Origin of the sequence: Microbacterium sp. K24 (genome assembly GCF_004794465.1) — a bacterium.
Taxonomy (GTDB): Bacteria; Actinomycetota; Actinomycetes; order Actinomycetales; family Microbacteriaceae; genus Microbacterium.
Window position 1 is genome coordinate 1 of the sequence record NZ_SSDJ01000128.1, and the last position, 50732, is coordinate 50732.

Annotated in this window: 46 protein-coding genes and 1 riboswitch; of the genes, 17 read left to right on the forward strand and 29 right to left on the reverse strand. The window is 69.8% G+C overall.

The window, feature by feature from the left end:
* The 4 genes from DW306_RS13085 to DW306_RS13100 form a co-directional block, all read left to right on the forward strand.
* Positions 1 to 1635, forward strand: a 1635-nt coding sequence (locus DW306_RS13085) for a beta-N-acetylhexosaminidase (protein ID WP_168429326.1), incomplete at its 5' end; no start/stop codon positions are given.
* Between the two features lie 79 nt (positions 1636 to 1714).
* Positions 1715 to 2902, forward strand: coding sequence for an ROK family transcriptional regulator (locus DW306_RS13090; protein WP_136056035.1), 1188 nt, complete (start codon positions 1715 to 1717; stop codon positions 2900 to 2902).
* Positions 2903 to 2936: 34 nt separating this feature from the next.
* Entirely contained in the window at positions 2937 to 3902 is a 966-nt protein-coding gene (locus DW306_RS13095) for an ROK family protein (RefSeq protein ID WP_205814179.1), read from the forward strand.
* Complete coding sequence (locus DW306_RS13100; RefSeq protein ID WP_136056036.1) at positions 3895 to 4674, forward strand: glucosamine-6-phosphate deaminase; 780 nt, start codon at positions 3895 to 3897, stop codon at positions 4672 to 4674. The genes DW306_RS13095 and DW306_RS13100 overlap by 8 nt, the downstream gene beginning before the upstream one ends.
* Before the next feature lie 50 nt (positions 4675 to 4724).
* On the opposite strand, the gene DW306_RS13105 is transcribed toward DW306_RS13100, so the two are convergent.
* The 6 genes from DW306_RS13105 to DW306_RS13130 all read right to left on the reverse strand — a co-directional run bounded on the left by DW306_RS13105 (position 4725) and on the right by DW306_RS13130 (position 12174).
* Positions 4725 to 5132: an NUDIX domain-containing protein gene (locus DW306_RS13105; RefSeq protein ID WP_136056037.1), complete on the reverse strand. Its 408-nt coding sequence runs from the start codon at positions 5130 to 5132 to the stop codon at positions 4725 to 4727.
* Positions 5125 to 6489, reverse strand: a complete 1365-nt coding sequence (locus tag DW306_RS13110; protein WP_136056038.1) for an FAD-linked oxidase C-terminal domain-containing protein — start codon at positions 6487 to 6489, stop codon at positions 5125 to 5127. Before DW306_RS13110 ends, DW306_RS13105 begins: the two co-directional genes overlap by 8 nt.
* A 10-nt stretch (positions 6490 to 6499) precedes the next feature.
* The gene (locus tag DW306_RS13115; RefSeq protein ID WP_136056039.1) at positions 6500 to 6871 is read right to left on the reverse strand and encodes a YrdB family protein; all 372 of its coding nucleotides are present in this window, start codon (positions 6869 to 6871) and stop codon (positions 6500 to 6502) included.
* Positions 6872 to 6880: 9 nt separating this feature from the next.
* Positions 6881 to 9007, reverse strand: a complete 2127-nt coding sequence (locus DW306_RS13120) for a sigma-70 family RNA polymerase sigma factor (RefSeq protein WP_136056040.1) — start codon at positions 9005 to 9007, stop codon at positions 6881 to 6883.
* A gap of 468 nt (positions 9008 to 9475) precedes the next feature.
* Positions 9476 to 10648: an amidohydrolase family protein gene (locus tag DW306_RS13125; RefSeq protein ID WP_136056041.1), complete on the reverse strand. Its 1173-nt coding sequence runs from the start codon at positions 10646 to 10648 to the stop codon at positions 9476 to 9478.
* Complete coding sequence (locus tag DW306_RS13130) at positions 10645 to 12174, reverse strand: family 20 glycosylhydrolase (RefSeq protein WP_136056042.1); 1530 nt, start codon at positions 12172 to 12174, stop codon at positions 10645 to 10647. The genes DW306_RS13125 and DW306_RS13130 overlap by 4 nt, the downstream gene beginning before the upstream one ends.
* Positions 12175 to 12227: 53 nt before the next feature.
* A riboswitch (ZMP/ZTP riboswitch) is annotated at positions 12228 to 12312 on the forward strand.
* A 38-nt stretch (positions 12313 to 12350) separates the two neighbouring features.
* Between DW306_RS13130 and glyA the strand changes: the two genes are divergently transcribed.
* Positions 12351 to 13625, forward strand: coding sequence for a serine hydroxymethyltransferase (glyA, locus tag DW306_RS13135; RefSeq protein ID WP_136056043.1), 1275 nt, complete (start codon positions 12351 to 12353; stop codon positions 13623 to 13625).
* Complete coding sequence (locus DW306_RS13140; RefSeq protein ID WP_136056044.1) at positions 13622 to 14500, forward strand: bifunctional methylenetetrahydrofolate dehydrogenase/methenyltetrahydrofolate cyclohydrolase; 879 nt, start codon at positions 13622 to 13624, stop codon at positions 14498 to 14500. Before glyA ends, DW306_RS13140 begins: the two co-directional genes overlap by 4 nt.
* Positions 14501 to 14600: 100 nt before the next feature.
* On the opposite strand, the gene DW306_RS13145 is transcribed toward DW306_RS13140, so the two are convergent.
* From DW306_RS13145 to DW306_RS13185, 9 genes are all read right to left on the reverse strand, one after another.
* Positions 14601 to 15155 carry a hypothetical protein gene (locus DW306_RS13145; protein ID WP_136056045.1) on the reverse strand — a complete coding sequence of 185 codons (555 nt, stop codon included), beginning with the start codon at positions 15153 to 15155 and terminating at the stop codon, positions 14601 to 14603.
* Between the two features lie 53 nt (positions 15156 to 15208).
* Entirely contained in the window at positions 15209 to 15928 is a 720-nt protein-coding gene (locus DW306_RS13150) for a DUF6882 domain-containing protein (protein WP_136056046.1), read from the reverse strand.
* A gap of 39 nt (positions 15929 to 15967) precedes the next feature.
* On the reverse strand, positions 15968 to 17215 hold the full coding sequence (locus DW306_RS13155) for an MFS transporter (protein WP_136056047.1): 1248 nt from the start codon (positions 17213 to 17215) through the stop codon (positions 15968 to 15970).
* A 103-nt stretch (positions 17216 to 17318) separates the two neighbouring features.
* A complete protein-coding gene (locus tag DW306_RS13160; RefSeq protein WP_136056048.1) occupies positions 17319 to 18119 on the reverse strand; it encodes an HpcH/HpaI aldolase/citrate lyase family protein in 801 nt (266 codons plus the stop codon).
* On the reverse strand, positions 18104 to 18889 hold the full coding sequence (locus DW306_RS13165) for a fumarylacetoacetate hydrolase family protein (protein WP_136056049.1): 786 nt from the start codon (positions 18887 to 18889) through the stop codon (positions 18104 to 18106). Before DW306_RS13165 ends, DW306_RS13160 begins: the two co-directional genes overlap by 16 nt.
* A gap of 13 nt (positions 18890 to 18902) precedes the next feature.
* Entirely contained in the window at positions 18903 to 20039 is a 1137-nt protein-coding gene (hpaD, locus tag DW306_RS13170) for a 3,4-dihydroxyphenylacetate 2,3-dioxygenase (protein WP_136056050.1), read from the reverse strand.
* 30 nt (positions 20040 to 20069) lie between these two features.
* Complete coding sequence (gene hpaE / locus DW306_RS13175; protein WP_136056051.1) at positions 20070 to 21566, reverse strand: 5-carboxymethyl-2-hydroxymuconate semialdehyde dehydrogenase; 1497 nt, start codon at positions 21564 to 21566, stop codon at positions 20070 to 20072.
* The gene (locus DW306_RS13180; RefSeq protein WP_136056052.1) at positions 21563 to 22246 is read right to left on the reverse strand and encodes a GntR family transcriptional regulator; all 684 of its coding nucleotides are present in this window, start codon (positions 22244 to 22246) and stop codon (positions 21563 to 21565) included. The genes hpaE and DW306_RS13180 overlap by 4 nt, the downstream gene beginning before the upstream one ends.
* A complete protein-coding gene (locus DW306_RS13185) occupies positions 22243 to 23784 on the reverse strand; it encodes a fumarylacetoacetate hydrolase family protein (RefSeq protein WP_136056053.1) in 1542 nt (513 codons plus the stop codon). Before DW306_RS13185 ends, DW306_RS13180 begins: the two co-directional genes overlap by 4 nt.
* A gap of 88 nt (positions 23785 to 23872) precedes the next feature.
* On the opposite strand from DW306_RS13185, the gene DW306_RS13190 reads away from it, so the two are divergent.
* Positions 23873 to 25252, forward strand: a complete 1380-nt coding sequence (locus DW306_RS13190; protein WP_136056054.1) for an MFS transporter — start codon at positions 23873 to 23875, stop codon at positions 25250 to 25252.
* A gap of 86 nt (positions 25253 to 25338) precedes the next feature.
* On the opposite strand, the gene DW306_RS13195 is transcribed toward DW306_RS13190, so the two are convergent.
* Positions 25339 to 26043 (reverse strand): helix-turn-helix domain-containing protein, encoded by a 705-nt coding sequence (locus DW306_RS13195; RefSeq protein ID WP_136056055.1) that lies wholly within the window; start codon positions 26041 to 26043, stop codon positions 25339 to 25341.
* 129 nt (positions 26044 to 26172) lie between these two features.
* On the opposite strand from DW306_RS13195, the gene DW306_RS13200 reads away from it, so the two are divergent.
* Positions 26173 to 28044, forward strand: coding sequence for an FAD-dependent monooxygenase (locus DW306_RS13200; protein ID WP_136056056.1), 1872 nt, complete (start codon positions 26173 to 26175; stop codon positions 28042 to 28044).
* A 94-nt stretch (positions 28045 to 28138) separates the two neighbouring features.
* Positions 28139 to 28516: a VOC family protein gene (locus tag DW306_RS13205; RefSeq protein ID WP_136056057.1), complete on the forward strand. Its 378-nt coding sequence runs from the start codon at positions 28139 to 28141 to the stop codon at positions 28514 to 28516.
* A 110-nt stretch (positions 28517 to 28626) separates the two neighbouring features.
* Here the strand turns inward: DW306_RS13205 and DW306_RS13210 are convergent, their stop codons facing one another.
* Positions 28627 to 30129, reverse strand: a complete 1503-nt coding sequence (locus tag DW306_RS13210; protein WP_136056058.1) for an HNH endonuclease signature motif containing protein — start codon at positions 30127 to 30129, stop codon at positions 28627 to 28629.
* 309 nt (positions 30130 to 30438) lie between these two features.
* On the opposite strand from DW306_RS13210, the gene DW306_RS13215 reads away from it, so the two are divergent.
* Entirely contained in the window at positions 30439 to 32346 is a 1908-nt protein-coding gene (locus DW306_RS13215; RefSeq protein ID WP_168429327.1) for an endonuclease/exonuclease/phosphatase family protein, read from the forward strand.
* A gap of 68 nt (positions 32347 to 32414) precedes the next feature.
* Here the strand turns inward: DW306_RS13215 and DW306_RS13220 are convergent, their stop codons facing one another.
* Entirely contained in the window at positions 32415 to 32843 is a 429-nt protein-coding gene (locus DW306_RS13220) for an NUDIX domain-containing protein (protein WP_136056060.1), read from the reverse strand.
* A gap of 41 nt (positions 32844 to 32884) precedes the next feature.
* The gene (locus tag DW306_RS13225) at positions 32885 to 34531 is read right to left on the reverse strand and encodes a thiamine pyrophosphate-binding protein (RefSeq protein WP_136056061.1); all 1647 of its coding nucleotides are present in this window, start codon (positions 34529 to 34531) and stop codon (positions 32885 to 32887) included.
* Between the two features lie 203 nt (positions 34532 to 34734).
* Here DW306_RS13225 and DW306_RS13230 point away from each other — a divergent pair, with 203 nt between their 5' ends.
* The 4 genes from DW306_RS13230 to DW306_RS13245 are packed head-to-tail and all read left to right on the forward strand — an operon-like array spanning position 34735 to position 38722.
* Positions 34735 to 36414, forward strand: a complete 1680-nt coding sequence (locus DW306_RS13230) for a circularly permuted type 2 ATP-grasp protein (RefSeq protein ID WP_136056062.1) — start codon at positions 34735 to 34737, stop codon at positions 36412 to 36414.
* On the forward strand, positions 36408 to 37334 hold the full coding sequence (locus DW306_RS13235) for an alpha-E domain-containing protein (RefSeq protein ID WP_136056063.1): 927 nt from the start codon (positions 36408 to 36410) through the stop codon (positions 37332 to 37334). Before DW306_RS13230 ends, DW306_RS13235 begins: the two co-directional genes overlap by 7 nt.
* A complete protein-coding gene (locus DW306_RS13240) occupies positions 37331 to 38176 on the forward strand; it encodes a transglutaminase family protein (RefSeq protein ID WP_136056064.1) in 846 nt (281 codons plus the stop codon). The genes DW306_RS13235 and DW306_RS13240 overlap by 4 nt, the downstream gene beginning before the upstream one ends.
* Positions 38177 to 38215: 39 nt before the next feature.
* Positions 38216 to 38722, forward strand: coding sequence for a phosphoribosyltransferase (locus tag DW306_RS13245; RefSeq protein WP_136056065.1), 507 nt, complete (start codon positions 38216 to 38218; stop codon positions 38720 to 38722).
* A 31-nt stretch (positions 38723 to 38753) separates the two neighbouring features.
* Here DW306_RS13245 and DW306_RS13250 read toward each other — a convergent pair whose 3' ends face one another.
* The 9 genes from DW306_RS13250 to DW306_RS13290 all read right to left on the reverse strand — a co-directional run bounded on the left by DW306_RS13250 (position 38754) and on the right by DW306_RS13290 (position 45694).
* Positions 38754 to 39020: a nucleotidyltransferase domain-containing protein gene (locus DW306_RS13250; protein WP_168429328.1), complete on the reverse strand. Its 267-nt coding sequence runs from the start codon at positions 39018 to 39020 to the stop codon at positions 38754 to 38756.
* Positions 39021 to 39065: 45 nt separating this feature from the next.
* Positions 39066 to 40589 carry an ATP-dependent DNA ligase gene (locus tag DW306_RS13255; RefSeq protein WP_136056067.1) on the reverse strand — a complete coding sequence of 508 codons (1524 nt, stop codon included), beginning with the start codon at positions 40587 to 40589 and terminating at the stop codon, positions 39066 to 39068.
* 43 nt (positions 40590 to 40632) lie between these two features.
* On the reverse strand, positions 40633 to 41403 hold the full coding sequence (locus DW306_RS13260; protein WP_136056068.1) for an enoyl-CoA hydratase-related protein: 771 nt from the start codon (positions 41401 to 41403) through the stop codon (positions 40633 to 40635).
* 11 nt (positions 41404 to 41414) lie between these two features.
* Positions 41415 to 42581 (reverse strand): 1,2-phenylacetyl-CoA epoxidase subunit PaaE, encoded by a 1167-nt coding sequence (paaE, locus tag DW306_RS13265; protein ID WP_136056069.1) that lies wholly within the window; start codon positions 42579 to 42581, stop codon positions 41415 to 41417.
* Positions 42581 to 43075, reverse strand: coding sequence for a 1,2-phenylacetyl-CoA epoxidase subunit PaaD (paaD, locus tag DW306_RS13270; RefSeq protein WP_136056070.1), 495 nt, complete (start codon positions 43073 to 43075; stop codon positions 42581 to 42583). The genes paaE and paaD overlap by 1 nt, the downstream gene beginning before the upstream one ends.
* Positions 43069 to 43899 carry a 1,2-phenylacetyl-CoA epoxidase subunit PaaC gene (paaC, locus tag DW306_RS13275; RefSeq protein ID WP_136056071.1) on the reverse strand — a complete coding sequence of 277 codons (831 nt, stop codon included), beginning with the start codon at positions 43897 to 43899 and terminating at the stop codon, positions 43069 to 43071. The genes paaD and paaC overlap by 7 nt, the downstream gene beginning before the upstream one ends.
* Positions 43896 to 44201 (reverse strand): 1,2-phenylacetyl-CoA epoxidase subunit PaaB, encoded by a 306-nt coding sequence (paaB, locus tag DW306_RS13280; RefSeq protein ID WP_136056072.1) that lies wholly within the window; start codon positions 44199 to 44201, stop codon positions 43896 to 43898. The genes paaC and paaB overlap by 4 nt, the downstream gene beginning before the upstream one ends.
* Positions 44201 to 45193 carry a 1,2-phenylacetyl-CoA epoxidase subunit PaaA gene (paaA, locus tag DW306_RS13285; protein WP_136056073.1) on the reverse strand — a complete coding sequence of 331 codons (993 nt, stop codon included), beginning with the start codon at positions 45191 to 45193 and terminating at the stop codon, positions 44201 to 44203. Before paaA ends, paaB begins: the two co-directional genes overlap by 1 nt.
* Before the next feature lie 81 nt (positions 45194 to 45274).
* Positions 45275 to 45694 carry a pilus assembly protein CpaE gene (locus tag DW306_RS13290; RefSeq protein ID WP_136056074.1) on the reverse strand — a complete coding sequence of 140 codons (420 nt, stop codon included), beginning with the start codon at positions 45692 to 45694 and terminating at the stop codon, positions 45275 to 45277.
* A 455-nt stretch (positions 45695 to 46149) separates the two neighbouring features.
* Here DW306_RS13290 and DW306_RS13295 point away from each other — a divergent pair, with 455 nt between their 5' ends.
* Positions 46150 to 48273, forward strand: a complete 2124-nt coding sequence (locus tag DW306_RS13295) for a RecQ family ATP-dependent DNA helicase (protein ID WP_136056075.1) — start codon at positions 46150 to 46152, stop codon at positions 48271 to 48273.
* On the opposite strand, the gene DW306_RS13300 is transcribed toward DW306_RS13295, so the two are convergent.
* Positions 48270 to 49037, reverse strand: a complete 768-nt coding sequence (locus DW306_RS13300; RefSeq protein WP_136056076.1) for an IclR family transcriptional regulator — start codon at positions 49035 to 49037, stop codon at positions 48270 to 48272. The genes DW306_RS13295 and DW306_RS13300 overlap by 4 nt on opposite strands.
* Before the next feature lie 169 nt (positions 49038 to 49206).
* Between DW306_RS13300 and dhaK the strand changes: the two genes are divergently transcribed.
* Both dhaK and dhaL read left to right on the forward strand, forming a co-directional pair.
* On the forward strand, positions 49207 to 50199 hold the full coding sequence (dhaK, locus tag DW306_RS13305; RefSeq protein WP_136056077.1) for a dihydroxyacetone kinase subunit DhaK: 993 nt from the start codon (positions 49207 to 49209) through the stop codon (positions 50197 to 50199).
* Positions 50200 to 50233: 34 nt separating this feature from the next.
* The coding region (gene dhaL / locus DW306_RS13310) for a dihydroxyacetone kinase subunit DhaL (protein ID WP_136056078.1) at positions 50234 to 50732 on the forward strand (499 nt) is incomplete at its 3' end.

The window sequence follows — 50732 nt, forward strand, 5'->3', positions numbered from 1 at the left end:
CGGATGCCGCCGCCCGCGCACCGTGCGACCGTGCCGCGCATCGACGCCCGCATCGATCCGTCCGCCCCCGGGTTCCGCTGGTCGTCGGAGACGCCGATCATCGGTGCGCCGGGGCTCGAGGGCTCGGTGGCGTGGCTGGGCGGGGGAGGAGCGTCCGCGGGAGCGCCGCCGATCCGCCTCGTGGTCGACGCCGGCATCGGGGAAGACGTCGCCGAGGGCGCACGCGTCGGGGAGGAGGCCTTCCGGCTGACCATCGGCGCCGACGGCATCGAGATCTGCGGCGCGAGCCCGGCGGGAGTGTTCCGCGGCAGCGCCACCCTGCGGCAGCTCACGGACCGCGACGCCGTGTCGGCGGTCCTTCCGGCCGGCGTCTGGCAGGGAGCGCCCGCGTACGGCTGGCGCGGGGTGATGCTCGATGTGGCCCGGCACTTCCGTCCCGTGGACGAGGTGCGCCGACTCATCGACCTGCTCGCCGACCACCATCTCAACGTGCTGCACCTTCACCTCACCGACGACCAGGGCTGGCGCTTCGAGGTGCCGGGCTATCCGCGGCTGACCGAGGTCGGCTCCCGCCGTGCGGCGACGCAGCTCGGCCACGGACCGCTCGCGACCGTCGAACCGGGAGTGCACGAGGGGTTCTACTCGGCCGAGCAGTTGCGCGACCTCGTCGCTCACGCCGCCGATCGGTTCGTCACGATCGTGCCGGAGGTCGAGCTGCCCGGCCATATCCAGGCGGGTCTCGCGGCGTACCCGGAGCTCGGGAACACCGACGTCGGCGAGCCGATCACCGCGCCGTGGGAGCGCTTCGGCGTGAATCCGCGCACGCTCGCGCCGACCGAGGCCTCGCTGGCGTTCGGCCGCGCCGCGATCGACGCACTGTGCGAGGTGTTCGACAGCGAGTGGATCGGCATCGGCGGCGACGAGGTTCCGGTCACGGAGTGGGCCGACAGCCCGGCGGCCGCCGAGCGGATGAGGCAGCTCGGGCTCGCCACCCCGCATGACGTGCAGCCGTGGTTCACCGCGCATTTCGTGGCCCATCTGCGCAGCCGCGGACGGACCGCGCTGGCCTGGGACGAGGTGCTCGAGGGGGAGGTGCCGGACGGTGTCCGCGTGCTCGCCTGGCGGGGGCCGGTCGCGATGCGCGAAGCGCTGCGTCGCGGAATCCCGGTGGTGGCGTGCCCCGATCTGGAGGCGTACCTCGATTACCCGCAGTCGGAGTCGGTGGAGGAGCCCATCCGGGTGGGTCCGCCGCTGACCATCGAGCGGGCGTACTCGCTCCGTGTCGAGGAGGGCGCCGTGGGCGGGCAGGCGAACGTCTGGAGCGAACATCTGCCGACCAGGGACCGGCTCGACTTCGCGATGTTCCCTCGGCTGTCGGCGATCGCCGAGCGGCTGTGGGAGGGAGGGGAGCCGGGGCCCTATGCGGACTTCGCACGACGCCTTCCGACACACCTCCGCCGCCTTCGGGCCATGGGCGTGCGGTATCGTCCCCAAGACGGCCCTGCGCCCGACCAGAGACGCCCCGGCGTCCCCGGGAAACCGCTCACGATCGCGGCACGGGAGGAGATCGTCACGCGTCTCGTCTCACGGCTCGTGGAGCTCTCGGAATCACCCCCGACGCAGTATCGAAAGTAATGTAACGTTTCGGTAACCCTCGCCGCGCGTCCCGCGGCAGAGGTTGCACAAATTTTGTTCGTAAGGTCTACTAACAAACATGTCCGTTTCGGATGAACAGCGCGCCGCACCACCGTCGGAGTACGGCGGTGCGAACACGCACGCCTTCGGGCCCGGCCGCCACCTGCGCTCGCGCTCCAAGGTGCTCCCCGAGCATGCCCGCGGTCACAACCGCGCGCTCGTGCTGCAGACGCTGTACCACGCCGGAGCGATGAGCCGCGCAGACCTCTCGCGGGAGACCGGGCTCACCCGTGTCACCATCTCCGACCTGGTCGCCGAGTTCATCGCCGACGGCATCGTCATCGAGATGGGCGTGCGCGAGGCCGTCGGTCCGGGCAAGCCCCCGATCCTGATCGACATCGATCGTGTCGGCCACCAGATCATCGGTCTCGACCTCTCCGGTCCGACCGCGTTCGAGGGAGCGGTCCTCAGCCTCGACGGCGACGTGCTCGAGCGTCGTGAGGTCGCTCGTCCGGAGTCCCCGGACGGCGATGCCGCCTACGCCGCGGCCCTCGAACTCGCCCGCACCCTGGTCGCCGCGTCCACGCAGCCGCTCCTGGGCGTCGGCATCGGCACCCCGGGAGTCGTGCGCCCCGACGGCGTCGTGCTGAGCTCGCCGAACCTCGGCTGGTCGAACTTCCCGCTCGAGGCGAAGCTGAGCGTCGACCTCGATCTTCCGGTGCTCGCCCGCAACGACGCCAACGCGGCCGTGCTCGCCGAATACACGTTCGGCGACGCGAAGGCCGACTTCATGCTCATCAAGCTCGGCCGCGGTGTCGGCGCCGGCCTCATCACCGGCAGCCAGCCACTGCTCGGCAGCCGGTTCGCGGCGGGAGAGATCGGACACGTCGTCGTCGGGACCGATGGCGGACCGCGCTGCGCCTGCGGCAAGGACGGATGCCTGGAAGCCTGGCTCAGCGTCAGCCGGATGCGCGAGGCCCTCGCCGCCGATCCCGGCGCGCGCGATGAGATCCTCCGCGACTCCGGAACACGGATGGCGATCGCCATCGCGCCGATCGTCGCCGCACTCGACCTCTCCGAGGTCGTGCTCTCGGGACCCGCCGACCTGCTCGACGGCATCCTCATCGACGCCGCGATCGAGACCCTGCACGCGCGGACCCTCGAGGGCGTCTTCGAAGACGTCGTCGTGCGCCGTACCCACCAGGACGACATCGTGCTGCGCGGAGCCGCGGTGATGGTGCTGTCCGGACAGCTGGGAGTGTCGTGACCCGCGCCGCCACGACCGAAGCACGCGACCTCCGATGACCGGGGCTGACGCGGCCGACCGCATCGGTCGGCCGATTCGAGTGGGCCTGGACGTCGGCGGCACGAAGATCGACGCCGTCGCCGTCGCGCCCTCCGGCGACATCCTCGGACGCATCCGCAGGTCGACCGGCTGGGGTGCGGACGCCGTGGTCGAGAGCATCGTCATGGCCGTCACCGCACTCGCCGACGAGACGGCGTTCCCGGTCTCGTCGATCGGCTCGGTCGGCGTCGGCATCCCCGGTCTCGTGGACGTCGAGGAGGGCCGGGTCGATCACGCGGTCAACCTCGGCGTGCAGTCGCTCGATCTCGCCGCACGCGCCGAGCGGATGCTGGGCGTGCCGTTCCGGGTGGAGAACGACGTCAAGGCCGCAGCGCTCGGCGCCGCCGTCCTGAGCGGGGCCGCAGGGTCCATGGCCTACCTCAACCTCGGCACCGGAGTCGCAGCCGGGATCGTCAGCGAGGGGCGCATCTGGCGCGGTGCGCGCGGAACCGCCGGCGAGGTCGGACACCTCTCGGTCGACCCGAACGGACGCCTGTGCGGCTGCGGACAGCTCGGCTGCATCGAGACGTTCTGCGGCGGAGGCGCCCTGGCGAAGGCCTGGGGACGCCCCGGCGCTCTCCCGATCAGAGACATCTTCGACGCCGCCGACGCCGGCGACCCGGTGGCCCTGGCGCTGCGGAACGACCTCTATCACGGCGCCGCCGCGGCGGTGCGGGTGCTCGTGCTGTCGGCGGATGTCGAGACCGTCGTGATCGGCGGGGGACTCACCGCACTCGGCTCTCGCCTCGAAGACGGCATCCGCGCCGCACTGCACGCCGGCGCCGAGGCGTCACCGTTCATGCGGTCGCTGCGTCTCGATGAGAGAATCGAACTGCTTCCCGCGGGTTCCCCGGCTGCAGCTTTCGGCGCCGCACTGGTGGGCGCATCCGTACCCGAGAAGGAGATCGTCCCCCATGGCTGAGGTCGTCATCGTCGAGAACGCGGCAGCTGCCGGCGCGCTTGTCGCCACCGAGATCGTGGAGCTCATCGAGCGCCGCCCCGATGCGGTGCTGGGACTCGCCACCGGATCCACCCCGCTGCCGGTGTACCTGGCTCTGCGCACGCAGCTGGCCGGCCATGACGTGTCGCAGGTCCGCGGTTTCGCCCTCGACGAGTACGTCGGCATCGACCCCGCCCATCCCGAGAGCTACCGCTCGGTGATCACGCGCGAGGTGGTCGAGCCGCTGGGGCTCGACCCGCAGCGCATCCATGTGCCGAACGGGGCCGAGGCGACGATCCAGCACGCCGGCGACGACTACGAGGCCGCGATCGCCGCCGCGGGAGGCGTCGACCTGCAGATCCTCGGCATCGGCACCGACGGCCACATCGGCTTCAACGAACCGGGATCGTCGTTCGCCTCGCAGACGCGCGTCAAGACGCTCACCGAGCAGACCCGCGAAGACAACGCCCGCTTCTTCGACTCGATCGACGACGTGCCCCGGCACTGCATCACTCAGGGTCTCGGCACGATCCTCAAGGCCCGCCACCTCGTGCTGCTGGCGTTCGGCGAGGGAAAGGCACAGGCGGTCGCCGACGCGGTCGAGGGGCCGCTCACGGCCTTCCTGCCCGGTTCGGCGATCCAGCTGCACCCGCACGCCACGGTGGTCGTCGACGAGGCAGCGGCATCGAGCCTTCGACTCGCCGACTACTACCGCTACACGTTCGCCAACAAGCCCGCCTGGCAGGGCATCTAGTCGCGCGAGGCTCCGCCGGAATCGGCCTGATCCCGCGTGCTGGCCTACCCTCAGGGCGTGGGCGCCGGCCAGGCGATGGGCAGCAGGTGCTCGGTGCTCAGCGGCGCGAGCGGCAGCGTCGCGGTGTCGGCGGGGGTGATCCAGCGCAGCTCGGCGAGCTCGGCCTGCACCGAGACGGCCTCGGGATCGATGGTCGTCGCGAAGGCCTCGGCGACGACGCGATGACCCGGCTCGTTGGCCGCCTCGGAGATGAACGTACCGAGAGGGTGCAGATCGGCTTCGTCCAGCTGCAGCCCGAGCTCCTCGTGCAGTTCGCGGATCAGCGTCTGCGCGGGCGATTCGCCGGGCTCGGGCTTGCCTCCCGGCTGCATGAACCTCGTCGTGCCCTGCTTGCGCACGACGAGCACGCGTCCGGCGTCGTCGACGATCACGGCGGCGCTCACATGGATGTCAGGCATCGGGCGCGAACACCTTTCCGGGGTTGAGGATGCCGAGCGGATCGAACACCGCGGCGATCTGACGCTGCAGCTGCCACTGGTCCTCGCCGAGTTCGTCGGCGAGCCAGCGCCGCTTCAGGACCCCGATGCCGTGTTCGCCGGTCAGAGTGCCGCCGAGGCGGATCGCCGCGCGGAACAGCTCATCCGCCGCCGCCCAGACGTGCGCCGGGGTGTCGGACCCTTCGAAGATGAAGTTCGGATGCAGGTTGCCGTCGCCGGCGTGCGCGACCGTGGGGATCGTGAGACCGAAGTCGCGTTCGATGCGCGCGATCTCGTCGAACATCTCGGGCATCGCGCTGCGCGGCACCGACACGTCTTCGATCAGGGTGGTGCCGAGCGAGGCCATCGCCGCGTGCATCGATCGCCGGATCGCGAGCAGTCGCTCGCCCTCCTCGCGGTCGTGCGAGACGGTCGTGAGCCCTTCGTGAGCCCGCAGGACCTCCGCGATGGTGTCGGCCTCCGCGGCTGCCGCCGGTCCGTCGGTCCGGATGGTCAGCTGCGCCGCTCCCGGAGCGGGGGCCGGAAGCGCGAGCAGAGCATGCACCGCCGCGAGGCTCGCGGCATCCATCAGCTCCATGATCGCGGGCTGCACGCCGGCGGCGGTGACGGCGGCGGATGCCGCGGCTGCCGCGCGGACCCCGGGGAAGGTCGCGGTCACGGTGCAGACATCGCCAGCGACGAGGCGGCGCAGCTTCAGGGTGGCGCCCACCACGACGCCGAGCGTGCCCTCCGAGCCGATCACCAGCGAGGTGAGATCGAGGCCGGTCACGCCCTTGACGCTGCGGTGACCGAGGTGCAGGAGACGCCCGTCGGCGAGGACCAGGTCGACGCCGAGCACCGCGTCGCGCACGACGCCGTACTTTGCGCAGAGCAGACCCCCTGCGCCGGTCGCGATGTTCCCGCCCACCGTGGAGATGTCGCGACTGGCAGGGTCGGGAGCCCACCACACACCGTGTTCGGCGAGCTGATCGTTGAGGTCGGCGTTGAGGATGCCGGGTTCGACGACGGCGAGCAGATCGTCGGGGCGTACCTCGAGGATCGCGTTCATCCGGCGCGTGGAGAGCACGATCTCGCCCTCGCCCGCGTTGGCCGCGCCCGCCAGGCCGGTGCCGGCGCCCCGCACGACCACCGGCGTGCGGGTGGCCGTGGCGATCCGCATGGTCTGCTGAACGTGCTCCACGCTCTCGGCGTGCACGACCGCCAGCGGTCGCCCGGCGGCCGCATGACCCGAGCGGTCGGCCCGCGCGTCTTCGAGCGCGTCGGGGCTCACGTCCACGAGGGACCCGAGCGCCTCCTGCAGCAGCGTCAGCGCGGTCACGACCGCGTCCTCACGACAGGGCGCGTCGACCGCTGAGGACACCGGTGACGATCGCGACCAGCGCGAATGCGGTGCCGATGAGCGCCTGACCCATCGACCACCAGGCGATCGTGACGCCCACGTAGATGAAGAGCTCGACGGCCGCCCGGAGGAACGGATGCACGTGCAGGACAGGACGCGGCGACAGGAACACCGCCCAGATCAGCAGCACCACGATCGGGGCGCCCACGCCGGCGATGACGTTCCACGGCAGCGACCAGCTGGCGAATCCCCACAGGGCGAGCGAAGCCACGGCGACGACCAGCACGATCGCACGGACGACGTCGAGAACGGTGATGACCGGACGGACGACGCCGGGGACGGGTGCGGAATCCTGAGGCATGGATCCAGTCTATTCGGCGGGCGCGGGCTCCTCGGCCGGCGGCAGTGCGGTATCGACGGGCGCGACCTGCTCCACGGGCGCGACCTGCTCCGCGGGAGCAGCCTGCTCCGCAGGAGCAGCGGGGACCGGTGCGACCTCGACAGGTGCGGGGATGACGGGAGCGGGCTCCGCGGGCGCTGTCACGACGGGTGCGGCCGGCGCGGGTGCGGCCGGCGCGGCCTCTTCGACCGGAACCGTTGCCGCGCTGTCATCGAGCAGCGTCTGCTCCTGAATCAGGGCGGAGTCCGCGCTCAGCTCGATGATCACGATCGGCGCGCCGAGCGCGTTCAGCGTCGTATCCGCGGACGGACCGGAGCCGTCGGCGAGCACGTAGCGGAACGTGACCGTCGTGCTGGAGGCGAGCAGGTACTGGAGCAGGTCGGGTCGAAGATCGATCGTTCCCTGGCCGAGGGAGTCCAGGACGACCTCGCCGCCGCCGCCTCGGCTGCCGTCGAGCAGCGCCTCCACGGTCGTTCCGGGAACACCCGTGACGGGCACGCTGTAGTGCACGCGCAGGCCCTGGAAGGAGATCGTGGCCGCAGACCACGACGGCGCGGTGGTCGGAACGCCCGGCTCCGTCGGATCGGTCGGGTCGGTCGGGTCCGTGGGGTCGGTCGGGTCCGTGGGGTCGGTCGGGTCCGTCGGATCGGTCGGGTCCGTCGGATCGGTCGGGTCGGTCGGATCCGTCGGATCGGTCGGGTCCGTCGGGTCGGTGGGGTCCGTCGGGCCTTCCCCGTCGCCCGGACCCTCGGGGTCGGTGGGATCCGTCTCGTCCTCAGGGTCCGTCACGACCGGCGGCGCGGGCGGCGCGACGACCGGGCCCGTGTGCTCCGTCGGCGCCGGCGCGGTGGTCTCGTCGGCCGGCGGTGCAGGTGCTTCCTCGGGCTCATCGATCGGCTGCTCGATCACGATCGGCTCGTCGAGGTCCATCGAGGCGTCGGGTCCGACATCGGAGGTGATCGAGGAGGAGTCCGCATCGGCGGCGCTCGGCAGCGAGGTCGCGGGCTCGGCACCGGCGAGGCCGGGGATGATCGTCGCCGCAGCGACGACGCCGGCGACGACCAGAGCGGCGGAACCCGCGCCGACGAGGGCGCCCATCCCGGTCAGAATGCCGCCGGACGTGCCCGCCCCGGCAGCGACACCCGCTCCGCCTCCGGCGCTTCCGGTGGATCCGGCAGCACCGCTCCCGGATCCTGCCCCGAGTGCGACGGCTCCGGATGAACCTGCGTCACCCGCGAAGACGCCCCCGGGGATGCTGGACGGCATGGCGGCGAGGGCCACGATCGGCGCGCCGCCGCCCTGCAGCGTCGCGAGGTAGCCCGCGGCGCCGGTGACGCCGAGCACCAGAGGGAGGAGAACCAGCGCGAGGCGCGTCGAGACGTCTTTCGCCTCGGCGGCGACGATCATGCAGCGCGCGCATTCGTCGAGGTGCAGTTCGAGGCGCTTGTGATCGCGCGTGCCGAGGTTGCCCCGCGAGTAGGCGCCGAGGTGCTCGATCGTCCACTGGCAGTCCGAGCCGGGGGCCGCACTGCGCAGATGCGCCTGGATCCACGCTTCGCGCAGGCCTTCACGTGCGCGGAACGCCAGCTGCGAGACGGCGCCGGACTTCATGCCGAGGAGCGGAGCCACTTCCTGGGGCTTCATCTGCTCGATCTCGGTGTACCAGAGCACCTCCTGCCAGCGGGAGGGAAGGCTGCGGAAGGCCTGCGCCGTGAGGCTGCGGTCGAGAGCATCGTTCGCGGCCTGATCGGTGCTCTCGGGGTCGGCGACCGCGTCGAGTTCGTCGATCGCGGTCTCGCGACGAGAACGCCCCCACGCCGCGGCGGTGTTGCGGATGCTGGTGAACAGGTAGGCGCGGAAGGAGCCGTTCGGCCCGCCGCCCTTGACGATCGCCTGGTAGATGCGGGTGTAGGACTCCTGGACGAGGTCGTCAGGGTCGATCGACGAGGTGATCGACCGCGCGACCGAGAGGCCGGACGGGTAGTGGCGTCGCCAGAGTTCGCCGAAGGCCTCCGTGTCGCCCGAGCGGGCGCGGAGGATCAGGTCGGCATCGCCGATCGGCTCGTCGTGGTGTGTGTTCTCTTCGTGCACTGTCATCCATCGCTCCTGGGGCGCAGGAACGCCTCCACAGGAAGAGACGCGCAAGAGGGGATCTCATCACGCGTCTCTTCATTCTCTCCCGGATCTCGTCGCTTGACCACCCCTCGACGCGATCTTCCGGAGGTTTTCGTCCGCTTGATAAATCCCAGTTCTTGACTAATTTTCTCGGACCCCGGAGAAAGATCTCGAAGAAAATCTGGGAACTCGCGTAATGAATCGGCATCCGCGTCGTCTCATCCCATAGAGACAGCCGTACGAATTCCACCGGGGGGCGGATTTCAGGCGCTGGTGCGAGGGGCAACTGCACCGGCTGGGCGGGTCGGGAGCCTCGGGGGAGGAGTTCCCGGCCCCCCTCTCCATGAGGGGGATGAGGTCGCTGATCTGGGGAGAGGCGGCCTCCCACCCCGCTTCACGAACGACCGGAGAGCGCAGAGCTGCGCGTCGTCGCGCGATGCGCGGCTCTCGTCACCCGAGCAGCCGTGGTCCCACCCATACGCGCGCGACGTGCAGTTCTGCGTCCAGCAGCACGGCATCGGCGGTCATGCCCTCGCGGAGGGTGCCGAGCACCGTCTCGCGTCCGATGGCCCGCGCCGGAGTCTCTGTCAGAGCGCGCACCGCCTCGGGCAGCGTCGCACCCGCCTGCACCGCTCGCTGCAGAGCGACGTCCTGCGTGAGCGTCGAGCCGGCGATCGAACCCGTGTCGTCCGCCCGCGCCACGCCGTTCTCGACCGTGACGCTCACCGCGCCCAGGTCGTAGTGGCCGTCGGCACTGCCGGCCGCCGCCATGGCATCTGTGATGAGTGCCACCCTGCCCGGCGCGGAGTCGAACACGAGCTTGATCACGTGAGGATCGAGGTGCACGTTGTCGGCGATGGCTTCGAGGATCACCCGATGGTCCGCCGCCGCGGCGAGCACGGGTCCGGGGGCGCGGTGGTGGATGCCCGGCATCGCGTTGAAGGCGTGCGTGAGGATCGATGCCCCGGCTTCGAACGCGGCGACGGCCATCGCGGCATCCGCACTCGTGTGTCCGACGGCCGCCGCGGCGCCCGCGGCGACGATCTGACGGATCGCGTCGAGCCCGCCCGGCAGCTCGGGCGCGATCGTGACCTGGCGCACGGTGCCGCGACCGGCCTCGAGCAGGCGTGCGACGTCGGCGGAGGCGGGTGCGCGCAGCAGCGACGGCTCATGAGCGCCGTGGTGCGCGGGATCGAGGAACGGGCCCTCGAGGTGCGAGCCGAGGATGTCGGCATCCGTCTCCATCAGATCGGCGACCAGCGCGGCGCTGCGGGCGAGCTCGTCGAGCGGCGCCGTCACCAGCGACACCACGGCACGCGTCGTGCCGTGCGCGCGATGGAGCGCACGTCCCGTGCGGATGGCGTCGACTCCGTCATCGAACGCGGCTCCCGCGCCGCCGTGGCCGTGGATGTCGACGAATCCCGGCGTGAGGACGGCCCCCGGTCCGGCGATCCCTGCGGCATCGAGCACCTCGTCCGCCGGCTCCCAGGTCGTTCCCGTCCCGCGCGCGACGACCGCTCCGTCGGCGAAGCGCACCCAGCCGTCGTCGACGATCTCGCCGGCGTCGACGATGCGCGCGGAGTGGATGACCAGCGAACCGGTCGCGGAGGAATGGATGCTCAACGCTCGCTCCAGGGGATCTCGTCAGCGGGGTGGAAGTCGATCCCCTCAGCCTTCCACAGCGGCGCGAGCGAGCCGAGACGCACGCGGAACGACTCCCACACGCGCTCCGGCGCCTCCCGAGGCGACCAGGCGACCTCGGCCTGCGCGGCGGCGCGGGGGAAGACGAGCTGCTCGACATCGCTGAGGGTGCGCGTGGTCTCGGACCACAGCGGGGCCTCGATGCCGAGGATGGCGTCATCCGGCACGTCGAGCACCGCGGTCGGTTCCCACTCGTAGGCGGAGCGGACGTCGATGATCGCCGCCCAGGTGAGCCCGAGAGGGAAGTCGGCGGTGTACTTCATGTCGAGGTAGGCGGCGTCCGCGGCGGACATGATCAACGCACCGCCGCGCTCGACGAAGTGCGCGGCCTCCTCGGCATGCGTGCCCTCCGGCGTGGTCTTGCCCCAGTACTGGCCGATCGTTCCCTCGGCGATGTCGGCCGCCGATCCCATCTCGTGCCAGGCGATCGGGGTCTTCCCCGCCTCGACGACGATCGCCGTGACGCGCTCCGCGAAGAGGTCGAAGTCGGCCTGGGGCGTGCCCAGGGACTCGTCTCCGCCGACGTGGAGGTACGGACCCGGCGTGATCTCGGCGAGCTCGCGCACGACGTCGCGGACGAACTCGTAGGTGCGCTCCTCGTGGATCCGCACGCTGGAGTGGCCGACGCCGGTGCCGAGGTACGCCTCGCCGTGCACGGGAAGCGGCTGGCCCTGCTGCAGCGACTCCGATCGCAGGGCGTCGCTCACCACGGGCTCCTCGACCAACTCGGGGTAGGCGACGCCGATCGCGTGCGTGTGACCGGGCAGATCGATCTCGGGGATCAGCAGCACGTGCCGCTCCTCCGCGTACGCGACGATCTCGCGGTAGTCGTCCTTCGTGTAGAAGCCGCCGCGTGCCTCGTCCACCGCGGTCGACGAGGAGAGCTCCGTCAGCAGAGGCCACGAGTCGATCTGGATCCGCCAGCCCTGGTCGTCGCTCAGGTGCAGGTGCAGGTGGTTGAACTTCAGCGCGCTGATGCTGTCGATGAAGGTCTTGACCTCGTCGACGTCGAAGAAGTGCCGCGTGACGTCGAGCATCACGCCGCGACGACCGAAGCGCGGGGCATCCCGGATCTCGGCCCGGAGGAATCCCCAGCCGTGCTCTTCTTCGCGGAGCAGCTGCCGCAGGGTCTGCACGCCGTAGAAGAGTCCGGCTTCGTCGGCGCCGACCAGCTCGACCCGGTCGCCGACGGTGAGCGCGTATCCCTCGGGGGCGGCGACGGCAGGGTCGAGGCGGAGCTCGATGTCGGCCGAGGCGCTGTCGGCGGCATCGGCGGCATCGGCGGCGGAGAGGCGGATGCCGCTGCGTCGCTCGACCGCGTCGATCAGCTGCGCCGCCGCGGGGGAGGACCCGAGCACACGCGTCGTCGCGGCGATCGGCATCCGTCCTTCCCCTGCGGTGGCAGACACGGGCGCGGGCACGAGCGGAAGGGAATGGGTAAAGACCATGAACAAAACCTATCGTGGACCCGGCCTGGGCCACAGAGGGAATCCGCTATGCTCGTAACCGTCGCAACTGGCGTCTGGGTGGACTACCACCGGGGAGCGACTGACCACGGAATTCGACCGCGCGCCTGGGCCGATCGGTACACCCTTCGAATCCGTCGTCAGAGGAGCAAGTCATCATGACCGACCGTTACTTCAACGCCCCGCTTTCCGAGGTCGATCCCGAGATCGCACAGGTGCTCGATCGTGAGCTGAAGCGTCAGCAGACGTTCCTCGAGATGATCGCCTCCGAGAACTTCGTTCCCGTCTCGGTGCTGCAGTCGCAGGGCTCGGTGCTCACGAACAAGTACGCCGAGGGATACCCGGGTCGTCGCTACTACGGCGGCTGCGAAGAGGTCGACGTCGCGGAGTCCCTCGCGATCGAGCGGGGCAAGAGCTTGTTCGGCTCGGAGTTCGCCAACGTCCAGCCGCATTCCGGTGCCTCCGCGAACGCGGCCGTGCTGCACGCGATCGCCCGACCCGGCGACACGCTGCTCGGCCTGTCGCTCGACCAGGGCGGCCACCTGACGCACGGCATGAAGATCAACTTCTCCGGCCGTCTCTACGACATCGTCGCGTACGGCGTGAACCCCGAGACCTCCATCATCGACATGGACGAGGTGCGCGAGCTCGCGATCCGCCACAAGCCGAAGGTGATCATCGCCGGCTGGTCCGCCTACCCGCGCACGCTCGACTTCGAGGCTTTCCGCGCGATCGCCGACGAAGTGGGCGCCCTGCTGTGGGTCGACATGGCGCACTTCGCCGGCCTCGTGGCCGCGGGCCTGCACCCGAACCCGGTGCCGCACGCCCACGTCGTCTCGTCGACCGTGCACAAGACCATCGGCGGCCCCCGCTCGGGCTTCATCCTCACCAATGACGCCGACATCGCGAAGAAGATCAACACCGCGGTCTTCCCGGGCCAGCAGGGCGGACCGCTCATGCACGTGATCGCCGCCAAGGCGACCGCGTTCAAGCTCGCGTCGACCCCGGAGTTCGCCGAGCGCCAGGAGCGCACCCTGCGCGGTGCTGCCCTGATCGCGGAGCGCCTGTCCCAGCAGGACGTGAAGGATGCCGGCATCGGCGTGCGGTCCGGCGGCACCGACGTGCACCTGGTGCTCGTCGACCTGCGTGACGCCGCGATCGACGGCAAGCAGGCCGAAGACCTGCTGCATGACATCCACATCACGGTGAACCGCAACGCGGTGCCGAACGACCCCCGTCCGCCGATGGTCACCTCGGGTCTGCGCATCGGCACGCCGGCGCTCGCGACCCGCGGCTTCGGCGACGCCGAGTTCACCGAGGTCGCCGACATCATCGCCCTGGCGCTGATCCCCGGCGCCGACGTCGAGGCCCTGCGTGCGCGCGTCGACGCGCTCGCCGCGGGCTTCCCGCTCTACCCGGACCTGCAGCAGTGACCTCTGTCGTCCTGGACGGCAAGGCGGCAGCCGCCGAGATCCGGGCCGAGCTGACCGAGCGCGTCGCGACACTGAAGGCGAAGGGGATCACTCCCGGCATCGCCACGGTTCTCGTCGGCGCCGACCCGGCATCCCAGCTCTACGTCGGGATGAAGCACCGGCAGTCCGAGGCGATCGGGATGAACTCGATCCAGCGCGAGCTGCCCGCCGACGCCACGCGGGCCGATGTCGAGGCGCTGATCGACGAGCTCAACGCCGACCCGGCATGCCACGGCTACATCGTGCAGCTGCCCTTGCCGAAGCACATCGACACGGACGCGATCCTCGAGCGGATCGACCCCGCGAAGGATGCCGACGGCCTGCACCCGACCAACCTCGGGCGCCTCGTGCTGAACGTGAACGCGCCGATTCACACCCCGCTGCCGTGCACGCCGCGCGGTGTGATCGAGCTGCTGCTGCGCAACGACTACGACCTCAAGGGCAAGCACGTGGTCGTCGTCGGTCGCGGCGTCACGATCGGCCGTTCGATCGGGCTGCTGCTGACACGCCGCGACCTGAACGCCACGGTCACGCTCACGCACACCGGCACGGTCGACATGCCGCGCTACCTGCGCGAGGCCGACGTCATCGTCGCCGCTGCGGGCGTCAAGCACCTCATCCGCGCCGAAGACGTGAAGCCGGGTGCGGCCGTGCTCGACGTGGGGGTCACGCGGGAGACCGACCCCGAGACGGGCAAGAGCCTCGTCTTCGGCGACGTGCACCCCGACGTGGCCGAGATCGCCGGATATCTGTCGCCGAACCCCGGGGGCGTCGGTCCGATGACGGTCGCACTGCTCATGACGAACGTGGTCGAGGCCGCGGAGCGGCTCGCCTGACGGCATCCGTCCGCATTAATCCGCAGAACGACGCGAACCTCGCAGGGATCAGCCGATCTCCTGCGAGGTTCGCGTCGTTCTGCGAGGTTTCTGTCGTGCCTCAGCCGAGCTCGTCGAGCATCCGCCGCTGTTCGGGAGTCAGGCCGTCCTTGAGTTCGTCGCGGGCGGCTGTCGTCTCCGGCGTCTCGGGGGAGGAAGCGGATGCCGTCGGCTTCGCGCCGCCGCCCTTCACCCGCGCCTGGACCACGTCGTACAGCTCGCCCGCCTTGGCGTGGAGCTTGTCGTCGATCTGGTCGTAGATGACCCAGCCGAGGAGCAGGATCAGCGGCGGGATGACGTAGCCCCAGAAGCTCGACGAGCGCACGCCGCTCAGCCACACCGTGAGCACCCACACGATCAGCTCGACCACGTAGACGAGCACGTACTGGACGACCTTCTCGCCGGTCTTGGTGCGGGTGGAGGCCGATTTCGCCGCGGACCTGCGGAAGGCGCTCCGCAGCAGCGGCTTCACGAACAGCGCGGCCAGCGTCAGGATGATCGCGGCCCAGAGGGCGTTCCATCCGACGGAGACGCCGCGGAGCAGCAGACCGATCAGCAGCAGGACCGCGACGTTGAACACGTACAGCGATACGAACCGGACGATTCCGTTCTTCATGCGACCAGAATCCCACAGGTGCTGCGCTGCCGCACCCCGCGGCGCGCAGGCGCTCAGGCTCCGCCGACCGTGCCTTCGATCCCGCTGATGCGTGCCTGCTCGTCGAAGCGGAACGTCGCCGAACCCGAGGCGTCGACGACCGTGGCGCCGGAGAAGGCCGCATCGGTCCAGGTCAGCGTCCACGCGGCGAGCCGGGCGAGATCCCAGACGGCCGTGCGCGCGTCGGGGAGCGCGAGGCCGGAGAGGATGCGGGGGAGCGCGATGACCGCGTCGGAGACGGTGAGCGGCGCGAGTGGCGCGTCGAGCAGGAACACCGCGCGGGTGCCGCCGCCGACCGGAGCGGAGTAGTAGGGCGAGCGTCCGGTGAGCTCGACCGCGACACCGCCGACGACGTGCGCCGCCTGGGCGATCCACGCCTCATCTGCGGCGGCGTCGGCGGGGAACGGGACCTCGGGCGTGGTCAGGTCGACCAGGCCGTGCTCCGCTCCGTACGCACGCAGCTGCGCGGCGACACCCTGCGGGTCGCCCTGCGGGTGCGCCCACGCCCACAGCATCGAGCGGGGTCCCGGTGCGATCGTCGCGATCAGGTGCGCCCGCGTCACGAGCTGCCGCGACGGGTCGGCGTTCGCCGTGAAGGTGATGGTGCCGGCCGCCATGTCCGCATCCCAGCGGTGCTCACCCAGCGCGTCGGCGGCGGCGGAGAGAGCGTCCTGGCGGAGCGCGGTGAACAGGGCGGCACGGTCGGCGAGGGGCTGGAGCGCGGCGAAGGTCATGCCCCCAGTCTTGCCCGGATTGCTATGAATACGCCAGAGTCAGCCGCGTGCCGAGAGGATGCCGGCCGGCCGTCCCATGCGCCACACGCTCGGCACGAACAGGGTGACCAGGGCGACCACCGCGTACACGATGCCCGAGGCGACGAGGACGGTCGCGGCATCCGCCTGCGTGATGAGCCAGCCGAAGAGCAGCGTGCCGATCGGCATCACGACCCAGCTGCCGAGCATGTCGTAGCTGTACACGCGGGACAGCTTGTCACCCGGCACGTTCTCCATCATCGCGAGGTTCCAGCCCGTGCTGAACACCTCGGCGCCGGCCCCGGCGATGAACGCCGCGATCACGAGCAGCACGACGGCAGGATGCACGCCGAGCACTGTGACCGGGATCGCGAAGGCCGCCATGCCGATCATCCCGTAGCGCAGCGGACGCTTCAGCGGGAACCACAGCAGGATCAGGGTCATCAGCAGCACGCCGACGCCCTCGGCGCTCACCACCCAGCCCCACCCGGCGATGCCGAGCAGGTCGTTGTTCTTCGCGATGTACGGACCGACGACGCCCCAGGTTCCGACGTGGATCGCGTTCATCACCATGAAGGCGAGCACGACCGTCCACAACCACGATCGACTCCAGAACTCGTGCCAGCCGACGCGCAGATCATGGAACATCGTGGTTCCGCCGGCGTGGCCGGGGGGAGGGAGCTTCACGAGCGCGAGCACCGGGATGGCGAGCAGCCAGCCGAGCGCCTGGACCACCATCGCCCACGCGGGACCCGCCGTGGCGACCAGGATGCCGGCGATGACCGGCCCGCCGATCGTCACGGCCGAGCGCACGAACGACAGCATGGCGTTCGCCTGCTGCAGATTCTCCGGTGTCGTGAGCTGCGGGATGATCCCCTGCATGGCCGGCAGCACGAACGCGCTCGACGCGCCGTTCACGATCGACAGCACGACCAGCAGGGGGATCGTCGCGGTTCCGGTGAACAGGAGCGCCGCCATCGCGCCGATCGTGAGGATGTCGATCACGTAGCAGGTCTGGATGATCAGCGCCCTCGGCAGGCGGTCGGCCACCACACCGCCGAACAGCAGGAAGACGATGTTGCTGATCGTGAACGCCGCGAGCACGAACGAGAGGGATCGGGCGTCGTTGTCGATCTCGAGCACGGCGAACGCGAGCGCGATCGACGACATCGACCCCGTGATCATCGTGATCGCCCGGGCGAGGAAGAACCAGCGGAAGTTGCGGTCCTTCATGGCGGCGAGTCCGCGGTTCATCGGGCGGCCACGCATCTGTGCATCCCGCCATCCTTCCACGCGTGATCGCTTTCGAATCGCGCAACTGGCCGCGAATCACGCATCGAAGCGACAATTCAGGCGATTCGAAAGCAGTGGGTCAGTAGCTGGCGCGTTCGGGTGCCTCGGTCGCGATGAAGCGGGCGGCGAGGGCCTCGGATGCGCGGGCGAGCAGCGCCACATCGGCGCCGACGGCCACGAAGTCCGCGCCCCCGGCGAGGTAGGCGTCGGCGGCGACCGGATCGAAGGCGTTCACGCCCACGGGCTTTCCCGCGGCCTTCACCGCGGCGAAGACCCTCTCGACGGCGGCGACCACGTCGGGATGCGTCTGCCGGCCGAGAAGACCCATGGATGCCGAGAGGTCGGAGGGGCCGACGAACACCGCGTCGACGCCGTCGACGGCGGCGATCTCGGCCGCCGCGGCGACTCCGGCTTCCGTCTCGATCTGCACCGTCAAGGAGGTGTGCCGTGCGGATTCCTGCAGGTAGCCGTCGACGCGGTTCCAGCGGGCGCTGCGGGCCAGCGCGCTGCCGACGCCGCGCACGCCCTCCGGCGGGTAGCGGGTGGCCGACACGGCCGCGCGCGCCTCATCGACCGAGGAGACCATCGGCACGATCAGGTTCTGCGCGCCCAGATCGAGGATCTGCTTGATCGCGACCGTGTCGTTGGAGGGGGCCCGCACCACCGGAGTGATCGGGTAGGCGGCAGCCACCTGCAGTTGCACGAGCACCGACTCGAGCGTGTTCGCCGAGTGCTCCATGTCGATCAGCAGCCAGTCGAGGCCGGAACCTGCGGCGACCTCGGTGACGAGCGCGCTGCCCGAGCAGGCCCACATGCCGATCAGCGCCCGGTCGGAGGAGGCGAGCTGCTCGCGGAAGGACGGGTCTAGATGAAGCGGCATTCGATCGTTCCCATCGGTCCGTAGTCGCACAGCACGTCATCGCCGCGCGACACCCACATCGGGCGCGTGAACGATCCTGCCAGGATGATCTCTCCCGCTTCCAGACGCGCGCCGTGCTGATGGAACTTGTTCGCCAGCCACGCGACGCCGGTCGCGGGATGCCCGAGCACACCGGCCGCGACACCCGTCTCCTCGATCTCGCCGTTGCGCGACAGCACGCCGGGCACCCAGCGCAGGTCGATCTCGTCCGGACGTCGCCGCTCGGTGCCCAGCACCATCGCACCGTACGCCGCGTTGTCGCTGATCGTGTCGACGATCGTGCGGCCCTCGAGCTCGATATGGGAGTTGAGGACCTCGAGCGCGGGGACCGCGTAGTCGATCGCCGCGAGGGCGTCGTCGAGCGTGCAGTCGGGGCCCTCGAGCGGATGCTTCAGCACGAACGCGAGCTCCACCTCGATGCGCACGTTCGAGAAGTGGTCGACCGGGATCTCGGCGCCGGACTCGTAGACGGTGTCGTCGAACATCACCCCGTAGTCGGGCTCGGTGATGCCGGTCGCCTGCTGCATCGCCTTGGAGGTCAGGCCGATCTTGCGTCCGACGAGCCGGCGGCCCGCGGCGATCTGCGAGTCCCGCCATACGCCCTGGATCGCGTAGGAGTCCTCGATCACGGCACCCGGGTAGCGCGCCGTGATGCGCGGGATCACCGAGTGCGTGCGGTCGGCCTCCGCGAGCTCGGCCGCGATCTCTGCGATTGCTTCTTGCGACAGCATCCGTCCTCCTCCTTCAGAGCTGGTTGCCCAGCTTCTTCTCGCCCTCGTCGGCACGCGTGTACGAGAAGCCGTCGGCGCCGATCGTGACCGCCATCTCGGAGCTGTCGGTGCGGGCGACGACCGGCTGCGGGTTGCCGTCGAGATCGAGCACGAGGCTCGCATCGGTGTACCAGCTCGGCACGACCGGGTTGCCCCACCAGTCGCGGCGCTGGTTGTCGTGCACGTCCCAGGTGATGACGGGGTTGTCCGGGTCTCCGGTGTAGTAGTCCTGCGTGTACACCTCGACGCGGTGGCCGTCGGGATCGCGCAGGTACAGGTAGAACGCGTTCGAGACGCCGTGGCGCCCGGGGCCGCGCTCGATCGCATCCGAACGACGGAGGGCGCCGAGCTTGTCGCAGATCGCGAGGATGTTGTGCTTCTCGTGCGTCGCGAAGCAGACGTGGTGCATGCGGGGCCCGTCGCCGCCGGTCATGGCGGTGTCGTGCACGGTCGGCTTGCGACGCATCCATGCGGCGTAGACGATGCCCTCGTCGTCCTGGATGTCTTCCGTCACGCGGAAGCCGAGGTCCTGCATGAACGCGACAGCGCGGGGGACGTCGGGGGTGACCTGGTTGAAGTGGTCGAGACGGACGAGCTCGCCCGGGATGTGCAGGTCGTAGCGCCACGACATCCGCTCGACGTGATCGGCCTGGAAGAAGAACTCGTAGGGGAAGCCGAGGGGATCGACCACGCGCACCGAGTCGCCGATGCCCTGCACGAAACCGTCCGGGTTGCGGCGCACGTCGCAGCCGAGCTCGGTGTAGAACTCGACGGCGCGGTCGAGGTCTTCCGGGGTGCGCACACGGTACGAGAACGCGGCGACGGCGGCGACGGGTCCGGTGCGCAGCACCAGGTTGTGGTGGATGAACTCCTCGGTGGAGCGCAGGTAGATCGCCTCGTCGTCTTCGGCGGTCACGTACAGCCCGAGGATGTCGACGTAGAACTGGCGGGAGGCCGCGAGGTCGGTGACGACGAGCTCCATGTAGGCGCAGCGCAGGATGTCGGGCGGGGTGCTCTGCGGCGTCGCGACGGGGTTGTCCGTGCGGATCGGCGCCTCCTGCGACACGTAGTAGCCGGCAGAGGTCAGGGTCATGTCTTCGCGATCGGTCATGTCAGCGTCCTTGCAGATCAGAGCGGCGGGTCAGTTCTTGCCGAAGGTCGGGTTGTGGGCGGGGCCGAGCGTGATGTGCACGCTCTGCTGATCGGTGTAGAAGTCGATCGAGCGGTAGCCGCCCTCGTGGCCGAGTCCGGAGGCCTTCACACCGCCGAACGGTGTGCGCAGGTCGCGCACGTTGTTGCTGTTCAGCCACACCATGCCGGCCTCGACCGCCTGCGCGAAGTTGTGGGCGCGCTTCAGGTCGTTGGTCCAGATGTACGCGGCGAGACCGTACTTCGTGTTGTTCGCGAGCGACAGCGCCTCCTCGTCGGAGTCGAAGGGCGTGATCGCGACGACCGGGCCGAAGATCTCCTCCTGGAAGATGCGCGCATCGGGGGAGACGTCGGCGAAAACCGTCGGGGCGACGAAGTTGCCCTCCTCGAAGCCCTCCGGCCGGCCGCCGCCGGCGACGAGGCGTCCTTCGCTCTTGCCGATCTCGACGTAGCTCATGACCTTCTCGTAGTGCTCGGGGTGCACGAGCGCGCCGACCTCGGTGGCCGGGTCGTGCGGGTAGCCGACCTTCACGCGCTTCGCCTGCGCGGCGTACCGTTCCACGAACTCCTCGTAGATCGAGCGCTCCACGAGGATGCGGGAACCGGCGGTGCAGCGCTCGCCGTTGAGGGAGAAGACACCGAAGATCGTGGCGTCGACGGCGGCTTCGAGGTCGGCATCCGCGAAGACGACGGCGGGGGACTTGCCGCCGAGCTCCATCGACAGACCCTTGAGGAACGGCGCCGCGTTGCCGAAGATCAGCTGGCCGGTGGAGCTCTCGCCGGTGAAGGAGATCAGCGGAACATCGGGGTGCTTGACGAGCGCGTCCCCGGCGTCCTCGCCCAGGCCGTTCACGAGGTTGAAGACCCCCTGGGGGAGTCCGGCCTCTTCGAAGATCCCGGCCCAGAGGGATGCCGACAGCGGCGTGAACTCGGCGGGCTTCAGCACGACCGTGTTGCCGGTCGCCAGGGCGGGTCCGAGCTTCCACGACTCGAGCATGAACGGGGTGTTCCACGGCGTGATGAGACCCGCGACGCCGATCGGCTTGCGGTTGACGTAGTTCATCTGACGTCCGGGCACCTTGAAGGCGTCATCGGACTGCGCGACGATCAGGTCGGCGAAGAAGCGGAAGTTCTCGGCGGCGCGACGGGCCTGGCCGAGTGCCTGCGTGATCGGCAGCCCGGAGTCGTACGATTCGAGCTCGGCGAGGCGCGCATCGCGGGACTCGACGATGTCGGCGATCCGGTGCAGCACGCGGGAGCGCTCGCGCGGCAGCATCCGCGGCCAGGGCCCCTCTTCGAAGGCGCGCTTCGCCGCGGCGACGGCCAGCTCGATGTCGGCCTTCTTGCCGGCGGCGGCGGTGGTGTAGGTCTTGTTCGTCACCGGGTCGAGCACATCGAACGTGTCGCCGTCGACCGAATCGACGAACGCACCGTCGATGTAGTGCTGGATGTGGTCGGGCAGGTCGGCGGGGATGCGCGAATCGGTCATGACAGGCCTCCGGTGGTCTGGGCGGAACGGGTGTGCAGGGCATCGAGGAAGGCGTCCATCGTGCGCCAGCGGTGGTTGCGGGCGGCGAGCTCGATCTCGAGCGGATCGGCGCCCGCCCGGATGAGCTCGAGGATCTCGGTGTGCTCTTCGACGGAGTGCTGCGCGCGACCGGGGATCGAGTCGAAGGTCGAATCGCGGATGCCGGAGAGCCGAGACCATCCGCGGTGCACGAGGTCGAGAAGGTGCGGGTTCGGGCACGGCTCGAACAGCACCGAGTGGAACTGGCGGTTGAGTTCGGTGAAGGCGTGCGGATCGAGGTGATCGAGCATCTGCGCCATCCGCTCGTTGATGCGGGCGGCCTCGTCGAGGGCGGCGTCGTCGAGCAGCGGGGCGGACAGCGCGGTGGCCGAGCCCTCGACGACGCCGAGGGTCTGCATGGTGTGGGCGTACTCGCTCTCGTCGACGAGCGTCACGCGCGCTCCGACGTTGCGTTCGAAGGTCACGAGACCCTCGGCCTCGAGGCGCCGGATGGCCTCGCGCACCGGAACGACGCTCATCTTCAGGTCGTCGGCGATCGATCCGAGCACCAGTCGGTAGCCGGGGCTGAACATGCGTGCGGTGATGCGCGAGCGGATCCAGTCGTACGCGACCTCGGACTTGCTGACGGCGGTGGTGCTCATCGCGCTTCCTCCGCGCCGGTGGCGGCGTCGTATCGGGCACGCCATTCGGCGTTCAGCGGAAACAGTCCGTCGACCGGATGCCCCGCTGCGACCTGCTCGGCGATCCAGGCGTCCTCGATCTCCTGGGCGAGCGTGTCGTCGACCACCTGCTCGACGAGTGCGGGCGGGATCACGACCACGCCGTCGCCGTCGCCGACGATGATGTCGCCGGGCTGCACGGTCGCGCCGCCGCAGGCGATCGTGACGTCGACGTCCCACGGCACGTGCTTGCGGCCGAGGACCGAGGGGTGGGCGCCCTGCGAGAAGACGGGGAGACCGATCTCGGCCACGGCATGGAAGTCGCGCACACCGCCGTCGGTGACCACTCCGGCCGCCCCGCGGGTGCGGGCGCGCAGAGCGAGGATGTCGCCCAGCGTGCCGGTCGTGGCATCGCCGCGGGCCTCGATCACGATGACCTCGCCCTCGTTCACCGCGTCGAACGCCCGCTTCTGGGCGTTGTAACCCCCGCCGTGGCTCGCGAAGAGGTCTTCGCGGAACGGCACGAAGCGGAGGGTCTTGGCGGTGCCGACGATCTTGGCGCCGGCGATGTTCGCCGCGACCCCGTCGATGAAGCAGGAATGGTGGCCGCGTCTGCGCAGCTGGGCGGAGAGGCCGGCGGTCGGCGCCTCGAGGAGCTTGGCGCGGAGTTCGGGGGAGAGGCCGCCTTCGGTCGTCGCGCCGGCGGGTGCCAGCCCGGCGGCTTCCGCCGAGCCCCATGCCTCGGTGCGCTGCAGATCGTCGACGGCGGGAAGCGATCCGAGCTCGCCGTCGAAGGGCACCTCGCCCTGCGTGACGGTCGTGACCAGTCGGCCCGACGAGGGGGCGCCCGGGGCATCCGGGGCATCCACTTCGATCTCGACGACGTCGCCGGGGACGATCACCGACGATCCGGCCGGGGTGCCGGTGAGGATCACGTCACCGGGCTCCAGCGTGAAGTGCTGGGACAGGTCGGCGACGAGCTGCGCGAGCGGGAAGATGAGCCCTGCGGTCGTGTCGTCCTGGCGCAGCTCGCCGTTCACCCATGCCCGTACGCGCAGGGCGGCGGGGTCGACGGTGCGGGCGTCGATGAGCTCCGGACCGAGGGGCGTGTAGCCGTCGCCGCCCTTGGAGCGGACGTTCGAGCCCTTGTCGTTGGCCCGCAGGTCGTAGAGGCCGAGGTCGTTCGATGCGGTGACCCATCCGACGTGCGCCCAGGCGTCGGCAAGAGGCACTCGGCGGGCGGCGGTGCCGATCACGAGCGCGATCTCTCCCTCGAAGGCGAGCAGCTCGATGCCCGCGGGGCGCTCCACCGTGCCTCCGGAGACGCCGACCGAGCTGGCCGGCTTGAAGAAGTAGGAGGGGGCGGCCGGGCGTCGCCCGCGCTGATCTGCGCGGGACGCGTAGCTCAGGTGGATCGCGATGATCTTGCCGGGGCGAGTGATGTCTGCCGTCACGGTGCGCCTCTCTGCGCTCGTCTGCGATGTGGTGCGAGACGCCTTGTGCGTCGTATTCGAAATCATATATCATCGGTTCACCCCTCGGCAAGCACTTCGGGATTCACGTCCCTGCACGCCGTGACAATGCAGTCACAATCAAAGGAGACACCCCATGAGCGGGCAGTCACAGGCTGGGTTCACGCCCACCGGAACCATCGCGACGGCGGCCGATCGGCGCCGCGTCGTCTTCGCCACCGTGGTCGGGACCACCGTCGAGTGGTACGACTTCTTCATCTACGCCACGGCGGTCGGACTCGTCTTCGGCCAGCTGTTCTTCGAGCCGCTCGGAGCCAACAGCGCCCTGATCGCGTTCGCCACCGTCGGCGTCAGCTTCCTCTTCCGTCCGCTCGGGGCGTTCCTCGCCGGACACTTCGGCGACAAGCTGGGTCGCAAGACGGTCCTGATGTGGACCCTGATCCTCATGGGCGCGGCGACCGCGCTGATCGGCCTGCTGCCGACGTATCAGACGATCGGGGTCACCGCGCCAATCCTGCTGGTGCTGCTGCGCATCATCCAGGGCATCTCCGCCGGAGGCGAATGGGGCGGTGCCGTGCTCATGGCGGTCGAGCACGCGCCGCGCACGAAGCGCGGCATCTTCGGGGCGTCGCCGCAGATCGGCGTGCCGCTGGGCCTGCTGCTCGCCTCGGGCGTCATGGCCCTGATGACCGCGATCGCGCCCGGCGACCAGTTCGCGGAGTGGGGATGGCGCGTGCCGTTCCTGCTCAGCGTCGTGCTGATCCTCGTGGGCTACTACGTGCGCCGCAAGGTCGAGGAGAGCCCGGTGTTCACCGAGCTCGCGGCCCGCAAGGAGAAGGCGCGGATGCCGATCGTGCAGCTGTTCCGCAAGCACGCGCTGCTCGTGATCATCGCCGCGTTCGTCTTCGCCGGCAACAACGCGGTCGGCTACATGACGACCGGCGGATACATCCAGGGCTACGCGACAAACCCGGAGGGTCCGATCGGCCTCGAGCGCGGCCCCGTGCTCTGGGCCGTCGCGGGCTCGGCGGTCACCTGGCTGCTGACGACGCTGCTGGCGGGGTGGATCTGCGATCGGATCGGCCGTCGCCCCACGTACATCATCGGCTGGGTGCTGCAGCTCATCGGCGTCTTCGCCCTGTTCCCGCTCGTGAACACCGGGCAGATCGGCCTGCTGTTCGCCGGACTCGCCCTGCTCACGATCGGGCTCGGCTTCACCTACGGCCCGCAGGCCGCGCTGTACACGGAGCTCTTCCCCGCCAGCATCCGCTTCTCGGGCGTCTCGATCTCGTACGCGATCGGTGCGATCGCGGGCGGCGCATTCGCTCCGACCATCGCGACGGCGATCGTGCAGGCGACCGGGTCGACCCAGGCGGTCACCTGGTACCTCGCCGGCATGACCGTGCTCGGGCTCATCGCGACCCTGCTGCTGCGCGACCGTTCCGGCATCCCGCTCGGTCCGGATCACGAGGACGAGCAGTCGGTCAGCCCGATCCGCGGACTCGCGAAGGCCTGACGCCCGTTTCGCGCTCCGGTCGCACTTCTTGCCGCTCATCGTCGTGATGAGCAGCACGGAGTGCGACCGGAGTGCTGCGCGCGGGGTCAGCCGTCGAGCGAGTCGCGGATGGCCGCTGCCGAGTGCTGCAGGCGGGCGGCGATCGCCGCGTCGTCGATGTCGGCCGCGACGTGCACGACGGCGATCGCGGCCGGACGGTGCCCACGCAGCGCGAGCGGCACCGCGACCGCCTTCACGGTCGGTATGACCTCGTCGTGGCTGGTGCCGTATCCGCGGAGCCGGGTGGCGTCGACCTCGGCGTGCAGTGCGGGGGAGGTGCCGGAGGGCCATTCCGCCGGAGGGAGTTGCGCGAGGATCGCCTTCCCGGGGGCGCCGACGGTCACCGAGTGCCGGGCGCCCGGTCGCTGTGCGACGCTCGCGACCGCGTGGCGGGGTTCGACGCTGGCGAGGGTGATGCACTCGTCCGCGTCGAGCACGGCGAGGAAGCACGTCATGCCCAGTTCGTTCGCGATGGCGGTGAGCTCGGGAAGGGCTTCGGCCTGCAGGTCGTGCGCGACACCGGCGGCGAGGGCGGCCATGCGCGCCCCCAGGCTGACGGAGCCGGCCGGGTCCCGTCCGATGAGTCTGTGGTCTTCGAGCGTGCGCAGCAGGCGGTAGGCGATCGAACGGTGCACGCCGAGCGCCGCGGCGATCTCGTCGATCGTGAGCGGATGCCGCGCGTCGGCCAGGATCTCGAGAATGCGGATGCCGCGGCTCAGCGTCTGGGATGCCGGGGCTGCACCGTCGGGCATGGGGCTCCCTTGTGTTCGGCGCGAGTCGCGCATACGATGTGTTCAATAGTAGAACTGCCTGTTCGAATATAGAACATACGAGGCAGTGACGCAAGACCCGACAGTGATGTCCGGAAGGAATCGACGACGATGCAGTTCCACCACCACGGCTACGTCTCCGGCAACCCCCGCGTGCAGGATGCGGCCGGCACCGGACTCGACCGGCCGACCGAGCTCCCCGAGAGCGTCGATGTGCTGATCGTCGGCTCGGGTCCTGCCGGCATGCTGCTGGCCGCCCAGATGTCGCAGTATCCCGACATCTCCACGCGCATCATCGAGAAGCGCGAAGGGCGGCTCGTGCTCGGTCAGGCCGACGGCATCCAGCCGCGCAGCGTCGAGACCTTCCAGGCGTTCGGGTTCGCGGAGCGGATCGTCGCCGAGGCGTACAACATCGGGTGGATGAACTTCTGGAGCCCGAATCCCGAGAACCCGCGCGAGATCACCCGCACCGCGCGCACCGCGGACTACGCCTACGACATCTGCGAGTTCCCGCACCTCATCGTGAACCAGGCCCGTGTGCTGGACTACTTCGCCGAGGCGGCCGCGACGGGTCCCGGCCGCATCGCGCCCGACTACGGCGTCGAGTTCGAGGGCCTCACCGTACACGACGAGGGCGAGTACCCCGTCGAGGTCCGTGTGCGCCATGCGGCGGGGGAGCGAGCCGGTGAGGAGCAGATCGTCCGCGCGAAGTTCGTGGTGGGCTGCGACGGCGCCCGCAGCGGCGTGCGTCAGGCCATCGGACGCACCCACGTCGGCGGCAGCGCCGCTCATGCGTGGGGCGTCATGGACGTGCTGGTGAACACCGACTTCCCGGACTGGCGCACCAAGTGTGCGATCAACTCGCAGGCGGGCAACATCCTGCACATCCCGCGCGAGGGCGGCTACCTGTCCCGGATGTACATCGATCTCGGCGAGGTCGCGGACGATGACGACCACCGGGTGCGGCAGACGCCGATCGAGGAGATCATCCGCAAGGCCAACGACATCCTGCACCCGTACACGCTCGACGTGAAGCAGGTCGCGTGGCACAGCGTGTACGAGGTCGGACACCGCGTCACCGACGGCTTCGACGACGTGCTCGACGATTCGGGACGCACCCCGCGGGTGTTCCTGACGGGCGATGCCTGCCACACGCACAGCGCCAAGGCCGGTCAGGGCATGAACGTGTCGATGCAGGACGGCTTCAACCTCGGATGGAAGCTCGGCTCAGTCCTCACCGGGCGTGCGCCGGAGGCGCTGCTCGCGACGTACGGCGCCGAACGGCGTCCGGTCGCCCAGCAGCTGATCGACTTCGACCGGGAGTGGTCGTCGCTGATGGCGCGCAAGCCCGAGGAGATCTCCGACCCCGGCGAGCTGGCGACCTACTACCTGGCGACGGCGGAGTTCCCGTCGGGGTTCATGACGCAGTACACCGCGTCGATGATCACGGGTTCGGACGCGCACCAGGCTCTTGCCGGCGGATACCCGCTCGGCAAGCGGTTCAAGTCCGCCGAGGTCATCCGCGTCGGCGACGGCAACGTCGTGCACCTCGGGCACCACGCCAAGGCGGACGGCCGGTGGCGCGTGTACGCGTTCGGCGATCGGACCGGCGAGGCGCTGGCGGAGTGGGCGGATGCCGCCGCACCGCTGTTCGCCCGCTTCACGCCGTCGGATGCCGACGTCGACGCGGTCTTCGACGTGAAGGCCGTCTACCAGCAGCCGTACGAGGAGCTCGAGGTCACGACGGTGCCCGAGCTCTTCCAGCCGAAGACCGGTCCGCTGGGCCTCACCGACTGGGAGAAGGTCTACGCCGCAGGCCCCTCCAAATGGACCGAGACCGACATCTTCAAGGCGCGGGAGCTGTCGCGTGATGGCGTGGTGATCGTGGTGCGCCCCGATCAGTACGTCGCCGCGATCCTGCCGTTGGACGGGATCGGTGAGCTCTCGGAGTTCTTCGAGGGGGCACTTCTTCCCGCGGGTTGAGAGGCCCGGTCTTGCAGAATACTGGCGCGGTGTCTGCGGTCGGTCGTACCGTGGGTCGCGGATGGGCGACGGCGCCCGCCAGGAGGAGTGCGTGATGGACTGGAAGATCGAACTCATCTTCGTGCCGGTGTCGGATGTCGACCGGTCGAAGGACTTCTACGTGAAGATCGGCTTCAACGCCGATCATGACCAGAGTCCGTTCGAGGGCATGCGCTTCGTGCAGATGACTCCGCCCGGGTCTGCCTGCTCGATCGCGTTCGGCACCGGGCTCGGCATCGAACTCGAGCCGGGGCAGCAGAACACGATCCAGGTCGTCGTGCCCGATGCCGACGAGGCACTCGCGCATCTGCAGAGCGTCGGAGTCGAGGCGCGCGGCGTCGAGGACCTGGACTGGGGTCGCTTCGTCAGCTTCGACGACCCCGATGGCAACACCTGGACCCTGCAGGAGCTCCCGGACTACGGCGCGGCCTGAGTCGTCCACGGGGTGTCGTGTCGCGACGGGCTCGTCACGCGCCCGGCGCAGAGCGCACTCATGCACGTGGCGGGACGCGGTCGGTGCTGTGACGCGCAGCCGGCTGTCGCTCAGCCCGCTCGCTGGTGTGGGCTGCCGGTGAGGAGGTGGTGCGGGGTGCGCCAGCGCTCGTGGGGGTCCCACCAGGCGGGGCCGCGGACTTGGGGGATCCCGTTGCTCATGCGGATCTCCCATCCAGACGTGTCGAGGGTGCGGTGGTGATGCCAGCACAGGGTGACGCCGTTGTCCGTGCGGGTCGGGCCGCCGCGGGAGTGCTCGTGGACATGATGTATCTCGCACCATGATGCGGGGACGTGACACCCGGGGATCAGGCATTCCTGATCCCGAAGGGTGATGGCTCGTCGTTGGTGGACGGTGAAGATGCGGTCGGTGGATCCGATGCCGATGATGCGCCCTTCGGGGTCGAACAGCACCCGTTGCACCCCGCCCCCACAGGCGGTGTGCCGGGCGGTGCCGACGGTGACAGGGGTGTCGATCCCGTCGACGTGTGCCCACCCCCGGCCTGTGGCGTAGTCCTCCGCGGTGACGGAGACGAGGAGGGTCGGGGCGGCACCGCCGAGGCGGGGCATGTCGTCGTGGCGGGCCGCGATCCCGAGGGCTGCGGCGAGGGCGTCGTGCTGCTTCTGCGCCCGGGTGCGGGTATCGACCAACCCGGTGAAATCCCCGGCCGGCAGCGTGCCGGCATCGGCATCGGCATCGGCATCGGCATCGCCATCGCCGACCGGCGAGAACGCGTCGTCGGGGCCGGACCCGTCAGAGGGGCGGAAGTGCACGCCGGGGAGGGGTGGCCCGTCGACCTTGGGGTTCAGGTAGGCGTCCCAGATGCGCCGCAACTGTCCGGCCACTTCCGGGAGCAGCTCACCGCGCAGCGGAATGAGACCGTTCTTCGCCCGACCGAGGGTCACACCCCGCCCGCGTTGCGCGATCTCTTCCGCGGGTTCGGCACCGTCAGGGTCGAGGTAGGCGACGATCAGCTGCGCCCGCACCCGCAGATCCTCCGGCGTCGCCGCCGGGGCGGTGTCCTGATCAGCGACGCCAGCATCAGCATCCGCTTCGTGGTCGACGGCGATCAGTCCCCGGGCGAACCCGGCGAGAACCTCGTCCGCCCGTAACCGGTCTTCGGGGCTGATCCGCCGCCCGGCCTGCTCCACCGGTCCCGTCGCGGCCAGCAACCCGGCCACCCCGACGACCCCGTCGAGGAGGGCGTCCCGCAGCTGAGGCCACAACGCCGGTAACGGTGCCCCCGTGGTGAGTTCCGTCTGCCGGTGCACGACCTTCCCCGCCCGCACCATCCGTCCCGCTCCGGCCGCATCCGTGCGCAGCACCCGCTGCAGCACCTCGTTCGTCGACACGCACCCGAACGACCCCGCGAACCCTGCATCGGCGGCCGCGATCGTCTCCACGACCACAGCGTCCAACAGCCGCTGCACCTCACCCACAGCCCGGAGAAGGTCCATCTTCCCGTCATCCGGGAGCACCCGCACCCGGTCCGCACGCAGCATCTCCCGCAGGTCGACCGTGACCTGCTCCAGATGTTCCGTGGTGTTCTTCATGCCCTCATCCAACCAGGGGCCACCGACATTCGAGCCCCGTAATAACCCAGATCAGAGAAATATTTTGCGATATCTGCAGGCCTCATCCCTCCTCCACAGAACACCCCCGACCGCCACTCGCCCACACTCCCGCGCCCCCACGGCGATCGGTCGCCGCCACCGAGGTGACCCACCCCGCACCACGCCGGAATCCATCTGGTAACCACCTCTCTCCGCGGCATCCGCTCGCCCGTTCACCGGGCCGTCATGATCCGGCCATCCGACGCTCCTATCGTCGCCGCGAACCAGCGCCGAAAGGACTTCCCTGCAATGACTCCCCGTACCCCTCGATCGAGGAGGACGCTCCTCGCACTCCTCGGAGCCGGCATCGCTTTCGCCGGCGTCCTCATCGCTCCCGCCGCGCACGCCGCAGACTCCTCCCTGTCGATCGACGCGACGAGCATCCGCACCGACGAGACGGTCACGATCTCGTTCGACGCGGGGGAGTCCGTGCACGACCGGAACTGGGTCGGCATCTACCGCGACGGCGCGACCCCGGGAGGCCCCGCGTCGCTCGACTGGCGGTACGTGCCCGAGGCGAACGGAGACCTCACCTGGGGCCCGTCGTCCCGCGACGGTTGGACGCGGAACACGGCGTTGATGGGCGCGGGCGAGTACGACATCTACCTGCTCGAAGACGACGGCTACGGCATCCTCGCCGGTCCGATCGACCTGACCGTCACGGCGCCCGCGACCGAACCGCCGCATCCGCCCGCCGAACCCAAGCCCGCGGTCGACGGCGTGAGCGAGCTCAACGTGCTCACCTTCAACGTCTGGCACGGCGGCACGCAGGTGGCCGACGGTGCGCAGCAGATCGCCGACATCATCGAGCAGACCGATGCGGATGTGACGTTTCTCCCCGAGGTCGGGGACGCGCCGTCCCAGGTCTCCGCCTTGCTCGGCTACGACCACCTCACCGCGACCGACACCGGGATCGTCTCGCGCTATCCGATCGTGTCGACCGACACCGTCGGCCGCTGGTGGTCGAAGGCTGTGATCGACGTCAACGGCACCGAGGTCGTCGTCTACGGAGGACACCTGGAATACCGCTGGTACACGACGTACCTGCCCCGCGGCTACGGAGGAGAGATCCACGGCGACTGGCCGGAGGGCTGGGACACCTGGGACAAGCTCGACGCACCGGTGACCGACGTCGAGCAGATCCTCGCCGCCAACGCGCAGTCGGGTCGACCGGATGCCGCAGCCGAACTCGTGTCCGACATCGACGCCGAGCGAAGCGCCGGACGCATCGCCGTCGTCGGCGGCGACTTCAACGAGCCGCCTTCGCAGGACTGGACCGCGGCGACCGCCGATCTCTTCGACCACAACGGGGTCGTCATCCCGTGGCAGACGACGCAGACGCTGCTCGACGGCGGCCTCGTCGACGCGTTCCGCACGGTGCACCCGGATCCGGCGGCGAACCCCGGATTCACCTGGCCCTCGGACAACGCGCTGTTCCCGACATCGTCGCTGACCTGGGCGCCCGAGGCCGATGAGCGCGACCGGATCGACTACATCCTCGCGACGCCCGACGAGCGACTTTCGATCGACGGCTCGACCGTCGTCGGGCCGCAGTCGACGATCGTGCGCAACGAGCGCGTAGTCGATGACAGCGCCGACGAGATCTTCACCCCCGACGCCGTGTGGCCGTCGGACCACAAGGCCGTGCTGGCGAACTTCTCGATCTGCGACGACGGCTGCGGCACACCCGAGCCGGAGCCCGTGGCGACCGTGGAGCTCGGTGCGTCGTCGGTGGTCGCGGGCGGCAGCGTCACGATCCAGGGCGACGGATTCGCTCCGGATGCCGCGCTGCGCGTCGAGCTGCGATCGACGCCCGTGCCGATCGGCGCGGTGACGAGCAACGGGACCGGAGCCTTCCGCCTCGCCGTGACCATCCCTGCCGCAACCGCGCCGGGAGTGCACAGCATCGTCGTGATCGACCCCGCCGGTGCGGAGACGAGTGCGACGATCACCGTGACAGCGGCACCGGGCGGAGGACAGCCCGGCGAAGGCCAGCCGGGGGCTCAGCCCGGCGGTGGGGCGACCGCACAGGGGAACGTCGGCGATGACTCCCTCGCCAGCACCGGTGCCGACAGCGCGCCGTTCCTGATCGGAGCTCTGCTGCTGCTCGCCGCGGGTCTCGCGCTCGTCGTGATCCGTCGGCGCCGCCGGGCCTAGCCCCGGCGCTCCCGCGGCGGATGCAGCGGTGTCGGGCCGGCCGACCCGCCGCATCCGCCACGGGAACGTCAGCTCGACGTGACCAGCAGCTCCGTCGCTCCGGTGGGAAAAAGCGTGCGATCGCCTGAGCGGATGTCGGAGATCGGCACCCAGCGCACCGGACTGCCCTCATCGAGCACATGCAGCTCGGCATCCAGCGGCACGGCGTCGATCTCCGCCGACTCGACGGTGAAGATGTGACAGATCTCGTGGCCGGGAACTCCTTCGTAGGTGAAGATGTTCTCGCTGACGCCGAGGAGTGCGACCGCCTCGAGACGGACCCCGAGTTCTTCCATGAACTCACGGTGCAGGGCTTCCTCGGCCCTCTCGCCGAACTCGATGCCGCCGCCGATCGCGCGCAGGAATTCGAGGCCGCGGGAGCGGTCCGTCCCTTCCAGCGCGAGGAGATGGCCCTCCTTGACAGGGAGGCCGACGGCGATGTTGCGGATCGATGACATCCCGGAAGGCTAGCCGACTCGCCGCCCCGATTTCGGGAGCGTCAGGAGTTCACGCGGATGATCTCCTGCTGGTACGGCGCGATCACGTCGCCCGAGATGCGCAGGTCGAGCAGGAGGAAGCGGCGGGCCCCCGCATCCTCACCCGCCCACGTCGCCAGCCGATCGAGGTCGGCGAGCGTTCGGACCACGACGCCCTCGGCGCCGACCGCGGCTCCGAACGCGGCGAAGTCCACCTCGGGGATGCGCATCGGGCCCTCGGCCAGGCCCTTGAGGCCGTAGAGGTTCACCTCCGCGCCGTAGGCGGCGTCATTCCAGATGACGGCGACGCCTCGACCGGCAGCGGCGCGCACAGCCGACTCGAGGTCGGCGATCGCCATGAGTCCGCCGCCGTCGCCCGATGTCAGCACGATCGTGGAGTCGCGGCGGGCCAGCGCGGCTCCGACGACGCTCGGCCAGCCCTGGCCGATCGACTGGAAGGCGGTGCCGATCATCATCATGCGGTCGGGTGCCGCGACCGGCCAGTACATGTTCGCCCAGCCGATGAAGTGCCCGCCGTCGGACACCACGACGCGATCCTCGGGCAGCAGCTCCGCGATACGGCGCGCGGCCGAGCGGGGATCGAGCCGGCCGTCGGCGGCCAGCTCGTCGCCGGCCTCGTATTCGCGGGCGGATGCCACGTCGACGCTCTCGCGCCACGGGCTCCCGGTCATCGAGCCGATGCGTTCGACGAGCTGCTCGGCGGCGACACGGGCATCAGCGCGCACGAATCCGCCGATGTGCGCGTGGGTCGCGGCCGACGCGATGTCGATCTGGAAGACCCGGGTTCCGGGCGCGAACAGCTCACCGAAGCGCATCGTGAACTGGTTGAGCGAGGCCCCGAAGACGACGGCGACATCGGCCGTGCGGACGAGTTCCATGGCCCCTTCGGCGCCGAAGCCGCCGGTCACGCCAAGGTCGTAACGGGTGTCGGGGAACACGCCACGACCGAGCGCCGACGACGCGGTGAGCGCGCCGGTCAGCTCGGCGAGCTCGCCGAGCGCTGCGCTCGCTCCGGCCAGCCAGGCCCCGCGACCGGCGAGCAGGAACGGGCGCTCTGCTCCGCGCAGCGCGGCGGCGATCTCGTCGAGCATGCCCTCGGCGAACTCGCCCTTCGGCGCGAGCGGTGCGGGAAGACGCGGGGACGGAGCGTCCGCCACGGGTCCCGCATCGAGGGAGGCGACGTCGTACGGGATCGCGAGCACGACAGGCAGGCGGTAGGTGAGCGCGTGCTCGATCGCGATGACCGTGGTGGCCGCGGCATCCGCTCGTCCGACCGTATAGGTGCGGGCGCCGACGGCGGAGGCGAGCGCGATCTGGTCGACGCCCCACGGGCGGCGGCCTGACGTGGGCTCGTCGCCGACCACGAGCACCAGCGGCACATGTGCCTGCACGGCCTCGGCGAGTGCCGTCAGGGTGTTCGTGAAGCCGGCGCCGTAGGTCGAGGTGCCGGCGGCGATGCGCCCGGATGCCCGGAAGTGCGCGTCGGCGGCCACGACGGCTCCCTGCTCATGCCGGACGGCCGTGAAGACGGCGTCCGTCTGGGTCTCGATCGCATCGAGGAAGTAGGCGTTGCCGTTGCCCATCACGCCGAAGACGGCCTCGATGTGCTGGGCGAGGGTGAGCGCGACATGCGCGGAGACAGTGGGCATGAGAATGCCTTTCGAGACAGGGACGGAGAGTTACGGATCCGTATGTGTCTCGCCCTCGCTGCTGCGCGGGGTGCTTCGTGCCTCTTTTTCAGGCACCGGCGCGGGAATGCCGGACAGCTCGACTCTACCGCGCCGGGACCCGTGTCGCCGCGTCGTCTTCCCCCGGAAACATCACCGAAACCACGCCGCGGAAGTATTCCGTCATGGAGTCGCTGTTCAACGGATACACCTCACGCCGGTCCGCGGAGCGCCGGGGCCCGCAGCCGTGGGACGAGATGTTCCCCTCCGGGTCGGTGGCCGGCGCAGGCGAGGTGCGTCTGCCGTACCGCGACATGTATCCCGCACTCGCCGGCATGGACGACGCCGAGCTGCGGGCGCGGACGGATGCTCTGGCCAGCTCGTACCTCGCGCAGGGCGTGACCTTCGACTTCGCGGGCGAGGAGCGGCCTTTCCCGCTCGACGTCGTGCCCCGGGTGATCGCTGCCGAGGACTGGATGTATGTCGAGTCAGGGGTCAAGCAGCGTGTGCGCGCGCTGGAGGCGTTCCTCGCCGACGTCTACGGCCCGCAGGCCGCCGTGCGCGACGGCGTGATCCCTTCGACGCTGATCAGCTCGTCGTCGCACTTCCACCGGCAGGCCGCCGGGATCGTCGGCGCGAACGGCGTGCGCATCCACGTCGCGGGGATCGATGTCATCCGCGACGAGAAGGGCGCCTGGCGCGTGCTCGAAGACAACGTCCGGGTGCCGAGCGGGGTCAGCTACGTGCTCGCGAACCGGCGGGTCATGGCGCAGACCCTGCCCGAACTGTTCACGAGCCTGCGCGTGCGTCCGGTGGTCGACTATCCGAGTCGGCTGCTGCAGGCACTGCGCGCGGCGGCGCCGGTCGGCATCGATCACCCGACCGTGGTCGTGCTGACGCCGGGCGTGTACAACTCCGCGTATTACGAGCACACGCTGCTCGCCCGGATGATGGGGGTCGAGCTCGTCGAGGGGCGCGACCTGTTCTGCTCCGGCGGGCGGGTATGGATGCACACCACCGCGGGCCCCACGCGCGTGGACGTCATCTACCGACGGGTCGACGACGAGTTCCTGGACCCGCAGCACTTCCGGCCCGATTCGGTGCTGGGAGCGCCCGGTCTCATGCTCGCCGCCCGCCTCGGAAATGTCACGCTCGCGAACGCCGTCGGCAACGGCGTCGCCGACGACAAGCTCGTCTACACCTACGTGCCCGAGCTCATCCGCTACTACCTGGGGGAGGACCCGATCCTCCCCAACGTCGACACGTGGCGCCTGGAGGAGCCGGATGCTCTCGCCGAGGTGCTCGACCGTCTGGACGAGCTCGTCGTGAAGCCGGTCGACGGGTCCGGAGGCAAAGGGCTCGTCGTCGGCCCGGATGCCTCGCGTGCCCAGCTCGATGCCCTCCGCGCGCAGCTGCTCGCCGATCCGCGCGGCTGGATCGCGCAGCCGGTCGTACAGCTGTCGACGATCCCGACGCTCGTCGAAGACGGCTTCCGCCCCCGACACGTGGATCTCCGACCGTTCGCCGTGAATGACGGCGAGGACATCTGGGTGCTGCCCGGCGGGCTGACGCGGGTCGCGCTGCCGGAGGGGCAGCTGGTCGTCAACTCCAGTCAGGGCGGCGGGTCGAAGGACACCTGGGTGCTGGACCCCTCCCTGTTCACCGGTCCGACGGCGACGCTCGCCGGACTCTCGGATCCTGCCTCCGACGAGGTCTCGATCGCCACCGGCGCCATCGGGATCGTGTCGTCGCCGCGGGACGAGCCGTCTCCTCCGTTCCTCTCGTCACCGCAGGACGAGGATCTCGAGACCCGCCATCACCAGCAGCAACAGCAACAGCAGCAGCAGGGAGGTGCGACATGCTGAGCCGCATCGCCGAGGCCCTCTTCTGGATCGGCCGCTACGTCGAACGCGCCGACGGGACCGCCCGCATCCTCGACGTGCACCTGCAGCTGCTCCTGGAGGATCCGTGGGTCGAGGAGGACACCGCGTGCCGCGCCCTGCTCTCGGTCATGGGCACGACGGCCGACGGCGAGAGCATCGTCGGCCGCGACGACGTCGTACGCCTGCTGGCGCTCGACCGGGATCATTCGGCATCCATCGCCCATTCGATCGCCGCGGCCCGCGAGAACGCGCGCCGCGCGCGGGAGATCATCTCGACCGACCTCTGGGAGACCCTCAACGAGTCGAATGCGCGGATGCCGCTGTGGATCGCCTCCGACAAGACGCACCCGTTCTTCCGGTGGGTGCGCGACAGGTCCGCCCTCGCGTTCGGCGTCGTCGACTCGTCGACGAGCCGTGACGAGGCCTGGCAGTTCTTCGTGCTCGGCCGCTCGATCGAACGCGCGGACATGACGGCCCGCCTGCTGGCGACCCGCTCGCTGACGGATGCCGGTGGCCCGAGCTGGACGACCCTGCTGCGCAGCTGCGGCGCGTACGAGGCCCACCTGCGTGGCCATCGGGCGGTGCCGACGGCGGCATCGGCGGTGGAGTTCCTGCTCGTGGACAAGCTGTTCCCGAGATCCGTGCTCTCCAGCATCCTGCAGGCAGAGGAGTGTCTGCGCGGTATCGATCCGGCCGGGGCGTTCGGCGCACCGGACCGGGCCCATCGGGTGCTCGGCCGGATGCGGTCGGAGTTGGAGTACCGGCCCGTCGCCGACATCGTGCATCGACTGTCGGAGAGCATGGAGGAGGTGCAGGTGGCGATCTCGGTGGCGAGCGATGCGATCCGGGAGCGCTACTTCCCGTCGATCGCGATGCCGGTGTGGATCGGAGAGGCACTGTGAGCCGGCTGCGGATCGTGCACCGGACCGGATTCCGCTACGAGAAGCCGGCGACCGCGTCGTACAACGAGGCACGGATGCTGCCGCACTCGCGCGACGGACAGTTCGTGCTGCAGGCGACCCTGGACATCTCGCCGACGGCGACCCAGCATTCGTACGCCGACTACTGGGACACCCGCGTGTCGACGTTCGAGGTGCTCACGCCGCATCAGCTGCTCTCGGTCACTGCGACCAGTGTGATCGATGTGCGCCCTCTTCCCGTTTCGGTCGACCTGATCGGCTGGGAAGAACTGGCTGCACGCATCCCCTCGTCGCTCTCGCTCGCCGAATGCCTCGCTCAGACCCCGGCGACCGCGCCCGACGATGAGATGCGTGAGCTCGCCCTGCAGGCGAGAGCCGAGGGACGGGACGTGGACGAGACCGCCTTCGAGATCTGCCGCGCCGTCGGAGGTGCCATGGACTACCAGAGCGGCGTGACGGGGGTGAACTCGACCGCACGGGAGGCCTGGGCCGCGCGATCGGGCGTGTGTCAGGACATCGCCCACGTCGCGCTCGGCGTGCTGCGCGAGGCGGGCATCCCCGCACGGTACGTGTCGGGGTACCTGCATCCGGACCCGACCGCGCCGATCGGGCAACCCGTGATCGGCGAGTCGCATGCGTGGGTGGAGTGGTACTCCGGGGAATGGCGGGGGTTCGACCCGACCAACCTGCTCGACGTCGGGGAATCGCACGTCTACGTCGGGCACGGCCGCGACTACGGCGATGTCCCGCCGCTGCGCGGGGTGTATGCCGGACCGAGCGCGTCGGAGCTGTTCGTCTCGGTCGAGGTCACGCGACTCGACTGAGCGCGCTGGACGGATCACACGGTGGGGGAGAATGAGGCGATGACGACATCGACGGAGCGCGAGACGCTCACCTGGGACGGCTTCGGATCTGCGACACGCGATTTGGCGCGCAGCATCCTCGCCAGCGGCTTCGAACCGGAGGTCGTCGTGGCGATCGCCCGAGGCGGACTGCTTCCGGCCGGCGCGATCGCGTACGGCCTCGGGGCGAAGAACTGCGGCGCCATCAATGTCGAGTTCTACACGGGCATCGGCACGGTGCTCGATGCACCGGAGGTGCTGCCTCCCGAGCTTGACATGGCGTACCTCGACGGTCGCCGCGTGCTGCTCGTGGACGATGTGGCCGACTCGGGTCGCACGCTCGCGCTCGCCGTGGAGCTCCTGAAGGACAAGGGCGCCGACGTGCGGTCCGTCACGATCTACACGAAGCCGTCGACGATCATCCAGCCCGACTACGCCTGGAAGGACACCGACCTCTGGATCAACTTCCCGTGGTCGTTCCAGGGCACCGTGCGGGAAGAGGACCTGGGACTTCCGCCTTCGGCGTGACGCGAGGGTATCGACTTCTCTTCTTCTCGACTCAGAGCGGCACGACTTCGTCTCGGATGGCTTCGGCGACACCGGGCCTGAGGCTTTGCCGGGGGACAACGTCGACAGCTCGTCCGAGCAGCGCCTCAGCGGCTGATTGCGCACGGAGCAGGTCGAACAGGCCAATAGTCGGTGCGATGTCGACTAGAAGGTCGATGTCGCTGTCTTCGTCGTCGTCACCCCGGGCGACGCTTCCGAACACCTCGATGTTCGTCACGCCGTACTCGGAGAACAGAGTGCGCAGGTCGGAGGCTCGCATGCGGACTCGTTTGAGGGTCTCTGGGGCGCCGGAAGCAGACATTCCTCACCCCCGCAGCAGCGCCCGCAGCGTCTGGATCGTGTCAGCCTCGGCGGGCGCCTTGTCGGGACGGTAGCCCTTCACCCGGGCGAACCGGAGCGCGATCCCGCCGGGATAGCGCGGTGAGCGCTGCACGCCGTCGATGGCGATCTCGACGACGATCTCGGGTCGGAGGAACACGGTGCCCTGCGTGCGCCGGGTCTCGTATTCGGGGAAGGTCTCGGTCTGCCAGCGCAGCAGCTCGTCGGTGAGCCCCTTGAACGTCTTGCCCACCATCACGAAGCCGCCAGGGTCGCCGAACTCGCCATCGGGGTCGCGGGCTCCGAGGTGCAGGTTCGACAGCCAGCCCTGACGGCGCCCGGAACCCCACTCGGCGCCGAGGACCACGAGGTCGTATGTCAGCACGGGCTTCACCTTGACCCAGGACTTGCCGCGTCGGCCGGCGGCGTAGGGCGCGTCGATCGCCTTGACGACCACACCCTCGTGCCCGGCGGCGAGGGCTTCGCGGGACAGCTGCTCGGCGGCATCCGGATCAGCCGTCACGATGCCCGGCATCCGCCACTCGCCGGCCACGCGTTCGAGCTCGGCGAGACGCACGGACAGCGGCTCGTCGAGCAGATCGCGCCCGTCGACGTGCAGGACGTCGAAGAACCAGGGCCGCAGCAGCAGTTCGCGAGCGACGTCGGCGCCGAAGCGCGACATGGTCTCCTGGAACGGACGGGGCCCGCCGTCTTCGTCGAGCGACAGGGTCTCGCCGTCGAGGATGAGGTCGTGCGCCGGCAGCGACCGGACGATCTCGACGATCTCGGGCACGCGATGCGTGATGTCGGCGAGGCTGCGCGTGTAGACGCCGACCTCGTCGCCGTGCCGATGCACCTGGATACGCGCGCCGTCGAGCTTGAACTCGACCGAGGCCTCGCCGGTGATCTCGAGTGCCGCCGTCGGGGTCGCGGCGGTGGCGGCGAGCATCGGCAGCACGGGACGCCCGACCTGCAGGCCGACCGCGTCGAGATCTTCAGCGGTGCCGGTGAGGGCGACGAGTGCGGTCTCGCCGAGGTCGCCGGAGAGCATGGCGGCCCTCCGCACGGTCGCAGCAGCGCGGTCCGACGCCTTCGCGATCGCGTCGAGCAGCACCCCGCCGAGTGCCCCGGTACGCAGCTCACCCAGCATGGCGCGGGTCAGGAAGTCCCATTCGGCGGCCGTCGCTCGTGAGGCGAGGGTGCCGAGAGCGCCCGTGCGCGTGGCGGCGGACCCGCTGCCGGATGCCGCGGCGAGAGCATCCAGCGATTCGTCCACGTCGGCGATGGTCAGACTCGAGCTGTCGGCGTGCGAGACCTCCAGTGCCGCGATCCCTCGCCATCCGACGCCGAGCTTGCCCTGACGCGGCGACGCGAGAAGCAACCCGACGAGCGGTGCGATCTCATCCGGCTCTGCCGTGGCCAGCAGTCGCGCGAGAGCGTCGATCTTGGCCAGGCGCGACGAGGTGGCGGCGACCTCTTCGGTGGTGGAGACGAGGTCGGAAAGCTTCATCCCCGCATTCTCGCACCGGCCTCCGACATGCACACCGCCGAGCTCAGCGCCCGCGGAACTCCGGCTTCCGCTTCTCCTGGAACGCGGCGAACCCTTCTCGGTAGTCGTCGGTGTCGCAGAGCGCGGCCTGCGCGGCGTTCTCGATGTCGACCGAGTCCCACAGCGCCAGGCGCTCGTCGCGGATCCGGGCCACGAGCTCCTTGCTGGCGAGGAACGCGGCGGTGGCTCCGCGCGCGGCGGTGGCCGCGGCATCCGTCGTCGCGGAGACCACGTCGTCATCGGGGAAGACCCGCGAGAACAGTCCGGATGCCACGGCTTCGGCGCCACTCATCAGACGCCCGGTGTAGATGAGGTCGAGGGTCTTGTGGGCGCCGAGGCGCTCCAGGAAGAGCGCGTGACCGCCGGAGTCGAGCGTCGCCCCGAGCGCCGCGAACGGCGAGCCGATCTTCGCGGACTCCGCGACGTAGACGACATCCGTCGCGATCAGAAGGCCGAGCCCGACGCCCAGGCAGGCGCCGTGCGCGACCGCGAACGTCGGTGCGGGAAAGTGCGACATCCGCTGCAGCAACGGCGTCACGAGCCCGCCGAGGTAGCCCATGACGTCGTCGTCGCGCGGGTCGACGCCCGAGATATCGCGTCCGGCGCAGAACGCCCGACCCTCACCGCGGAGCACGAGGGCGCGGACCCCGGCGGCCTCGGCCTCCGCGTAGGCGGCATCCAGCCCGTGCAGCGCCTGCTCGTCGAGTGCGTTCAGCTTGGCCGGGGCGTTCAGAACGATCGTGGCGACGTCATCGGCGATGGTGAGATCGATCATGCGCACTCCGGTCACACGTCGTAGTCGACGACCACGCGGTCGCTGGTGGGATGGGACTGGCAGGTGAGCACGTATCCGCGTTCGAGCTCGTCCGGCTCCAGTGCGTAGTTCTCGGTCATGCTCACGCTGCCCTCGATCACGCGAGCGCGGCAGGTTCCGCAGACGCCGCCTGCGCAGGCGAACGGCGCATCCGGACGCACGCGCAGCGCCGCGTTCAACACGGATTCGTGCGCGTCGACCGGGCTCTCCACCGTCGACGAGACGCCGTCGAGATTGACCTCGATGCGGAACGTCTTCTCGCCCGCGCGCACCTCGACCGGTCGTGCGGTGCGGAGCGGCTCGTCACCCGTCGTGAACAACTCGAAACGGATGTGCTCTCGTGCGACGCCGACATCGGCGAGAACCTCGCGACACAGATCGACGAGTGCGAGCGGTCCGCAGAGGAACCACTCGTCGACGTCGGCAGGATCGATGAGCGAGCCGAAGATCGTGCGCAGCTTCTCCTCGTCGATCCGGCCGGAGAGCACCGGCGCCGTGCGCTGCTCGCGAGACAGCACATGGTGCAGCGTCACGCGCGTCGGATACCGGTCCTTGAGGTCGGCGAGATCCTCCAGGAACATCACGTCGAGCGTCGACCGGTTCGTGTACAGCAGGGTGAAACGCGACGTGTCTGATCGCGTCAGCACGGTGTGGGCGAGAGCCATCAACGGCGTGATGCCGGATCCGGCGGCGATACCGACCACGTGACGGTCGTCGAGGTCGTCGAGACCCGAGGTGAACGTGCCCTGCGGACTCATCACATCGATCTCGAACCCGGCGTGCAGTCCGGTCTGCGCCCACGTCGAGAACAAGCCGCCCTCGTCGCGCTTCACGGCGACGCTGAGTCGGGTCGGCGAGCCGTCGGTGCGGTGCTCGGGAGCCCGGCACAGCGAATACGACCGACGCACCTCGGTGCCCTCCAGCGTCGTGCGCAGCGCCACGTACTGACCGGGCAGGTGGTCGTAGTCGTCGGCCAGTTCGGCCGGCACGGTGAACGTCACCTCGACCGCATCGTCGGTCAGCGGACGGACGTCCTCGACGGTGAGCGTGTGGAATCGGGCACGCGTGCGCTCACCGCTCGCCCGACGTGGCGGGACGGATGCCGGGGCGCCGGCCCGCGTCGAGGAGAACAGCGGCATCAGTGCACCTTGAAGTGGTCGAAGGGCTCGAGGCACGCGCGGCACTCGAACAGGGACTTGCAGGAGGTCGAGCCGAACCGCGAGACCTCGCGGGTGTCGAGCGAGCCGCAGCGCGGGCAGCGCACGCTCAGGGACAGCCGGATCGGGCCCGACGACACGGCGGCGCGGCCGGAGGGCGGCGCGATGCCGTAGGCCTCGAGCTTCTGCTTCCCGGCATCCGTCATCCAGTCGGTCGTCCAGGCGGGGGAGAGGACCAGACGCACGTCGACGTCGGCGAAGCCGGCCGCGGTCAGCGACATGATGACGTCGTCGCGGATCGTGTCCATCGCCGGGCATCCGCTGTACGTCGGGGTGATGTCGACGCGCACGCGGTCGCCGTCGGCCTCGACGGCGCGCAGCACGCCGAGGTCTTCGATCGTGAGGACGGGAACTTCGGGGTCGGGGACGGACGCAGCGATCCGCCAGGCCGCCTGCGTCGGAGTGAGGGTCACCATGATGCCCCCGGATGCCGGCGGGCGAGCACCTGCATCTCGGCGAGGATATGCCCGAGAGGGGTGGCATGCGCGCCGCGCCGACCACCTGCCGACGAGGCGGCGACCGTCGGGACGGAGAGCTCGGCCTCGGTGAACACGGTGTCGATGACGCCGTCGAATCCGTCGCGCAGGTTCGACGGCCGCGCGGCGACGTCGCCCAGCCGCTCGATCAGCTCGTCGTCGCGGAACAGCTCGTCGACATAGGGCCAGACGTCGCGGGTCGCACGGATGATCCGGGCTCGTGATTCGTCCGTGCCGCCGGCGAGGCGCAGCATCCACTGCACGGCGTGATCGCGGTGGTAGTCGACCTCTTTCAGGGACTTCTCCGCGATCGCGGCGAAGGTCTCGTCGGCACTCGCCCGCAGGGCCGAGTACAGCTCGAACATGTACGTCGACACCACGAACTGCCGGGCGATGGTCTGGGCGAAGTCGCCGTTCGGCTGCTGCACGATCCACGCGCAGCGGAACTCGGGCTCGTCGCGGAAGTACGCGAGGTCGTCTTCGCTGCGGCCGTCATAGGAGCCGGCGTAGTGGAGGAAGGAGCGGGCGTGGCCGAGCAGGTCGAGCGCGATGTTGCCGAGCGCGACGTCCTCCTCGAGTTCGGGGGCGTTGGCGATCCATTCGCCGAGCTGCTGCGAGAGGATCAGCGCATCGTCGCCGAGGCGCATCGCGTACTCGGCGACGTCGGCGGATGCGGCCGTCGCTCCGGTCCCGGAGAGCTCATCGCTCAGCTGCAGAGCATCGACGGACACATCGCCATGCACATCGTCGTGGGCCGTGGTCACAGGTGCGGCACCCCCTCGGACGCCGTGTAGTACACGGCGTGCCGGTAGTTCTTGCCCGCGGGGCTCTCGAAGTACGCGCCCTTCGCGTCGGGGTCGCTGGTCGTGATCGCGTCGGCCGGTACGGCCCAGATCGACACGCCTTCGCCGCGACGCGTGTAGAGGTCACGGGCGTTGCGGATCGCCATCTCGGCATCCGGGGCGTGGAGGGAGCCGACATGCACGTGGCTCAGGCCGCGGTTCGCGCGCACGAAGACCTCCCACAGGGGCCAGGGCTCGCGCTCGTCGGCGCCGGGGGTCGCCATCAGGCCACTCCTCCGACCGGTTCCTGAGCCCGACGAAGGGACTGCTTCCGGGCGTACTCCGCCGCGGCCTCGCGCACCCAGGCGCCCTCTTCGTGGGCGGTGCGGCGGCGCTCGAGACGCTCGGCGTTGCAGGGGCCGTTGCCGCGCAGCACCTCGAAGAACTCGTCCCAGTCGATCTCGCCGATCACGTACTGGCCGGTCTCCTGGTCGAAACGCAGGTCGGGGTCGGGCAGCGTGACGCCGAGGATCTCGGCCTGGGGCACCAGCATCCCGACGAAGCGCTGACGCAGGTCGTCGTTCGAGAAGCGCTTGATCTTCCACTTCATCGACTGCGCGGAGTTCGGGGACTGCTCATCGGGCGGCCCGAACATCGCCAGGCTCGGCCAGTACCAGCGGTTCACGGCATCCTGCGCCATCTGGCGCTGTTCCTCGGAGCCCTGCATCAGGCTGAGCAGGATCTCGAAGCCCTGCCGCTGATGGAAGGACTCCTCCTTGCAGACCCGCACCATGGCGCGGCCGTAGGGTCCGTACGATGCGCGGCAGAGCGGCACCTGGTTCACGATGGCCGCGCCGTCGACGAGCCAGCCGATCGCGCCCATGTCGGCCCAGGTCGGGGTGGGGTAGTTGAAGATCGACGAGTACTTGGCCTTGCCGCTGATGAGCTGGTCCATCATCTCGTCACGGGTGATGCCGAGGGTCTGCGCGGCCGAGTAGAGGTAGAGCCCGTGGCCGGCCTCGTCTTGCACCTTCGCCATCAGGATCGCCTTGCGCTTGAGGCTCGGCGCCCGCGTGATCCAGTTGCCTTCGGGCTGCATCCCGATGATCTCGGAGTGGGCGTGCTGGGAGATCTGGCGGATGAGCGTCTTGCGGTACGCATCCGGCATCCAGTCGCGGGGTTCGATGCGCTGCTCGTTCGCGATGAGCTCGTCGAACACGCGCTCCTCGTCCGAGATCTCACTCGTGACGAGGGAGAGGTCTGCGGGGCTGGTCATCGTCGCTCCTCATTCAGCATCTTTACTGACCGATCGTTAGGTTATTCTGACACAGAAGTGCCACGGTCTTCAAGACGCCCCTCAGTGCGAGCGCGAGATGAGCTCCAGCAGGGCGCGGCCGTAGGCCTCGGCAGGCTCCGGATGCTCGAAGGAGAGAGCCTCGCCGGCGATCTCGATCTCGACGCGGAACGTGTCCTCCAGCCGCACCAGGGAGCGGAATGTGCCCCGCAGCAGCTCGCGCAGCTGATCCTCCCGCGGCAGCCACACGGCGTCTGCCAGCGTGACGGCATCGAGCGCCCACTCGGTCGTGCCGTTGAAAGCCAGGTCGGTCCCGCTCGGCGTCTGGCGCGCCTCGATCGTCATGCCGCTGACGGTGAAGACATCGGCCTCGGCTTCGAGCTCGACGTCATCGGTGAGGTCGAGCTGGAAGCGGTCGCCCTCCGCCGGGTGCCAGCCGATGCCGGCATCCCGCAGGGCGACGGCCAGTTCACGGGTGATCATGCTCCTACGCTATGCGGGATTCGGGGGTGCGGCTCGGTCTGCTCGGTGCGGTGCTGTCAGGCGAACGCGCGAATATCCGTCGGGAGAGGGTACGGATGTCGGGCGGAATCGCCGTTTCCGGCCGACATCCGTACGAAAGGCCGACATCTGTGCCCGCCGGGGCCGGATGCCGGATGCCGGATGCCGGATGCCGGAGGGCGAGCCGGATGCCGGATGCGAAGCGAGGTGAGGCGGCCCGACACAATGCAGGTCGGAAGTACATATGCAGGTCCGGAAAGGTGTTTTGAACCTGCATCTGTCCTTTCATCCGACAAGTCGGGGCCTGAGGGCCCGGGCAGATACCGAGTCGAAGGTCGGATGCCGGGACTGGATGCGCAACAGATGCCGGATGCCGGGGCGGGCGGGACTGTGGATGACGACCCCGAGGTGTCGGTGGCGTGAGGCAGAGTGGGGGCATGACCTCCCTCGCTCCCGCCGACACCCGCGAGGCCGCGCTCGCCGCGCTCCGCGAGCTCGTCGGCCGTCCAGACGCCGACTTCCACGACGGGCAGTACGAGGCGATCGAGGCGCTGGTCGAGGGGCGCCGCCGCGCGCTCGTCGTGCAGCGCACCGGTTGGGGGAAATCGGCGGTGTACTTCGTCGCGACGCTGCTGCTGAGACGGCAGGGCGCGGGGCCGACGGTGCTCGTGTCGCCCCTCCTGGCGCTCATGCGCGACCAGATCGCCGCTGCCGAGCGCGCCGGAGTGCGGGCGGTCGCGATCAACTCCACGAACGCGCACGAATGGACCGACGTGCTCGCGCAGCTCGACCGCGACGAGGTCGACGTGCTGCTGGTGTCGCCCGAACGGCTCAACAATCCGGCGTTCCGCGAGCAGCAGCTGCCCGCGCTCGTCCGTCGCATCGGCATGCTGGTGGTCGACGAGGCGCACTGCATCAGCGACTGGGGGCACGACTTCCGTCCCGACTACCGACGCCTGCGCGACCTCATCGCCCAGATGCCGGCGGATGTCCCGGTGCTCGCGACCACCGCCACCGCGAACAGCCGCGTGGTGGCCGATGTCGCCGAGCAGCTGGGCAGCCTGACCGAAGGCTCGGGCGAGAGCACCGCGCCCGTGCTCACGATCCGCGGTCCCCTCGCGCGCACCTCGCTGCGTCTCGGCGTGCTGCGGCTGCGCGATTCGGCGAGCCGGCTGGCCTGGCTGCTGAGCCATCTGAACGATCTTCCCGGGTCCGGGATCATCTACACGCTCACCGTCGCCGCTGCCGTCGACACGGCCCGGCTGCTGCGCGATCACGGCCACGATGTGCGGGCGTACACCGGGCAGACCGACGCCGAGGAGCGTGAGGAGTCCGAAGGGATGCTCAAGCGCAACGAGGTCAAGGCGCTCGTCGCGACCAGCGCCCTCGGCATGGGATTCGACAAGCCCGACCTGGGATTCGTGCTGCATCTCGGCGCTCCCTCGTCACCGGTCGCGTACTACCAGCAGGTCGGCCGTGCGGGTCGTGCCAGCGAGAGCGCCGACGTGCTGCTGCTGCCCGGCGTCGAGGACCGCGATATCTGGCACTACTTCGCGACCGCGTCGATGCCCGATCGGGAGCGCGCGGAACGGGTGATCGGCGCCCTCGGCGATGCGCCGATCTCGACACCGGCGCTCGAGGCGATGGTCGACATCCGCCGCACGCCGCTCGAGCTGCTGCTGAAGGTGCTCGACGTCGACGGCGCCGTACGACGCGTGCAAGGCGGGTGGGTCGCGACCGGCGAGCCGTGGACCTACGACGCCGAGCGCTACGAGCGCATCGCCGCCGAGCGGGTCGCCGAACAGCAGCACATGATCGAGTACGAGCAGACCGACGGATGCCGCATGGAGTTCCTGCAGCGTTCTCTCGACGACGACACGGCAGCGCCGTGCGGCCGGTGCGACAACTGCGCGGGTGTCTGGTTCCCGAAGGAGATCGGGGCAGGGGCGAGCACGCAGGCGGCCGAGTCACTCGACAGGGTGGGGGTCCCGATCGAGCCGCGTCGTGCCTGGCCGACCGGCGCCGATCGTCTGAACGTGCCCGTCAAGGGAAGCATCGCCGCCGACGAGCAGGCGAGCGAGGGTCGGGCCCTCGCGCGCCTCACCGACCTGGGCTGGGGGAACACGCTGCGCGAGCTGTTCGCGTCGGGTGCAGCCGATGCCGCGGTCACGCCGCAGCTGCTTCAGGCGTGCGTCCGGGTGCTCGCCGGGTGGGGATGGGCCGAGCGGCCGGTGGCCGTCATCGCCATGCCGTCGCGATCGCGACCGCTGCTGGTCGATTCCCTCGCCCGGGGCATCGCCGAGGTCGGGCGCCTGCCGTACCTCGGCGCGCTCGAACCCGTCGGAGGAGGACCGTCCGGGCAGTCGGGCGGCAACAGCGTGTTCCGCCTCGCAGGACTCTGGGACCGTCTCAGCGCGGAGCACCTCGACGTGCCGACCGGTCCGGTGCTGCTCGTCGACGATCTGGTCGACAGTCGCTGGACCATGACGATCGCCGCACGCGCTCTCCGTCAGGCGGGTGCGACCGATGTGCTCCCTCTCGTGCTCGCGATGCGGGGCTAGTCCTCGGCCGGGGCGACGCGCGGCGGCCAGGAGGTCGCCCCGAGCTCGCGCGAGATGTTGCGCGCGGTCTCGCGGAGATCGTTGAGGACGGCATCCGATGCGGGAGTCTGCGACGTCGGCATCACGACGGCGACCGCGGCGACGATGTCGTTGGAGGCATCCGCGATCGGTGCGGCGATCGACGATTCGCCCAGCACGGCTTCGTCGATCTCGGTCGCGCTGCCACGCTCCGCGATCGTGGGCAGCTCGAGCGTGAGCCGCGCGATGTCGGTGACCGTGTCGCCGGTGAGACTGCGCAGCGGCTGCTCGAACACGCTCCGCTGGAAGCCGAGGTCGTAGGCGAGCAGCACCTTGCCCATCGCCGAGGCGTGCGCGGGGATCGCGACACCCGTCTCCAGCATCTGCTGGCTGTCGTCGGGGCGCAGGTTGTGGTGGATGACGAGCACATCCGTGAAGTGCGGGGCGCCGAGCCGTACCGAGAGGTTGGTGCGGCGGGCGAGCTCCTGGGTCCAGCGCATCGCCCGGGCACGCACGTCGAGCGTGTCGAGGTAGACATTGCTGAGCCGCAGGAGGGTCGGACCCAGCATGTAGCGCTGCCCGCCGCGCTCCTTGGCGACCAGCCCGTGCGAGCGCAGCGACTTCACGATGCCGTGCACCGTCGACGGTGGAAGGCTCAGGGCAGCGGCCAGGTCGGTGATGCCTAGATGGCGGGCGCCCTGGAGCAGCTCAAGGATCTTCGCCGCACGGTCGATCGCCTGGATCACGGGGCATCCCTCCTTCCGGAACGTCGTCGAACCGGGTCGTCGTGCAGGTCTTCCGGATTGATCTTGACAACCCGACCGCGTCCGAGCATATTCGACATTAACGAATTGCTTTCGGATTTTTGCGAAAGAAGTCGCGGGACACCCCCAAGAGATCAAAGGAGATCGCACGATGAAAAAGCTCATCAACGCCCCTGAGGACGTTCTCGTCGAATCCCTGAAGGGCGTCGCGCTCGCTCATCCGGAGCTGTCGGTCGACCTCGAGACGCACGTCATCACCCGCGCCACTCCCAAGGAGCAGGGCAAGGTCGCGGTGGTCTCCGGCGGCGGGTCTGGGCACGAGCCGCTGCACGGCGGGTTCGTCGGACCGGGGATGCTCGACGCCGCGGTCGCGGGCGAGGTCTTCACCTCTCCCACGCCCGACCGCGTGCAGGCCGCGACGAAGGCTGTCGATCGCGGTGCCGGCGTGCTCCACATCGTGAAGAACTACACCGGCGACGTCTTGAACTTCGAGATGGCGGCCGAACTCGCCTCGATGGAGGGCATCGAAGTCGGCACCGTCGTCGTCGATGACGATGTCGCGGTGCAGGACTCGCTCTACACGGCAGGGCGTCGTGGCGTCGGACTCACCGTGCTGCTCGAGAAGCTCGTCGGCGCGGCGGCGGAAGAGGGGCAGGACCTCGCCTCGGTGGTCGAACTCGCGAAGCGGATCAACGGCCAGGGCCGTTCGATGGGCATGGCGCTCACGAGCTGCACGGTTCCCGCCGCGGGAAAGCCGACCTTCGACCTGCCGGACGACCAGATGGAGATCGGCATCGGCATCCACGGAGAGCCCGGCCGGCACCGCGAGCCGCTGGCTCCGGCATCCGACATCGCGCGCCAGCTCGTCGAGCCGATCCTCGCGGACCTCGACTTCGCCGGACCCGCGATCGTCATGGTCAACGGCATGGGCGCGACGCCGCAGATCGAGCTGTACCTGATGTATGCCGAGGTGGCGGCCCTGCTCGAGAAGGCGGGGGTGCAGATCGTGCGCAACCTCGTCGGCAACTACATCACTTCGCTCGACATGGCCGGCTGCTCGGTCACCGTGCTCAAGGTCGACGACGAGCTGCTGCGTCTCTGGGACGCCCCGGTCAACACTCCCGGCCTGCGCTGGGGCGTCTGACCCCCTGATCTCGACCCTGTGAAGGACGGAATGCATGACTGACACCATCGGAACCGACACCCTCGTCGACTGGATCACGCGATTCGGCGATGCGGTGACCCAGAAGCGCGACTGGCTCACCGAGCTCGACTCCGCGATCGGCGACGCCGACCACGGCGCCAACATGGCACGCGGCATGGCCGCCGTCCACGACAAGCTCGGGGCCGGCGCCCCCGCGACCGCCGACGAGCTGCTCAAGTCGGTCGGCATGACCCTCGTCAGCTCGGTCGGCGGCGCCAGCGGTCCGCTCTACGGCACGTTCTTCCTCCGGATGGGGATGACGACCGGAGCGGTGTCGGAGCTCGATGCCGCCGGTCTCGCGGCCGCGCTGCGTGCGGGGCTCGAGGGCATCGTCGCCCGGGGCAAGGCCGAAGCCGGAGACAAGACGATGTACGACGCGATGGCGCCGGCCGTCGACGCGCTCGACGCGGCGATCGCGGAAGGAGCCGACCTGGCGGCCGCGACACGGAAGGCCGCTGACGCCGCGGCCGCCA

Bases quoted from the DNA above. Each gene is read 5' to 3' on its own strand.
- DW306_RS13210 (WP_136056058.1), bottom strand. From the start codon at position 30,129: ATGAAGAACACCACGGAACATCTGGAGCAGGTCACGGTCGACCTGCGG.
- DW306_RS13295 (WP_136056075.1), top strand. From the start codon at position 46,150: ATGACCTCCCTCGCTCCCGCCGACACCCGCGAGGCCGCGCTCGCCGCG.
- DW306_RS13115 (WP_136056039.1), bottom strand. From the start codon at position 6,871: ATGCCTCAGGATTCCGCACCCGTCCCCGGCGTCGTCCGTCCGGTCATC.
- DW306_RS13180 (WP_136056052.1), bottom strand. From the start codon at position 22,246: ATGAGCACCACCGCCGTCAGCAAGTCCGAGGTCGCGTACGACTGGATC.
- DW306_RS13105 (WP_136056037.1), bottom strand. From the start codon at position 5,132: ATGCCTGACATCCATGTGAGCGCCGCCGTGATCGTCGACGACGCCGGA.
- paaE (WP_136056069.1), bottom strand. From the start codon at position 42,581: ATGCCGCTGTTCTCCTCGACGCGGGCCGGCGCCCCGGCATCCGTCCCG.
- glyA (WP_136056043.1), top strand. From the start codon at position 12,351: ATGACCGACCGTTACTTCAACGCCCCGCTTTCCGAGGTCGATCCCGAG.
- DW306_RS13160 (WP_136056048.1), bottom strand. From the start codon at position 18,119: ATGCCGCTTCATCTAGACCCGTCCTTCCGCGAGCAGCTCGCCTCCTCC.
- DW306_RS13185 (WP_136056053.1), bottom strand. From the start codon at position 23,784: ATGATTTCGAATACGACGCACAAGGCGTCTCGCACCACATCGCAGACG.
- DW306_RS13150 (WP_136056046.1), bottom strand. From the start codon at position 15,928: ATGACCTTCGCCGCGCTCCAGCCCCTCGCCGACCGTGCCGCCCTGTTC.
- hpaE (WP_136056051.1), bottom strand. From the start codon at position 21,566: ATGACCGATTCGCGCATCCCCGCCGACCTGCCCGACCACATCCAGCAC.
- DW306_RS13145 (WP_136056045.1), bottom strand. From the start codon at position 15,155: ATGAAGAACGGAATCGTCCGGTTCGTATCGCTGTACGTGTTCAACGTC.
- DW306_RS13195 (WP_136056055.1), bottom strand. From the start codon at position 26,043: ATGCCCGACGGTGCAGCCCCGGCATCCCAGACGCTGAGCCGCGGCATC.
- DW306_RS13260 (WP_136056068.1), bottom strand. From the start codon at position 41,403: ATGATCGATCTCACCATCGCCGATGACGTCGCCACGATCGTTCTGAAC.
- DW306_RS13225 (WP_136056061.1), bottom strand. From the start codon at position 34,531: ATGCCCACTGTCTCCGCGCATGTCGCGCTCACCCTCGCCCAGCACATC.
- paaB (WP_136056072.1), bottom strand. From the start codon at position 44,201: ATGGCGACCCCCGGCGCCGACGAGCGCGAGCCCTGGCCCCTGTGGGAG.
- DW306_RS13190 (WP_136056054.1), top strand. From the start codon at position 23,873: ATGAGCGGGCAGTCACAGGCTGGGTTCACGCCCACCGGAACCATCGCG.
- DW306_RS13100 (WP_136056036.1), top strand. From the start codon at position 3,895: ATGGCTGAGGTCGTCATCGTCGAGAACGCGGCAGCTGCCGGCGCGCTT.
- DW306_RS13130 (WP_136056042.1), bottom strand. From the start codon at position 12,174: ATGGTCTTTACCCATTCCCTTCCGCTCGTGCCCGCGCCCGTGTCTGCC.
- hpaD (WP_136056050.1), bottom strand. From the start codon at position 20,039: ATGACCGATCGCGAAGACATGACCCTGACCTCTGCCGGCTACTACGTG.
- dhaK (WP_136056077.1), top strand. From the start codon at position 49,207: ATGAAAAAGCTCATCAACGCCCCTGAGGACGTTCTCGTCGAATCCCTG.
- DW306_RS13165 (WP_136056049.1), bottom strand. From the start codon at position 18,889: ATGCTGTCGCAAGAAGCAATCGCAGAGATCGCGGCCGAGCTCGCGGAG.
- DW306_RS13090 (WP_136056035.1), top strand. From the start codon at position 1,715: ATGTCCGTTTCGGATGAACAGCGCGCCGCACCACCGTCGGAGTACGGC.
- paaD (WP_136056070.1), bottom strand. From the start codon at position 43,075: ATGGTGACCCTCACTCCGACGCAGGCGGCCTGGCGGATCGCTGCGTCC.
- DW306_RS13255 (WP_136056067.1), bottom strand. From the start codon at position 40,589: ATGAAGCTTTCCGACCTCGTCTCCACCACCGAAGAGGTCGCCGCCACC.
- DW306_RS13095 (WP_205814179.1), top strand. From the start codon at position 2,937: ATGACCGGGGCTGACGCGGCCGACCGCATCGGTCGGCCGATTCGAGTG.
- DW306_RS13205 (WP_136056057.1), top strand. From the start codon at position 28,139: ATGGACTGGAAGATCGAACTCATCTTCGTGCCGGTGTCGGATGTCGAC.
- DW306_RS13220 (WP_136056060.1), bottom strand. From the start codon at position 32,843: ATGTCATCGATCCGCAACATCGCCGTCGGCCTCCCTGTCAAGGAGGGC.
- DW306_RS13215 (WP_168429327.1), top strand. From the start codon at position 30,439: ATGACTCCCCGTACCCCTCGATCGAGGAGGACGCTCCTCGCACTCCTC.
- paaA (WP_136056073.1), bottom strand. From the start codon at position 45,193: ATGACCAGCCCCGCAGACCTCTCCCTCGTCACGAGTGAGATCTCGGAC.
- DW306_RS13120 (WP_136056040.1), bottom strand. From the start codon at position 9,007: ATGACAGTGCACGAAGAGAACACACACCACGACGAGCCGATCGGCGAT.
- DW306_RS13235 (WP_136056063.1), top strand. From the start codon at position 36,408: ATGCTGAGCCGCATCGCCGAGGCCCTCTTCTGGATCGGCCGCTACGTC.
- DW306_RS13200 (WP_136056056.1), top strand. From the start codon at position 26,173: ATGCAGTTCCACCACCACGGCTACGTCTCCGGCAACCCCCGCGTGCAG.
- DW306_RS13245 (WP_136056065.1), top strand. From the start codon at position 38,216: ATGACGACATCGACGGAGCGCGAGACGCTCACCTGGGACGGCTTCGGA.
- DW306_RS13230 (WP_136056062.1), top strand. From the start codon at position 34,735: ATGGAGTCGCTGTTCAACGGATACACCTCACGCCGGTCCGCGGAGCGC.
- DW306_RS13250 (WP_168429328.1), bottom strand. From the start codon at position 39,020: ATGCGAGCCTCCGACCTGCGCACTCTGTTCTCCGAGTACGGCGTGACG.
- DW306_RS13155 (WP_136056047.1), bottom strand. From the start codon at position 17,215: ATGCGTGGCCGCCCGATGAACCGCGGACTCGCCGCCATGAAGGACCGC.
- DW306_RS13290 (WP_136056074.1), bottom strand. From the start codon at position 45,694: ATGATCACCCGTGAACTGGCCGTCGCCCTGCGGGATGCCGGCATCGGC.